The sequence below is a fragment of the Enterobacter cloacae complex sp. S1 genome, from assembly GCF_014930525.1.
GTDB classification, from domain to species: domain Bacteria; phylum Pseudomonadota; class Gammaproteobacteria; order Enterobacterales; family Enterobacteriaceae; genus Enterobacter; species Enterobacter hormaechei_C.
In genome coordinates this window covers 1-57,202 of sequence record NZ_JADBRE010000018.1, presented here as the reverse complement: position 1 = coordinate 57,202, position 57,202 = coordinate 1, and the positions used below count along the sequence as shown (strand labels likewise).

The following is a 57,202-nucleotide window of genomic DNA, read 5'->3' as shown; positions in this document are numbered from 1 at the left end:
GAGCAGGAAGCCACTGAGAAACTGCTTTCTCTCGATCAGAAAATGAGCGTGGCGCAAACGGCGCATAGCCAGTTTGAGCAGGCGTACCAGCTGGTGGTGGCGATCAACGGTCCGCTGGCGCGTAACGAAGCGTGGGACGTTGCCCGTGAGCTGCTGCGCGACGGCGTCAATCAACGCCATCTGGCCGAACAGGTGCAGCCGCTGCGCATGCGCCTGAACGAGCTGGAACAGCGTCTGCGTGAACAGCAGGAAGCCGAGCGTCTGCTGGCGGAATTCTGCAAGCGTCAGGGTAAAAATTACGATTTCGACGAGCTTGAGGCCCTGCACCAGGAGCTGGAAGCGCGTATTGCGGCCCTGTCGGATACCGTATCGAACGCCAGCGAACAGCGCATGACGCTGCGTCAGGAGCTGGAACAGCTTCAGTCCCGTTCGAAGACGCTCTTACAGCGTGCGCCGATCTGGCTGGCTGCACAAAGCAGCCTGAACCAGCTCAGCGAACAGTGTGGCCAGGAGTTTTCCTCCAGCCAGGACGTCACCGAATACATGCAACAGCTGCTGGAGCGCGAGCGTGAAGCGATTGTTGAGCGTGACGAAGTGGGTGCGCGCAAGCGTGACGTCGATGAAGAGATTGAGCGTTTAAGCCAGCCTGGCGGCTCAGAAGATCCGCGCCTGAATGCCTTAGCCGAGCGTTTCGGCGGCGTGCTGCTGTCTGAAATTTACGACGATGTCGGCCTGGACGATGCGCCGTACTTCTCCGCGCTGTACGGTCCATCCCGTAACGCGATTGTGGTGCCTGATCTGTCGCTGATTTCGGACCAGCTTGCAGGGCTGGAAGACTGCCCGGAAGATCTCTACCTCATCGAAGGGGATCCGCAGTCGTTTGATGACAGCGTATTCAGCGTCGACGAGCTGGAAAAAGCGGTGGTGGTGAAAATCGCCGATCGCCAGTGGCGCTATTCGCGCTTCCCGGAACTGCCGCTGTTTGGCCGCGCCGCGCGTGAAAACCGTATTGAAAGCCTGCACGCTGAGCGCGAAACGCTTTCTGAACGTTTTGCAACCCTGTCGTTTGATGTTCAAAAAACGCAGCGTCTGCATCAGGCGTTCAGCCGCTTTATCGGCAGCCACCTCGGCGTTGCCTTTGAGCCCGATCCGGAAGCTGAAATCCGCAAGCTCAACACCCGCCGTGGTGAGCTGGAGCGTGCGCTTGCCAGCCATGAAAATGACAACCAGCAAAGCCGCGTGCAGTTCGAGCAGGCGAAAGAGGGCGTTGCGGCCCTTAACCGCATCCTGCCGCGCCTGAACCTGCTGGCGGACGATACGCTCGCCGACCGCGTAGACGAAATTCAGGAACGTCTGGACGAAGCGCAGGAAGCGGCGCGCTTTGTGCAGCAGCACGGCAATCAGCTGGCAAAACTGGAGCCGATGGTTTCCGTTCTCCAGAGCGACCCGGAACAGTTTGAGCAGTTAAAAGAGGATTATGCCTGGTCACAGCAGGTGCAGCGCGAAGCGCGTCAGCAGGCGTTTGCCCTGACGGAAGTGGTGCAACGTCGCGCACACTTCGGCTACTCCGATTCAGCAGAAATGCTGAGCGGGAACAGCGATCTTAATGAAAAGCTGCGCCAGCGTCTTGAGCAGGCCGAAGCAGAGCGTACGCGCGCCCGTGAAGCGATGCGTACCCACGCCGCACAGCTGAGCCAGTACAGCCAGGTCATGGCCTCGCTGAAAAGCTCCTTCGACACCAAGAAAGAGCTGTTAAACGATCTGCATAAAGAGTTGCAGGACATCGGCGTACGCGCCGACAGCGGTGCAGAAGAGCGGGCGCGTATTCGCCGCGATGAGCTGCATGCTCAGCTCAGCAACAACCGTGCGCGTCGTAATCAGCTGGAAAAAGCGCTGACCTTCTGTGAAGCAGAGATGGACAACCTGACGCGACGCCTGCGCAAGCTGGAGCGTGACTATTTTGAGATGCGTGAACAGGTTGTGACCGCGAAGGCGGGCTGGTGCGCGGTGATGCGCATGGTGAAAGACAACAACGTGGAGCGTCGTCTGCATCGTCGCGAGCTGGCGTACCTGTCAGCCGATGAACTGCGCTCTATGTCGGATAAGGCGCTGGGCGCGCTGCGTCTGGCGGTGGCGGACAATGAACACCTGCGCGACGTGCTGCGTATGTCCGAAGATCCGAAGCGTCCTGAGCGCAAAATTCAGTTCTTCGTGGCGGTTTATCAGCACTTACGCGAGCGTATTCGTCAGGACATCATCCGTACCGACGATCCGGTGGAAGCGATCGAACAGATGGAGATCGAGCTGGGCCGTTTGACGGAGGAGCTGACCTCCCGCGAGCAGAAGCTGGCAATCAGCTCCCGCAGCGTGGCGAATATTATTCGTAAAACCATTCAGCGCGAGCAGAACCGTATCCGTCAGCTGAACCAGGGCCTGCAAAGCGTGTCGTTTGGCCAGGTCAACAGCGTGCGGCTGAACGTGAACGTGCGTGAGGCGCACTCCACGCTGCTGGACGTGTTGTCTGAACAGCACGAACAGCATCAGGATCTGTTCAACAGTAACCGCCTGACCTTCTCCGAAGCGCTGGCGAAGCTATATCAGCGTCTGAATCCGCAGATTGACATGGGCCAGCGTACGCCGCAAACCATCGGCGAGGAGCTGCTGGACTACCGCAACTATCTGGAAATGGAAGTTGAGGTTAACCGTGGCTCAGACGGCTGGCTGCGCGCGGAATCCGGTGCGCTCTCTACCGGTGAAGCCATCGGTACCGGTATGTCGATTCTGGTGATGGTGGTGCAGAGCTGGGAAGATGAAGCGCGTCGTCTGCGCGGCAAAGACATCTCGCCATGCCGTCTGCTGTTCCTCGATGAAGCCGCGCGTCTCGACGCCCGCTCCATCGCCACGCTGTTTGAGCTTTGCGAGCGACTCGATATGCAGCTCATCATCGCGGCGCCGGAAAACATCAGTCCGGAAAAAGGGACAACCTATAAGCTGGTGCGTAAGGTGTTCCAGAACAGTGAACACGTACACGTCGTGGGCCTGCGTGGTTTCGCCCCGCAGCCACCGGAGTCATTACCGGGCACGGCTGACGCCTCTTAACCCGGGGTGCGACAAATAGCGGCGCTCATGCGCCGCTTTTTTTATTCACTTAACTTGTGTTCAGGGCTGCGTTATCTTTAAACTTCTTTACATAAGGTAAGGCAGCAGCGAGTATGCCTTTCTATACTGAAGGAAAGCTCCAGAATAATGGGCATGTCGTGAAAAACAGGGGGCAAGGGATGTTGCTTAAGAAAAATCGTGGTCGTCAGCTGTCTGCGCTGAGTTTGTGCCTGACAGTGATGTTTGCTCCACTGTTTACCGCTCAGGCCGATGAGCCTGAAATTGTACCGACTGACAGCTCCGCGACGATGGGCGTGCAGCCGACGTCGCTGTCACAACCGCTGGATCAGTCTCCGGCGACGGCCATCATGGCCGGCATTAAACCGCTGCCGGAAGGCATCGATACTGAATCATTACGCCAGCAGCTTATGACCGGCCTGCCCTCGGGCTATACTCCCGCTTATATTAACCAGCTCACGCTGCTTTACGCTGCGCGCGATATGAAACCGATGTGGGAAAATCGCGAGGCGGTACGAGCCTTCCAGCAGCAGCTGGCTGAAGTGGCGATTGCAGGCTTTCAGCCGCAGTTCACGACCTGGGTTGAGCTCCTGACCGACCCTGCCGTTACCGGACAGGCGCGTGACGTGGTGTTGTCTGATGCCATGATGGGCTACTTACAGTTTGTGGCGGGGATTTCGGTGAACGGCAACCGCTGGTTATACAGCAGTAAACCGTACAAGCTGGCGACGCCTGCGCTGTCCGTCATTAATCAGTGGCAGCTGTCGCTGGATAACGGCGAACTGCCGCGCTTTATCGCAAGCCTTGCGCCTGCCCATCCGCAATATGCCACGATGCATCAGTCGCTTCTTGAGCTGGTTGCGGATTCCCGCCCGTGGCCTCAGCTGCGTGGCACCACAACGCTGCGTCCGGGGCAGTGGAGCAGCGATGTGCCTGCGATCCGCGAAATTATGAAACGCTCCGGCATTCTTGACAGCGGCCCTAAAATTGCTCTGCCCGGTGACGAGACGCAAAATGCGGTCGTCAGCCCGTCGGCGCCGGTAAAAGAGAAAACGGCCGTTGCGTTGAGCAATAAGCCCGCCGCTTACGATCGCGAGCTGGTCGCCGCAGTGAAGCAGTTCCAGGCCGCGCAGGGGCTTGGCGCTGACGGCGTGATTGGTCCATCTACTCGCGACTGGCTGAACGTCTCTCCGGCCCAGCGGGCAGGAGTGCTGGCGTTGAATATCCAGCGCTTGCGCTTGCTGCCGGGCACGTTATCCACCGGCATTATGGTCAACATTCCGGCGTACTCCCTGGTCTACTATCAGGACGGTAGCGAAGTGCTGGCGTCCCGCGTGATTGTCGGCCGACCTGACCGTAAAACGCCAATGATGAGCAGCGCGCTGAATAACGTGGTGGTTAACCCGCCGTGGAACGTGCCGCCGACGCTGGCGCGCAAAGATATCCTGCCTAAGGTATGGAATGACCCAGGTTATCTGGAGCGACATAACTATACGGTGATGCGTGGCTGGAACAGCAAAGAAGCGATTGATCCCTGGATGGTCGACTGGTCAACGATTACGCCTTCGAACCTGCCGTTTCGTTTCCAGCAGGCACCTGGCGCACATAACTCGCTGGGACGTTACAAATTCAATATGCCAAGTTCGGACGCTATCTACCTGCATGATACCCCAAACCATAATCTGTTCCAGAAAGATGCACGCGCGCTCAGCTCGGGCTGTGTCCGCGTGAACAAGGCCTCCGAGCTGGCGAATATGCTGTTGCAGGATGCAGGCTGGAACGATACGCGGATATCAGATGCCCTGAAGCAGGGGGATACGCGTTACGTCAATATCCGCCACAATATTCCGGTCAATCTTTACTATCTGACGGCGTTTGTAGGCGCGGACGGACGCACCCAGTATCGTACAGATATTTACAATTATGATCTGACAGCGCGATCCGGCGCACAAATTTTGCCAAAAGCGGAACAATTAATCAGGTAAATGAAGTAGTTCGGTAAAAATGATTGTCGTAAGTTATGGTGAATATGAGGCGATCTGGCTGCAAGCCGCGTATTCACTGGGGTTGGGCGCCTTGACGTAGCAGGCTTTGCCAGTTATGGTGCCCTTCGTGCGCTAAGCATATTGACAATTTCTTTTACCTGTAGACCTGATTATCATGGACAAATTTGACGCTAATCGCCGCAAATTGCTGGCGTTAGGTGGCGTTGCGCTGGGCGCAGCAGCCATCCTTCCGACGCCAGCATTTGCCACCCTCTCGACACCTCGTCCGCGTATTTTAACGCTCAACAATCTGCATACTGGTGAGACGCTTAAAGCGGAATTTTTCGATGGCAGAGGCTATATTCAGGATGAATTAGCAAGACTCAACCATTTTTTCCGTGATTTCCGCGCGAATAAAATCAAAGCCATCGACCCTGGATTATTCGATCAGCTTTACCGCTTGCAGGGACTGCTGGGGACCAAAAGGCCGGTGCAACTCATTTCTGGCTATCGCTCTCTGGATACCAACAATGAACTGCGCGCCCACAGCCGTGGGGTAGCGAAAAAAAGCTATCACACTAAAGGGCAGGCGATGGATTTCCATATTGAAGGCGTTTCGTTAGCCAATATTCGCAAAGCGGCGTTATCTATGCGCGCAGGTGGTGTAGGATACTACCCACGTAGCAACTTTTTGCATATTGATACCGGGCCGGTTCGGCACTGGTAATAACGAAACACAGGAGCAGTATGAACTATCGTATTATTCCGGTTACCGCGTTCTCACAGAACTGTTCATTGATCTGGTGTGAACAAACTAAACTGGCCGCGCTTGTTGATCCCGGTGGCGACGCTGAGACAATCAAGCAGGAAGTCGCTGCCAGCGGTGTAACGCTGATGCAGATTTTACTCACCCATGGCCATCTCGACCATGTGGGTGCAGCGGCAGAACTGGCTGAACACTACGGTGTGCCGATTATCGGCCCGGAAAAAGAAGATGAGTTCTGGCTTCAGGGGCTACCTGCCCAAAGCCGCATGTTTGGTCTGGATGACTGTCAGCCACTGACACCGGACCGCTGGCTGAACGAAGACGATCGCGTTAACGTAGGGAATGTAACTTTACAGGTGTTGCATTGCCCCGGGCATACGCCCGGCCATATTGTCTTCTTTGATGACGTGTCGCGCCTGCTGATTTCCGGTGACGTGATTTTCAAAGGGGGCGTAGGACGCAGTGATTTCCCACGCGGCGATCACGGTCAGCTGATTCAGTCGATTAAGCAGAAGTTATTGCCGTTAGGTGATGATGTGACGTTTATCCCTGGACACGGACCGATGTCGACGCTGGGCGATGAGCGGTTGCATAACCCGTTCCTTCAGGATGAAATGCCTGTCTGGTAAACCCGGTAAAATAAAAAAGCCTGCGCGATGCAGGCTTTTTTTATGGGTGCAGATTACAGCACCGCGACAATGGCTTCGCACAGCGGCGCCATGTTGTCAGGCGTCATACCTGCAACGTTCACGCGGCCAGAGGCAACGGCATACACGCCAAACTCTTCACGCAGGCGCAGCACCTGCTCTTTGGTCAGGCCGCTGAAGGAGAACATGCCGTTCTGCTTGATGATGAAGCTGAAGTCACGGTCAGCGCCTTTCTCAGCCAGCGTGTTCACAAACAGCAGACGCATGCGCTGAATGCGCTGACGCATATCGTTCAGCTCTTGTTCCCAGATTGCGCGCAGCGCATCGTTGCTCAGGATCGTCGCGACCACAGACGCACCGTGTGCCGGTGGGTTAGAGTAGTTAGCGCGGATCACGGACTTCATCTGGCTGAATGCGCGATCGACGGTTGCTTCGTCAGCAGCCACCAGCGTACAGGCGCCGACACGCTCGTTATACAGACCAAAGTTCTTGGAATAGGAGCTTGCGACAATCAGCTCCTGATGCACGGCGGCGAATGCGCGCAGACCTTCTGCATCTTCTTCCAGACCACGGGCAAAGCCCTGGTAAGCGAAGTCGAACAGCGGCAGCCAGCCTTTTTCAACGGACAGCTTAGCCAGCTGTTCCCACTGCTCAAGCGTAGGATCGATACCGGTTGGGTTATGGCAGCAGCCGTGGAACAGCACCACATCGCCCGCCTGGGCTTCGCTCAGGCTGGCCAGTAGACCGTCGAAATCCAGCGCGTGGTTTGCCGCGTCGTAGTAGGCGTATTCACGCACTTCCAGACCCGCAGAATTAAAAACGCTCTTGTGGTTCGGCCAGCTTGGATTGCTTACCCACACACGCTTCACAGAGGTGTTTTTCGCCAGGAAATCTGCCGCCACGCGCAGTGCGCCGGTACCGCCTGGGGTCTGCGCCGTGCGGGCGCGTTTTTCGCTCACAATGGTGCTGCCTTTGCCGAACAGCAGCTCCTGGGTGCAGCGACCAAATTCAGGGATACCATCAATACCGAGGTAGTTTTTGGTGGTTTCGTTTTCCAGCAGATACTGCTCAGCTTTTTTGACGCTGGTCAGTACCGGAGTTTTGCCGGTTTCATCTTTATATACACCAATACCCAGGTTGATTTTGCCAGGGCGGTCGTCGGCACGAAACAGATCGGCCAGGCCCAGAATTGGGTCGGCAGGAGCGGCAGTAATGTTCTCAAACATGACGAAGTTCCATTGTGATTACAGAAGTGAAATCCGCTATCAGGTTAACGGTAGATTTACAAAATGCCAACCGTTTGCGACGAAAAGCGTGCGGCTTTTCAAAAGTCGCTATTATTTTCTCTCAGGAATAAAAAAACAGGGCCGAAGCCCTGTTCATTAAACATATAACAACGAGGTGTGCTGATTAGAACTGGTAAACCAGACCCAGAGCCACGATATCGTCGTTGTTGATGCCCAGCTTGTTGTCGTCTTTCAGCTGGTTGATCTGATAGTCAACATAGGTAGACATGTTTTTGTTGAAGTAGTATGTCGCACCAACGTCGATGTAGTTGATGTAGTCTTCGTCACCGATACCTTCTACGTCTTTCGCTTTAGATTTGTAGTAAGCGATGGATGGACGCAGACCGAAGTCGAACTGGTACTGAGCGACGACAGAGAAGTCCTGAGACTTGTTAGCGAAACCACGGCTGCCCAGACGCGCTGCGTTACGCATCTCGCCATAAATAGCTGCCAGGTAGATGTTGTTCGCGTCATATTTCAGGCCGGTTGCCCACTGCTCAGCTTTGTCGCCTTTACCCCAATCCAGCGTCTGCTGGTTGTTGGTACGGTCAGCTGCACCATAAGCACCCACAATGCCGAAACCGTCGAAATCATAGCTCAGAGAGGTTGCCCAGCCGTCACCGTTGGAACGTACTGCGTCATCACGTTCATTTTTGCCCAGGTACTGAACACCAAAGTTCAGACCGTCAACCAGGCCGAAGAAGTTGCTGTTACGGTAAGTCGCCAGACCACCCGTACGGCCTGCGAAGAAGTTATCGCTCGCGCCGGTGTCGCCGCCGAACTCAGGCAGCATATCGGTGATGCCGATTGCGTCATAGACCAGACCGTAGTTACGACCGTAGTCGAAGGAGCCTGCGTCACCAAATTTCAGACCTGCGAATGCCAGACGGGTTTTGTTGCCGTTCTGTGCATCGCCACCTTCAGAGTTGTTACCCTGGAAGTTGTATTCCCACTGACCGTAGCCAGTCAGCTGATCGTTGATCTGAGTTTCACCTTTGAAGCCCAGACGCGCGTAAGTGTTGTCGCCATCGTTGCCCGCGTAATCAGAGAAGTAATGCAGGCCAACTGCTTTCCCGTAAAGATCTAATTTGTTGCCGTCTTTGTTATAGATTTCAGCAGCGTTTGCTGCACCGGCTACCAGCAGGGCAGGGACTACCACTGCCAGGATATTGCGCTTCATCATTATTTATTACCCTCATTGGTTTTTTTATGACACTCGCCACTGCCGCCAATAAATTCTGTCAATAAATATTTCCGGAACTATTGATGAGAGTTAGGTGTCTTTATGTGTCTGACAGGCATCTTTCCATTCATAGAACCGTTTCGCTACACTGAAAGTGCTACAATCTTCAAGATTCAGTTACCAAAAGAAAATATGTGTAACTAAATATGTATTTTTGGGAACTTTGTGAAGCACCTCAAATTTCAGTGCCGCCTGGCGAATTAAACATCCGCTTTATTCTTATATATATGATTTCCTTATGTTTAATTTAGCTAAAGGCCTTTCGTATAAACAGAAGTTAAACGGCTCATTTTTTCTTATGATTGACAAAAGCCATCCAGATGGCTGTGAAATTGATTGTTTTTTATGCTAATGCGTAAGGATTGTTTTAAGCGCAATAAGAATGGGGTTATTTTTTTGTCTCAGGATATTTCGTGGAAACAAAACGTAACAGGTAGAGGTAATAGCGGGGTTGTGGTTTAAAGACGCTTACTTCTGACTGACGAAAACTGACATTGCAGGATAAAATAATGGCCAGCATTTGCTGGCCATTAATGATTTGGTCGGTTAGAAACTTGCGTTACGCGGTGTGCGTGGGAACGGAATCACATCACGTACGTTCTGAACACCTGTTACGTAAGCAATCAGACGTTCGAAGCCCAGGCCAAAGCCGGAGTGTGGAACGGTGCCGTAGCGACGGAGATCGCGATACCAGCTGTAGTCCGCCGGGTTAAGGCCCATCTCCTGCATACGCGCGTCCAGCACATCCAGGCGCTCTTCACGCTGGGAGCCACCGATGATCTCACCGATGCCCGGCGCGAGGACATCCATCGCGGCAACGGTTTTACCGTCTTCGTTAAGGCGCATATAGAACGCCTTAATGTCTTTCGGATAGTTTTTCACCACAACCGGTGCTTTAAAGTGCTTCTCTGCCAGATAACGTTCGTGCTCGGAGGAGAGATCCACGCCCCAGTAAACCGGGTTTTCGAATTTCTCACCGCATTTTTCCAGGATTGCGACCGCGTCGGTGTAATCCACCTGCGCGAAGTCTGCTGAGACGAAGCGCTCAAGACGGGCGATGGCGTCGTTATCGACACGCTCAGCGAAGAATTTCATGTCGTCTGCACGCTCTTCGAGAACGGCTTTAAACACGTATTTCAGCATCGCTTCTGCCAGGGCTGCCGCGTCATTTAGATCGGCAAAGGCCACTTCCGGCTCCAGCATCCAGAATTCCGCCAGGTGACGGCTGGTGTTGGAGTTTTCCGCACGGAAGGTTGGGCCGAAGGTGTAGATCTTAGACAGCGCACAGGCGTAGGTTTCACCGTTGAGCTGGCCGGAAACCGTCAGGAAGGCTTCTTTACCAAAGAAGTCTTTGTCGTAATCGACTTTACCTTCCGGCGTACGCGGCAGGTTTTCCATATCCAGCGTTGAAACGCGGAACATTTCACCTGCGCCTTCGGTATCGGAAGCCGTGATCAGCGGAGTAGAAACCCAGAAGTAACCCTGCTCGTCAAAGAAACGATGCAGCGCCTGCGCCAGCGTATGACGCACGCGGGCAACCGCACCAATCAGGTTGGTGCGCGGACGCAGGTGCGCGACTTCACGCAGATATTCGATGCTGTGACGCTTTGCAGCCATCGGGTAGGTGTCAGGATCTTCAACCCAGCCGGTCACTTCCACCGAGGTCGCCTGAATTTCGTAGCTCTGACCCTGGCCCGGAGAGGCCACCACAACACCGGTGACGATCACGGAACAGCCGGTTGTCAGGTGCAGAACGTCATCATTGTAATTGGGCAGAGAATTATTAATGACGGCCTGTACAGGATCAAAGCAGGAACCGTCATAGACGGCGAGGAAGGAGATGCCAGCTTTAGAATCTCGGCGAGTACGCACCCATCCGCGCACGGTGACCTCCTGGTCAACGGCGACACGGCCCTGGAGTACGTCGGCTACAGGCACAACGCTCATAATATTCTCTCTGTTAATAGTCGGAAAAAATAAACACTTGTCCGCCCTTATAGGGGGGATATCTATGTTACCTGCCATCCGCTATCAGACAAGTAAATTTCACCGTCTTAAGAGAAGAAATAAGAAATTAATAAGAGAAGGGGAGCCATGAAGGCTCCCCCGAAGCCGTTAACTGGCTTTTTTAACCTGAGGCAAATCGAAGGCTTTACGTAATGCGCGGACAAACGCTTTGTCATGGCAGATGGTTTTGCCCGGACTGTCGGAGAGCTTCGCGACCGGCTTACCGTTACATTCCACCAGTTTTATGACGATGTTCAGCGGTTTCACCTGAGGAATATCACAGGTTAACCGCGTACCAATCCCGAAACTCAGGTTCACCCGCGATGAGAAATGGCGATAAAGGTCGACGGCTTTCGCCAGGTCAAGGTTATCGGAGAAGACCAGCACCTTACTCATGGGGTCGATGCCCAGTTTTTCGTAATGGGCGATGGCTTTCTCACCCCATTCAACCGGGTCCCCGGAATCATGGCGCAAACCCTGGTAGCGTTCGGCAAACTCAGGGCCAAAGTCGCGCAGGAACGCGTCCATGGTAATGCAGTCGGTAAGGGCAATACCCAGCCGATTCGGGTATTCCTCTAACCACGCGGCGAGGGCGGCGCGCTGGCTGTTGGCAAGGTCAGGGCTGATCTGCTGGTGCGCCTGGAACCATTCGTGCGCCTGGGTGCCCATCGGCGTTAAATCAAGGCGACGTGCCAGATCGTAGTTACTGGTGCCAACGAACCACGGCTCCTGTTGCAGACGTCTGACAATGGCTTCCTGAACCTCGCGAGAGAAGCGGCGGCGCGTGCCAAAGTCCATCAGACGGAAGCGGGACATATCCAGCCCTTCGGTCAGTGTGGAAAACTCAACGAGTTTATTCTCCAGAGCGGCAACCGCCTGCGTCACACCGGTTTCAGGGGAGCGATAGCGGTGGGCCAGCTCGCTGATCACGGCCAGAAGCGGCACTTCCCACATGATCACCTCGCGCCACGGGCCGGTCAGACGAATGTCCAGCTTGCCGTTATCATTGGTGACGGTGACCTGTTCCGGGTTATAGCGGAACTCACGCAGCCAGTTCAGATAATCCGCTTTAAAGAAAGGCAGGCCTGAAAGCCACTGATATTCGTCATCGGTGAGCGCCAGATGCTGCATGGCCTCGACCTGTTCACGAATGGAATCTGCGTAGATACCCAGCAAGTCGTCACCCCGGCAGCGAAATTCCGCCGCAACATGGACATCATGATAGTGGTGAAACACGGCTTGCTGCATATGCAGCTTGTACGCGTCGGTATCCAGCAACGTATGCAGAACCGGAGAAGCGAATTGAGTCATAGGTGCGCTGTAGCATCCTCTCACGGGAGCGTTTAGTACAATAAACAACTCCGGAGTATACCCTGTTTAGTGATTTATTGAACCCCGATCACAACATAAGCACACTTTATGGTCGAGAGCATTTCGTGCCCCGTGTTATAAAAATGTAGCTAAAAAGGGCGTTGTGCCTGAAAAGATGAACATTCTGCATAGCGCGTTTTACACAACAGGAATATATTGAATCGTTACTCGACAAACGATGCATAAGGTTTTCTATGACACAACAGCCACAAGCTAAATACCGCCACGACTATCGTGCGCCGGAATACCTGATAAGCGATATCGATCTGACTTTCGACCTGGATGCCACAAAAACCGTGGTGACGGCGGTAAGCCAGGTGACGCGCCAGAGCGCGACAGCCGTGCCGCTGCGTCTGGATGGTGAAGACCTGACGCTGGTTTCCCTGCATATTAACGATGAAGCCTGGTCAGACTATAAAGAAGAAGGCAACCAGCTGGTCATCGACAACCTGCCGGAACGCTTTACCCTGCGCATCGTGAATGAAATTAGCCCTGCCGCCAATACCGCGCTGGAAGGACTTTACCAGTCAGGCGTAGCCCTGTGTACCCAGTGTGAAGCCGAAGGTTTCCGCCATATCACCTGGCATCTGGATCGCCCGGACGTCCTGGCGCGCTTTACCACCAAAATTATTGCCGACAAAACGCTGTACCCGTACCTGCTTTCCAACGGCAACCGGATTGGTGAAGGGGAACTGGAGAATGGCCGTCACTGGGTACAGTGGCAGGATCCGTTCCCGAAGCCCTGCTATCTGTTTGCGCTGGTGGCGGGAGATTTCGATGTCCTGCGCGACACCTTTAAAACGCGCTCTGGCCGTGAAGTCGCGCTGGAGCTGTTCGTGGACCGTGGCAACCTTGACCGCGCACCGTGGGCAATGACCTCCCTCATCAACTCCATGAAGTGGGATGAAACGCGCTTTGGCCTCGAATATGACCTCGACATCTATATGATCGTTGCGGTCGATTTCTTCAACATGGGCGCGATGGAGAATAAAGGTCTTAACATCTTTAACTCTAAATACGTGCTGGCGCGTACCGATACCGCCACGGATAAAGATTACCTCGATATCGAACGCGTTATCGGCCACGAATATTTCCATAACTGGACCGGGAACCGCGTCACCTGTCGCGACTGGTTCCAGCTGAGCCTGAAAGAGGGCTTAACCGTCTTCCGCGATCAGGAGTTCAGCTCCGATCTGGGATCGCGGGCGGTGAACCGCATCAACAACGTGCGCACCATGCGTGGTCTGCAATTTGCAGAAGATGCCAGCCCAATGGCGCACCCGATCCGCCCGGATAAAGTCATTGAGATGAATAACTTCTACACCCTGACGGTGTATGAAAAAGGCGCTGAAATTATCCGTATGATCCACACCCTGCTGGGCGAAGAGAATTTCCAGAAAGGGATGCAGCTTTACTTTGAGCGTCACGACGGCAGTGCGGCCACCTGCGACGATTTCGTCCAGGCGATGGAGGACGCCTCTAACGTCGATCTGTCTCATTTCCGCCGCTGGTACAGCCAGGCCGGTACGCCGATTGTGACGGTCAAAGACGACTACAACCCGGAAACCGAGCAGTACACGCTGACCATCAGCCAGCGCACGCCGCCAACGGCCGAGCAGGAAGAGAAACATCCGCTGCACATTCCGTTCAGCGTTGAGCTGTACGACAACGAAGGCAACGTGATCCCGTTACAGAAGGGCGGCCACCCGGTGCATAACGTGCTGAACGTGACCCAGGCAGAGCAGACCTTTATCTTCGATAACGTCTATTTCCAGCCCGTTCCTGCCCTGCTGTGCGAATTCTCCGCGCCGGTGAAACTCGAATATAAGTGGAGCGATCAGCAGTTGACGTTCCTGATGCGTCACGCGCGCAACGATTTCTCGCGCTGGGATGCGGCACAAAGCCTGCTGGCGACCTACATCAAGCTGAACGTCAACCGTTACCAGCAGGGCCAGCCGCTGACGCTGCCGGTTCATGTGGCAGACGCGTTCCGTGCCATCCTGCTGGATGAGAACATTGACCCGGCGCTGGCGGCTGAAATTTTAACGCTGCCTTCTGCGACTGAAATCGCCGAGCTGTTTGACATCATCGACCCGATTGCCATCGTCGCCGTGCGTGAAGCGCTGACCCGCACGCTGGCGACCGAACTGGCAGATGAGTTCCTCGCCATTTACAACGCCAACAAGCTGAACGCGTATCGGGTGGAACATGCGGATATCGGTAAACGTTCCCTGCGCAATACCTGCCTGCGCTATCTGGCGTTTGGTGAGGCAGAGCTGGCGAACACGCTGGTCAGCAAGCAGTACCACGAAGCCGATAACATGACGGATGCCCTGGCCGCGCTCGCCGCAAGCGTTGCCGCCGAGCTGCCGTGCCGCGATGCGCTGATGCAGGAGTACGACGATAAGTGGCATCAGGATGGTCTGGTGATGGACAAGTGGTTTATTCTTCAGGCCACCAGCCCGGCAGCCGATGTACTCAGCAAGGTTCGCAGCCTGCTGAAGCACCGTTCGTTCACCATGAGCAACCCGAACCGCGTCCGCTCTCTGATTGGTGCCTTCGCCAGCAGCAACCCGGCCGCGTTCCATGCCGAAGACGGCAGCGGTTATCAGTTCATGGTTGAAATGCTGACCGAGCTGAACAGCCGTAACCCGCAGGTGGCGTCTCGTCTGATTGAGCCGCTGATCCGCCTGAAACGTTACGATGCGCAGCGTCAGGCGAAAATGCGCGCCGCGCTTGAGCAGCTGAAAGGGCTGGAAAATCTGTCTGGCGATCTGTACGAGAAGATTGCTAAGGCGCTCGCCTGATGTAAAAAAGCCCGGTGGCGCTACGCTTACCGGGCCTACGTGGGGTCGCCGGGCATCGGTTTTCTCCCTCTCCCTGTGGGAGAGGGCCGGGGTGAGGGCATCAGGCATTAGCCTTTATCCGCTGAATCTCCGCTTCCCCACGTTTCATCACCCGATCCAGTACTTCGGCTTCCAGCTCCGCCAGTCTGGCCGATCCCACGCGGCGAGGACGTGGAATATCTACCGTCAGATCCAGACCAATTTTGCCCTCTTCTATTAACAGCACCCTGTCTGCCATTGCCACGGCTTCACTGACATCATGCGTCACCAGCAGTACCGTAAAGCCGTGCGTCTGCCAGAGGGTTTCAATCAGATCCTGCATCTCGATCCGCGTCAGGGCATCAAGCGCGCCGAGCGGTTCATCAAGCAGCAACAGGCCGGGACGGTGAATCAGCGCGCGAGCCAGCGCTACGCGCTGCTTTTGTCCACCCGACAGGGCCGCAGGCCACTCTCCCGCGCGATTCTCCAGCCCTACCGCAGCGAGTGCCTGCCGGGCGTCCTCCCGCCAGCTGCCCTTCAGAGCCAGCCCGACGTTATCCATCACCGTTTTCCACGGCAGCAGACGCGCGTCCTGAAACATCATGCGCGTATCATCCTGAATCGTGGCCAGCGGCGTAGTGCCTGCCAGAATGTCACCGCTGTTTGGCGCTTCCAGCCCGGCTAAAAGACGCAGCAGGGTACTCTTGCCGCCACCGCTGCGGCCGACAACGGCCACAAACTGTCCGGCAGGAATATGCAGATCCAGTGCATTCAGAATGGTGTTGTCGCCGTAGCGTTTGGTCACGCCGTTCAGCAGTAACGGTGTTCCCTGGTTCAGTCGTGCAGTATTCATGCTTTCGCCTCCTGAGCGGTGTAGGCCGGGTTCCAGCGCAGCCAGCTACGTTCCAGCCACTGGGCGCTGACGTCCGCAAGTTTGCCGAGCAGGGCATAAAGGATAATGGCAACCACCACCACGTCCGTTTGCAGGAACTCGCGGGCGTTCATCGCCAGATAACCAATGCCGGAGTTAGCCGAAATGGTTTCCGCCACGATCAGGGTTAGCCACATCAGGCCGAGCGCAAAACGCACCCCAACCATAATGGAGGGCAGGGCGCCCGGCAGGATCACATGGGTAAACAGGGCAAAACCTGACAGGCCATAGCTGCGGGCCATCTCCACCAGACCGCGATCGATATTACGGATCCCATGCCAGGTATTGATATAAATCGGGAATAACGTTCCCAGCGCCACGAGGAAAATTTTGGCGCTCTCATCAATGCCAAACCACAGGATAACCAGCGGAATAAGCGCCAGATGCGGCACGTTGCGCAGCATCTGAACGGAGGTATCCAGCAGCCGCTCACCCCAGCGTGACAGGCCGCTGATCAGCCCCAGCGTCAGGCCGATGCTTCCGCCAATCGAAAAGCCAATTACCGCGCGCCAGGAGCTGATGGCAAGATGTTGCCACAGCTCACCGCTGGCGCTTAGCGACCAGAACGCTTCCACAACGCCCTCCGGAGAGGGCAAAATGCGGCTCGACAGCCAGCCAGTTGAAGACGCCAGTTGCCAGACGAGGACAATGCCGACGGGCAGAAACCACGGCGCGGCGCGCAGCAGCCATTTTTGTGCGGTTGCAGACATGGTGGCTCCTTAGCTTTGCGCGACTTTTCTCGGGATAAACGCGTTCGCCACGGCTTCGCCCTGCAACTGAAGCTGACGTGGCTGCGGAATTTCCGGGATAGCGACATCCAGATGCGGGAACAGCAGTTCACCCACCTTGTACGCCTCCTCCAGATGTGGGTAGCCAGACAGGATAAAGCTGTCGATCCCCAGCGCCGCGTATTCATTAATGCGTGCCGCTACGGTTGGACCGTCGCCGACCAGTGCCGTGCCGGCGCCGCCGCGCACCAGACCTACCCCGGCCCACAGGTTCGGGCTGATCTCAAGATTTTCACGCTTGCCGTTGTGCAGGGAAGCCATCCGATGCTGGCCCACGGAGTCGGTTTTGGCAAACGCCGCCTGTGCTTTGGCGATAGTGTCGTCGTCCAGATGAGCGATCAGACGGTCGGCGGCTTGCCAGGCCTCGTCGTTGGTTTCGCGGACGATCACGTGCAGGCGAATACCAAAGCGTACCGTACGGCCATGTTCTGCGGCTTTAGCGCGTACCTGAGCAATTTTCTCTTTCACCAGCTCCGGTGGCTCGCCCCAGGTCAGATAGAGATCGACCTGCTCAGCCGCCAGTTCCTGCGCCACGTCCGACGATCCGCCGAAATAGAGAGGAGGGCGCGGCTGCTGTACCGGCGGGAAGTAGAGCTGCGCATCGCGAACGTGGATATGTTTCCCTTCGAAGGTGACGGTTTCCCCTTCCAGCAGACGTCGCCAGACGCGGGTGAACTCTGCAGAGGCTTCATAGCGCTCGGTATGATCGAGGAAGACGCCATCGCCCGCCAGCTCCTGCGGATCGCTGCCCGTCACCAGGTTGAACAGCGCACGGCCGTTGGAAAGCCTGTCCAGCGTTGCCGCCTGACGCGCCGCGACGGTGGGCGACACCACGCTCGGGCGCAAGGCTACCAGGAATTTCAGGCGCTGGGTGACGGGGATCATTGACGCGGCAACCAGCCACGCATCCTCACACGAGCGGCCCGTCGGGATCAGTACCCCGGTAAAACCGATGCGGTCTGCCGCCTGGGCGATCTGCTGTAGATAGCCGTGATCGACCGGGCGGGCGCCTTCTTCTGTGCCAAGATAGTGTCCATCACCGTGGGTGGGTAAAAACCAGAAAAGATTTAGACTCATGATTTTTTTCCTTCAATGCCAGCGGGTTGCCAGATGCGTTCGCGAATATTCACCTGCTTTGGAATCAGGCGGTTTTGATAAAAGAGGTCTGCCGTTTGCTGCTGGAGAGCGGCAACGTGGGCGTCAACCGGTGCGATGGTGGTGGGAGGACGGTGGTCAAGATAGGTGGCGATCACCGGTTCAGGCAGGCCCATGGTTTTTGCCAGCAGCGTGATGCTCTGCTGACGCTGGCTTTGGGTCAGCTCATCGGCCTGAGAGAAGGTATCCAGCACCTGCTGAATAAATGCGCCATTTTTCTCAGCGTAAGGACGTGCCGCCAGGTAGAACGAACCGGTCTGCTTCAGGGTGGTGCCGTCTTTCAGCACCCGCACACCGCCCTGCAACAGTGCTGCGGAGTAGTACGGATCCCAGATAGCCCAGGCATCAACATTTTTTTGCTGAAACGCCGCGCGCGCATCGGCAGGCGTCAGGTAAACGGGCTGGATATCGGTGAATTTAAGGCCGGCCTCCTGCAACGCGCGCAGCAGCAGGTTGTGCGAGCTGGAACCTTTCTGGAAAGCAACCTTATGGCCTTTGAGGTCGGCGACGCTTTTGATCTCGCTGTTTTCCGGCACCAAAATAACCTCTGCCTTCGGTTTGGCGGGCTCAACGCCAACGTAAACCAGATCCGCCCCGGCAGCCTGCGCAAAGATCGGCGGGATATCGCCTGTGCTGCCTAAATCAATACTCCCGACGTTCAGCGCCTCCAGCATCTGTGGTCCGGCAGGGAACTCGACCCATGAGAATTTGGTCTCCGGGAAACGCTTCTCAAGCAACGCATGGCTTTTCGCCAGCACCATGCTGACGCTGCCTTTCTGATAACCGATACGCAGGCTCTCCGGCGCTTTCTCCGCTGCCTGAGCCAGCGACGCCACTGCCAGCAGACCTGCCAGCCCGATACGGGTAACTGTTTTAAACATGCGCCACTCCTTGTGATTGATGAAATGCCGCCGCGTGGCGATCCCGACGGTTCAGGGCGTGCCAGAAGGTTTCGAGCGCACTGTCGAGGCGGGTTTGCAGATTCGGCGTGAAATGGGGTTTATGCTGGTAGTCGATTACCTGTGAGTCGTCAGCGAAGACGCCATGCAGGATCTCCTGCGCTTTCAGCGCGTTCAGAACCGGCTTGAGGGCATAATCCACCGCCAGTAAATGGGCTACCGTACCGCCTGTGGCCAGCGGCAGGACGACCTTACCGTCCAGCGCGCGTTCGGGCAGCAGATCGAGCAGCGTTTTCAGTGCGCCGGAAAAAGAAGCTTTATAAATCGGTGTCGCGACGACCAGCCCGTCAGCACTCTTAAGTTGTTCGATCAGGGTTTTCAGCGCCGGGCTGTCGAAACGGGCGTAGAGTAGATCTTCAGGCGCGAAATTGTGCAAATTCCAGTGACACACTTCCACATCCAGAGCATTAAGCTTTTCGCGAGCGTATTCCAGCAGTGCGCTGGAGCGAGAGGGGAAGCGGGGGCTTCCGGCCAGGGTAATGACGCGCATGGTTGCTCCTTATAACTAATTGTTTGCTTTTATCTAACATTCATAACAATTTTCAGGAGTGTGACATTGCGCGGTTATTCCACTAAATGATTTATCCTCAGGATGAATGCAGAAAAATGCATAAGAAGCGAAGCGATAAGTAAACGATTGCGTTTTACGTGGCTTTTTTTGCCACAGGTCAATTCCCTTTCCGGGCGGGATCGCACATAATCCCCTCCCGGTTTGCACACCGGGAATCCAGGAGAGTTCATGTACTACCCCTTCGTTCGTAAAGCCCTTTTCCAGCTCGATCCTGAGCGCGCTCATGAATTTACATTTCAGCAGTTACGCCGTATTACAGGAACGCCTCTGGCCGCGCTGGTGCGTCAAAACGTGCCGGAAAAACCAGTTCAGTGCATGGGCCTGACTTTCAAAAATCCACTGGGCCTGGCGGCCGGTCTGGACAAAAATGGCGAATGCATTGATGCACTCGGTGCGATGGGCTTTGGCTCGATCGAAATCGGGACGGTGACGCCGCGTCCGCAGCCGGGAAATGACAAGCCACGTCTGTTTCGCCTGGTTGAAGCCGAGGGGCTGATCAACCGCATGGGCTTTAATAACCTTGGCGTCGATCATCTGGTTGAGAACGTTAAGAAAGCCCATTTTGATGGCGTGCTGGGTATTAATATTGGCAAAAATAAAGACACGCCGGTCGAGCAGGGTAAAGATGACTATCTGATTTGTATGGAAAAAGTCTATGCCTATGCCGGTTATATTGCGGTGAATATATCTTCGCCTAACACCCCAGGGCTGCGTTCATTACAATATGGCGAAGCGCTCGACGATCTTCTTAGCGCCATTAAAAATAAACAAACGGCGCTACAGGCGATCCACCATAAATATGTTCCGGTCGCGGTTAAGATCGCCCCGGATCTTTCGGCAGAAGAATTGATCCAGGTTGCCGACAGTTTAGTTCGCCATAATATTGATGGTGTGATTGCAACCAATACAACACTCGATCGCTCTCTCGTTCAGGGAATGAAAAACTGTGACGAAGCGGGTGGATTAAGTGGCCGTCCGGTACAATTAAAAAGCACCGAAATTATTCGCGCACTCTCCGCAGAATTAAAAGGTCAGCTGCCGATTATTGGCGTGGGTGGCATTGACTCTGTCATCGCTGCACGTGAGAAGATGGCGGCAGGTGCATCGCTGGTGCAAATTTATTCCGGCTTTATTTTTAAAGGGCCGCCGCTGATTAAAGAAATCGTCACGCATATCTAATCTTTTCTCTTAATCAGACAACCAGGGCTTTATTTCCAGCCCTGGTTGTTTTATATTCCGTCATTGTTGCTTATTTAAACATTATAGTCTTTTATTACTAGTGTTATAAGCGAAGCGGCAAACAGGACATTTTTAGTACAGGACGTTTAGGGGACGGGAGAGAAACATGCGAATTAAACCTGACGATAACTGGCGCTGGTATTTTTGTGACGAGCATGACCGTATGATGCTCGACTTAGCCAATGGCATGTTGTTTCGCTCTCGTTTTGCGCGCCGAATGTTAACGCCAGACGCGTTTGCTCCCTCAGGCTTTTGCGTTGACGACGCTGCACTCTATTTCTCTTTTGAAGAAAAATGCCGCGAGTTCGATCTCTCCAAAGAACAGCGCGCTGAACTGGTACTAAATGCGCTGGTGGCGATCCGTTTCCTGAAACCGCAAATGCCGAAAAGCTGGCATTTTCTCGCCCACGGCATGTGCTGGACCCCGGCTATCGGCGATGCGGCGAGCGTCAATCTGAGCGATACCGAAGAAGAGGTGAATTTGCTGGTGGTTGAACCCGGTGAAAACGCTGCGCTCTGTTTGCTGGCCCAACCCGGCGTGACCATTGCCGGGCGAGTTATGCAGTTAGGTGATGCCATCAAAGTGATGAATGACAGGCTGAAGCCACAGCTGCGCGTTGATTCCTTCAGCCTTGAACAGGCAGTTTAAGCTTCCAGCTGTACGGATGTTTTCGGGACACAGCTACAGCACAGGATCGTGCCGTCACTGCCAATCGCAGATTTCTTCAGGGCACTTACTACACCATCGACCAGTTTAATGCGACAGCATCCGCAAATCCCCGCGCGACAGGAATACGGTACGCGGATACCTGCCTGCTCCAGCTGTTCCAGTAGCACCTGCTGATTGTTACCACGGATAACTTTGCCTTCCCAGTGAATATCCACCGCGGAAGCGACGTTGGTGACAACGTCAACCATCTCTTCTTCCTGACCTGCGCCGTACACCCTGGCAGGCCCGCGGGTGAGAATTTCGACCTCGTCGCCCACGCGGATCACGCCGCTGGAGCGGGGGATCAGGTTCTGGCCGAAGTCGACATCGCCGTTATCCTGCGCGGTACGAAATGACTGCAAGGTTTTCAGCGGTTCGCCGGAAGGGTGTTTCTGGCCTTTCTCCGGGCTGACGGTGGTAAAAATACAGCGGCTGCACGGCTTCACGACATCAAAAATAACGTTGCCGATGCGGATCACTTTCCAGGAATCTTCATCCCAGGCATTCGCTCCGGTCACCACCAGATTCGGGCGAAATTGCTCCATCTGCACGCTGGCTTTGCAACGGTTTTGTAAATCACGCAGCGAGGCCTCGCTGGTCAGAAGGAAGGGAAAACCATCCGCGAAGGAGAGAGGAACCGCATCGTGGCGCTTCACGCGACGGGTCAGCGCAGGCCCAACCCAGCGCAGCTGAACGTCACGGGAGAAAAAGCCGCTCAGCCACTGGTTAATGTTATCCGGCGCGATACGCGCGGTAAAATGATTGCCCCACACTTCCGTTGGCGCATCAAGCGGCGCAAAATCAGCAAAGCGGATCACGACGCATGAACCGTCCGGCGCGGTCAAATGCAGCCCGTCATGAAGCGGGGAAGGGGTAAAGCGAACCATCTGCGGGAACTGACGTGCTGTGATAAACGTACCGTCAGGCTCGGTGACCATAAAAATACGATCGAAGGCGAATCCGCTCATATCGGCCAGCGCGTGAGAGACGCCGATGGCGCGCATGGATTTCACCGGATGAATAAAAAGCCTGGATAACGTCGCCACTGCACACTCCCGCTAAAGAAAATAAGCCTTCAACTTTATGACATACACGCCATATTAGCTATAATGCGCGACAATTTTCTATGAGTAAAAGTGACGATATGAATTCTCTGTTTGCCAGTACGGCCCGTGGGCTGGAAGAGCTGTTAAAAACTGAACTGGAAGCCCTGGGCGCGAAAGAGTGCCGGGTGGTTCAGGGTGGTGTCCATTTTGAGGGCGACACGCGGCTTATTTACCAGAGCCTGATGTGGAGCCGTCTGGCGTCGCGCATCATGCTGCCGATGAAAGAGTGCAAGGTCTACAGCGATCTTGATCTCTACACCGGCGTACAGATGATCGACTGGACAGAGATCTTCACCCCGGACGCCACCTTTGCGGTGCATTTCAACGGCGTCAACGATGAGATCCGCAACAGCCAGTATGGTGCCCTGCGCGTTAAGGATGCCATTGTGGATTGCTTCACGCGTCGCAATAAAGAACGTCCGAACGTTGACCGTGAAAACCCGGATCTGCGTATCAACGTCTGGCTGAACGGCGATACGGCCAGTATTTCCCTGGATCTGAGTGGCGCAGGCTTGCATCTGCGCGGCTATCGCGATCGCACCGGGATGGCGCCGATCAAAGAAACGCTGGCTGCCGCTATCGTGATGCGCTCCGGATGGCAGCCAGGTACGCCGCTGCTCGATCCGATGTGCGGTTCCGGTACGCTGCTGATTGAAGCCGCGATGCTGGCCACCGACCGTGCGCCAGGGCTGCACCGCGGCCACTGGGGCTTCAAAGGCTGGGCGCAGCACGATGAGGCCATCTGGAAAGAGGTCAAAGACGATGCGCAGACCCGCGCCCGTAAAGGGCTGGCGGAGTACACCTCTCACTTTTACGGTTCGGACAGCGACGCACGGGTGATTGAACGCGCGCGCAGCAACGCCCGTCGTGCCGGTATCGGCGAGCTGGTGACCTTCGAGGTGAAGGACGTGGCGAATCTGACCAATCCTCTGCCAAAAGGCCCGTACGGTACGGTGATCAGCAACCCGCCGTATGGTGAGCGTCTGGACAGCGAGCCGGCGCTGATTGCGCTGCACAGCCTGCTGGGCCGCAACATGAAAGCGCATTTCGGCGGCTGGAACCTCTCCCTGTTTAGCGCCTCGCCGGAGCTGCTGAGCTGCCTGCAATTGCGTGCCGATCGCCAGTTCAAAGCGAAAAACGGCCCGCTGGACTGCGTGCAGAAAAACTACCATCTGGCAGAGATAGCGGCGGATAGCAAACCGTCAGGCGTGGCGGAAGATTACGCCAACCGCCTGCGCAAAAACCTGAAGAAATTTGAGAAGTGGGCGAAGCAGGAAGGCATCGAATGTTATCGCCTGTACGACGCTGACCTGCCGGAATACAACGTGGCGGTTGACCGCTATGCGGACTGGGTGGTGGTTCAGGAATACGCCCCGCCGAAAACTATCGATGCGCAAAAAGCGCGTCAGCGTATGCTGGATGTGATTGCGGCCACCATCGCCGTACTTGGCATTTCTCCAAACAAGCTGGTGCTGAAAACCCGTGAGCGTCAGAAAGGTAAAAATCAGTATCAGAAGATGGGCGAGAAGGGTGACTTCATCGAAGTGGGCGAATATAACGCGCGCCTGTGGGTTAACCTGACCGACTACCTTGATACCGGCCTGTTCCTCGATCACCGTATCGCCCGCCGCATGCTGGGCCAGATGAGCAAGGGGAAAGACTTCCTGAACCTGTTCTCCTATACCGGCAGCGCCAGCGTTCATGCGGGGCTTGGCGGCGCGCGTAGCACCACCACGGTAGATATGTCCCGGACTTATCTGGAGTGGGCAGAGCGCAACCTGCGTCTTAACGGCTTAACCGGCCGTCAGCATCGCCTGTTACAGGCCGACGTGCTGGGCTGGCTGCGCGATACCGACGAGCAGTTTGACCTGATCTTTATCGATCCGCCGACCTTCTCTAACTCCAAGCGTATGGAGGATAGCTTTGATGTTCAACGCGATCACCTGCGCCTGATGACCGACCTGAAGCGTCTGCTGCGTAAAGGCGGCACCATTATGTTCTCGAATAACAAGCGCGGATTCCGCATGGATCACGACGGCCTGGCCGAACTGGGACTGAAAGCACAAGAAATCAGCCAAAAAACGCTGTCTCAGGACTTTGCCCGTAACCGTCAAATCCACAACTGCTGGCTGATCTCCGCGGTCTGAAAGGAAAAATAAATGTCTTTAATTAGTATGCACGGCGCGTGGCTCTCTTTCAGCGACTCACCGCTTCTCGATAATGCAGAGCTGCATATCGAAGATAACGAGCGCGTCTGTCTGGTGGGCCGTAACGGCGCAGGTAAATCGACGCTGATGAAAATCCTCAACCGTGAGCAGGGGCTGGATGACGGCCGTATTGTTTACGAGCAGGATCTGATCGTCTCTCGTCTGCAACAGGATCCGCCGCGTAACGTCACCGGCAGCGTGTACGATTTTGTGGCCGAAGGGATTTCAGAGCAGGCGGAATACCTCAAGCGTTACCACGAGATTTCGCATCTGGTGATGACGGACCCGAGCGACAAGAATCTCAACGAGCTGGCAAAAGTGCAGGAGATGCTCGATCACCACGGCCTGTGGCAGCTGGAAAACCGCATTAACGAAGTGCTGGCCCAGCTTGGCCTGGAAGCGGATATGGAGCTGTCGGCGCTCTCCGGCGGCTGGCTGCGTAAAGCGGCGCTGGGCCGTGCCCTGGTGAGCGGGCCTAAGGTGCTGCTGCTGGACGAACCGACGAACCACCTGGATATCGAAGCGATTGACTGGCTGGAAGGGTTCCTGAAAACCTTTAACGGTACCATTATCTTCATCTCCCACGACCGTTCGTTCATCCGCAACATGGCCACGCGCATTGTCGATCTCGATCGCGGCAAGCTGGTGACCTATCCGGGCGATTACGATACCTATCTGCTGGAGAAAGAAGAAAACCTGCGCGTGGAAGAGCTGCAAAATGCCGAGTTCGACCGCAAGCTGGCCCAGGAAGAGGTATGGATCCGTCAGGGCATTAAAGCGCGTCGTACCCGTAACGAAGGCCGCGTTCGCGCCCTGAAGGCGATGCGCCGCGAACGTAGCGAACGCCGCGAAGTCATGGGTAGCGCCAAAATGCAGGTGGAAGAGGCGTCCCGCTCGGGCAAGATTGTCTTCGAAATGGAGAACGTGAATTATTCGGTTGACGGCAAAGTGCTGGTGAACGATTTCTCCGCTCAGGTTCAGCGCGGCGACAAAATTGCGCTGATCGGCCCGAACGGGTGCGGTAAAACCACACTGCTGAAACTGATGCTCGGTCAGCTCCAGGCCGACAGCGGTCGTATCCACTGCGGTACCAAACTGGAAGTGGCGTACTTCGACCAGCACCGCGCCGAGCTGGATCCAGACCGTACGGTGATGGATAACCTCGCCGAGGGTAAACAGGAGGTCATGGTTAATGGCAAGCCGCGTCACGTGCTGGGCTACCTTCAGGACTTCCTGTTCCACCCGAAACGCGCTATGACGCCGGTGCGCGCGCTGTCCGGGGGAGAACGTAACCGTCTTTTGCTGGCGCGTCTGTTCCTGAAACCCAGTAACTTATTGATTCTCGATGAACCGACTAACGATCTGGATGTCGAAACGCTGGAACTGCTGGAAGAGTTGATTGATGGTTATCAGGGAACCGTAATGCTGGTCAGCCACGATCGTCAGTTTGTCGATAACACCGTGACCGAGTGCTGGATCTTCGAAGGCAAAGGGCGCATCGGGCAATATGTGGGCGGCTATCATGACGCGCGTGGACAGCAATCGCAGTCGCTGGCGCAAAAACAGGCGAAGACCAAAAATGTCGCTGAACCTGTTGTTGCAAAGGCAGAAACTGTCAAAAAGTCTCCTGCTAAAATGAGTTATAACTTGCAGCGCGAGCTGGAAGGGCTGCCGCAGCGTCTGGAAGAGCTGGAAGCTGCACTGGAAGCACTGCAAATCCAGGTCGCTGATGCGTCATTCTTTACGCAGCCTCACGACTATACTCAGAAAGTATTGGCTGAACTCTCCCAGGCTGAACAGGCGCTGGAAGAGGCATTTGAGCGCTGGGAGTACCTTGAGTCTCTGAAAAACGGCGCATAAACAGGGATAATCTATGTGTGACCAGCACCATGCCGATCGGCATATATTATGCTCGCAATGCGATATGCTCGTGGCGTTGCCAGAGCTTGGTCACGGACATAAGGCTGCCTGCCCGCGCTGCGGCGCTACGCTGACGACCGAGTGGGACGCGCCAAGGCAGCGTCCTACGGCTTATGCGCTGGCAGCCTTATTCATGTTACTGCTCTCCAATCTCTTCCCTTTCATCTATATGAAAGTGGGCGGGATGACCAGCCAGGTGGATTTACTGGAAATACCAGGCGTGATGTTCTCGGAAGATTACGCCAGCCTTGGCACCTTCTTTCTTCTTTTCGTGCAGATCGTCCCGGCTTTTTGCCTGGTCGTCATTCTGCTGCTGGTCAACCGCGTCAGGATGCCCACTGTCCTTAAAATCAAACTCGCGCGGATCCTGTTCCAGTTGAAAAGCTGGGGGATGGCGGAAATTTTTCTCGCGGGTATCCTGGTCAGCTTCGTGAAGCTGATGGCCTACGGCGATGTGGGGATTGGCAGCAGCTTTATTCCGTGGTGTCTTTACTGCGTGCTACAACTGCGCGCGTTCCAGTGCGTGGACCGACGCTGGGCCTGGGACGATATTGCCCCGGCGCCTACGCTCTCGCAGACGGTAAAGGTGGGCGTACCGGGTATCCGTCAGGGGCTTCGCTCCTGCTCGTGCTGCACCGCCGTGCTGCCCGCGGATGTCGAGGTGTGTCCACGCTGTGAAACAAAAGGTCACGTACGGCGTAAAAATAGCCTGCAATGGACCATGGCGCTGCTGGTGACCTCTGTCATGCTCTATCTGCCCGCCAATATCTTGCCGATCATGATCACCGATCTGCTCGGCGACAGAATGCCCTCGACCATACTGGCCGGGGTGATTTTGCTGTGGAGCGAGGGGTCATACCCTGTGGCAGGCGTCATATTCCTCGCCAGTATTATGGTTCCGACCTTAAAGATGATTGCCATTGCCTGGCTTTGCTGGGATGCAAAAGGGCACGGTAAGCGAGACAGCGAGCGTATGCATCTGATTTATGAGGTCGTGGAATTTGTTGGCCGCTGGTCGATGATTGACGTGTTCGTGATTGCGGTTCTCTCAGCGCTGGTGCGTATGGGGGGGCTGATGAGTATTTATCCCGCTATGGGGGCGCTGATGTTTGCGTTGGTCGTCATTATGACCATGTTTGCGGCCATGACCTTCGACCCTCGTTTATCGTGGGATCGTGAGCCCGATTCAAGCCATGAGGAAGAGTAAGAGCATGGAAAATAAGAGTGGAGAGGCTAAAGTGCAGAAGGTCAGAAACTGGTCGCCGGTGTGGATTTTCCCCATCGTGACCGCGCTGATCGGTGCATGGATCCTGTTTTATCATTACAGCCATCAGGGACCGGAAGTCACGCTAATTACCACCAATGCAGAGGGGATTGAGGGCGGAAAAACCACCATCAAGAGCCGCAGCGTGGATGTGGGTGTCGTGGAAAGCGCGACCCTGACGGATGATTTAACCCATGTTGAAATCAAGGCCCGCCTGAATGCCGGCATGGAAAAATTGCTCCATGAAGATTCTGTTTTTTGGGTAGTGAAACCGCAGGTCGGGAGAGAAGGGATCAGCGGCTTAGGAACGCTATTGTCAGGGGCCTACATCGAACTCCAGCCCGGCAACAAAGGCGCCCAGCCAGCAAACTATCAGCTGCTGGATTCACCGCCGCTTGCGCCACCGGATGCAAAAGGGATCCGCGTTATTCTGGACAGCAAAAAAGCGGGCCAGCTCTCGCCGGGCGATCCGGTACTGTTTCGTGGATATCGCGTCGGTTCGGTTGAAACAAGCACCTTCGATCCGCAAAAACGGACCATCAGCTATCAGCTTTTTATCAATGCGCCTAATGACCGCCTGGTGACCAGCAACGTTCGCTTCTGGAAAGACAGCGGGATCGCGGTGGATCTGACCTCTGCGGGGATGCGCGTTGAGATGGGTTCACTCACCACGCTGTTTGGTGGGGGCGTCAGTTTTGATGTGCCGGAAGGTATCGATCTGGGACAACCGGTGGCGGAGAAAACCGCCTTCAGGCTGTTTGACGATCAAAAAAGCATTCAGGATGCGCTCTATACCGATCACATCGACTACCTGATGTTCTTTAAGGACTCTGTACGCGGCTTGCAGCCTGGGGCGCCAGTTGAGTTCCGCGGTATCCGTCTGGGGACCGTGGGACAAGTGCCTTACTTTGTTCCGGGACTCAAGCAGATGCTTGATGATGATTATCGTATTCCGGTGCTGATCCGCATTGAGCCTGAGCGTTTGATTAACCAGATAGGCGAGGACCAGGATATTGGGGAGCATATCAGCGATCTGATGAATCGCGGTCTGCGCGGCTCGCTGAAAACTGGCAACCTGGTCACAGGGGCGTTATATGTCGATATGGACTTCTATCCAAAAGCGCCACCAATGACGGGGATCCGTGAATTTGGCGGCTACAAAATCATTCCTACGGTAAGCAGTGGCCTGGCGCAGATTCAACAGCGCCTGATGGAAACACTGGATAAGATCAACAATCTGCCGCTGAATCCAATGCTTGAGGCCGCGACGGGATCACTGCATCAGAGCCAGGCGACGATGCAACGTCTGCAAACCACGCTGGATAATATCAACAAGATCACCGCCAACCAGTCCATGCAACAGCTGCCGCAGGATATGCAGAAAACGTTGCGCGAACTGAATCGCAGTATGCAGGGCTTCCAGCCGGGCTCAGCGGCTTACAACAAGATGGTGGCGGATATGCAACGTCTTGATCAGGTTTTACGCGAGCTACAGCCCGTTCTGAAAACGCTCAATGAAAAGAGCAACGCGCTGGTGTTTGAAGCGAAAGACAAAAAGGATCCTGAGCCTAAGAGGGCGAAACAATGAAAAAATGGCTAATCATCGCAGGCGCACTGGTATTAACGGCCTGTAGCTCTGGAAGCGATAACAAAAGCTACTACCAGTTGCCGTTAAGCGCGCAATCCGGTGCGCAGAGTAGCAGCTCGCAGGGCAGCCGTCTGCTGTGGGTTGAACAGGTTGCCGTGCCAGATTATCTGGCGGGCAACGGGGTGGTCTACCAGACCAGCGATGTGCAGTACGTTATTGCCAACAATAACCTGTGGGCCAGCCCGCTGGATCAGCAGCTACGCAATACGCTGGTGGCGAATCTGAGCAGCCAGCTTCCTGGTTGGGTAGTCGCCTCGCAGCCTCTGGGAAGCGATCAGGACACTCTGAATGTTAACGTGACGGGATTCCATGGCCGTTATGATGGTGCGGTTGTTATCAGCGGGGAGTGGCTCTTGAATCATCAGGGCCAGCTGATTAAGCGTCCTTTCCATCTGGAACTGAAGCAGCAGAAAGATGGCTATGACGAAATGGTGAAAGTGCTTGCGCAGGGGTGGGCACAGGAGTCGGCTGCTATCGCAAGAGAGATTTCCCGGCTGCCATAAGTAAAATTCATCGACGAAAGCCGCACTCAGCTTCTTGCTGATTGCGGCTTTTTTTTCGTTTTATGTTCAGTTTGTTACTTGTCCCGCGTCACATTTTTTGTACAAACGATCTTCCATGTAGCTCACAAATATGACACCCGTATGAATTTTGAACGTTGACGCTGACGCCGATTCGGGGTATTCGTTAACTGTGCTTGCACATATTGCAATCACTGTTTTCTTTCCACCAGACAAAAGAATGAGGGAAACGAGGCATGAAGAGACAGAAACGAGATCGCCTGGAAAGGGCTCATCAACGTGGTTATCAGGCTGGCATCGCCGGACGTTCAAAAGAAATGTGTCCCTATCAGGCCCTGAATCAAAGGTCCCAATGGCTAGGGGGCTGGCGAGAAGCCATCGGAGACAGGGCAGTACTTGCTTGATACCGTCTCTTTAAAAAGAAACCTCCGCAATGCGGAGGTTTCGCCTTTCTGGAAGGGGCTAAATGCCGTTATCAGAAAGCGGAGGTATCCTGGAACAGACCCACTTTCAGGTCGTTCGCGGTATAAATAAGACGACCATCTACCAGCACTTCACCGTCCGCCAGGCCCATAATCAGGCGGCGGTTAACGATGCGTTTGAAATGGATACGGTAGGTGACTTTCTTCGCGGTAGGCAGAACCTGACCGGTGAATTTCACTTCGCCTACGCCCAGCGCACGGCCTTTACCTTCACCGCCAAGCCAGCCCAGATAGAAGCCAACCAGCTGCCACATGGCATCGAGGCCCAGGCAGCCAGGCATTACCGGATCGCCAATAAAGTGGCAACCGAAGAACCACAGGTCCGGGTTGATATCGAGTTCTGCTTCTACGTAACCCTTATCAAAGTTGCCGCCGGTTTCGGTCATTTTCACGACACGGTCCATCATCAGCATATTTGGGGCCGGTAACTGCGGGCCTTTCGCACCAAACAGTTCACCGCGACCAGAGGCAAGAAGGTCTTCTTTAGTATAGGATTCGCGTTTATCTACCATGTTCTCAGTAAGCCTTATTTTAGTGAAGGACGCAGGATAGCTAACACGTGTACGCTGAACAAGTCCGATCAGTTAGCACTAAACCAACTTAACCAGCGTAACGGCCACGGATAACGATGACGAGCATCCTGCTGTGTCGCCTGAGCTATACGTTCCTGAATGGTCTGCATCAGGGTTGTCTGGCCTTCGCCGTCCCAGACCAGGTTTGTCAGTAAGGGTAGAGCATCCTCAACCCCTTCGATGGCCCAGACGGCGAATTGTTCCTGCTCTACCGCATCCAGAATCGCCTGGCTCAGGCTCAAATGGCGAGCGTTAGGCGCCGGAATAATCACGCCCTGTTTGCCGTTTAAACCGCGCTGCTGGCAGATAGCAAAGAAGCCTTCGATTTTCTCATTCAGTCCACCCACCGGTTGAGCACGACCAAACTGATCTACGGAACCGGTAATCGCAATATTCTGATTAATCGGTACGTCTGCAAGCGCGCTGATCACGGCGCACAGCTCTGCCATCGAGGCGCTGTCGCCGTCGACTTCACTGTAGGACTGCTCAAAGGTCAACGAGGCAGAGAAGGGGATCTGCTGCTCCAGCTGAAGTTCAGACATCAGGAATGCCTGCATGATCATCATGCCTTTGGCATGAATGTTTCCGCCCAGTTCGGCCTTGCGTTCGATATCGGTAAATTCGCCGTCACCAATGTGCACGACACAGCTGATACGGGAAGGCTCGCCAAAGGCGCGCGGGTGTCCGGGGAACTCGATGACGGACAAGGCGTTGATTTGCCCGATACGTTCGCCTTCGGTCTCCACCAGAATCTGTTCCAGCAGAATTTCATCCTGCATACGGTCAGCAAGATAACCTTCACGCCATTCACGCTGGGCCAGCATCTGGCTAAGCTGCTCGCCGGTAAACGGACCGTTGCCGCTGATAACGCCCACTTCACGCAGCTGTTTACCGATCCAGAGCGGGCAGAGCGGCAGGGTTTCCTGATCGCCAGTGTAGCGTACGGCCTCGCGGATTAAGCCCGGCCACGCATCCTCGCCAGGCGAGGGCAGCGCGAAACGTTCCGCCACGGCCATAACCCACTGACACCACTGCGCCATGTCATCGGCATCGGCGATCTGAATATTGTCTTCAAATTCACTGTAAACCGCCTGCTCCGCGAGTTCTGGCTCCATTTCCTGGAAATCAGCCAGAGATTCACGGTCACCCGTCAGCACGACGGTCAGCGACAGCGGCATAGACGGAATGGAAACAGGCAGCGGACGTGAATCGTCGTAGCCTATCCAGTCAAAACGTTGCTGCATCACCACCGTTTTCAGGCGCATCCACAGCAGAGGCTGTGCGAGCAGGGTGCGAAGGGAGATGAGCAACACGCCGCCATTCGCGCGGTGTACCAGACCGGGTTGCAGTGACACATCGCCATTGAACTGACGAAGGCAGCCGAACAGCTGTTCTGCTTCCACCCAGTTGGCGGTAATCACCTCGCCTTTTGCAGCGAACAGTCCGTCTGCCTGTGTGGCAGGTTCGAAGGTCACGTCACGTCCGGCAATATGATACTGACCACCAAAAACGGCATTCGTTTTTGGCTGCAACTGGCGCATGGCATCACCGAGAAGCGTTAGATACTCGGCTTCTTCCGGGGCTTTGAGCAGCATGAAAGGAGATGTAGCCCATGGGGATGACATCTGCTCCAGCGCGTAATGCAAACGCGGTTGTGTATCGCTAAGTATGAATTCGTGTTCTTTTGTGAGGTCTGGCTGTGCAAACAGCTCCTGATAGCTCTCGGTATCCGGAACCAGGTCACGCCATGCAAGTTTCGTAATGGTCAAAGTTGATGTTTTTTAGTCAGAAGTAAAACCGTGGAGTATACCGTAAGCGGCGCACTCTGCCCAATCAGGATTCGGGTTTTCGTCATGCGGATCGCCTGCGGCGTTTCACAGGATATGATTTCTTTTCAGCAGATTGCCAAAATACTGATATTCTGAACAGAGTTACACGGTAACACTGAGATCGCAATGAAATATCAACAACTGGAAAACCTCGAAAGCGGCTGGAAATGGAAGTACCTGGTCAAAAAGCACCGTGAAGGGGAGCTGATCACCTGCTACATCGAAGCCAGCGCGGCACAAGAAGCTGTGGATATGTTGCTGACCCTCGAAAACGAACCGGTACAGGTCAACGGCTGGATTGAGAAACACATTAATCCGGCCTTGTTAAACCGGATGAAGCAAACTATCCGTGCTCGTCGTAAACGGCATTTCAATGCCGAGCATCAGCACACCCGTAAGAAATCGATCGACCTGGAGTTCATGGTCTGGCAGCGTCTGGCCGGGCTTGCGCAGCGGCGCGGAAAAACCCTGTCGGAAACGGTGGTGCAGCTGATTGAAGATGCCGAGCACAAAGAGAAGTATGCCAGCCAGATGTCGACGCTGAAGAACGATCTACAGGCACTGTTAGGTAAAAAATAAGCTTTTTACTTTTCTTCAGATAATAAAAAACCCCGCATCGCGGGGTTTTTTTATAAGACGATAACTTATGCCGCAGGCTGAGTTACAACGTCTTTGATACCTTTAACTTCGATCTCTACGCGACGATCTGGTGCCAGGCAGTCGATCAGTGCAGCGCGTGGTTTCACGTTGTCACAGGTAGAACCGGTAACTGGGTTAGATTCGCCCATACCACGTGGGGAGATCTTGTTAGCTGGGATACCTTTAGATACCAGGTAATCAACTACAGACTGAGCACGTTTCTCAGACAGACCCTGGTTGTAAGCGTCAGAACCGATACGGTCGGTGAAGCCCAGAACCACTACAGAACCGTCTTTAGGATCCAGGTTGCTCAGCTGGGTGTACAGCTGATCCAGTGCCTGCTGACCTTCTGGTTTCAGGGTAGCTTTGTTGAAGTTGAACAGAACGTCAGACTTCAGAGTGAAGTGCTTGGTCTGTACTTCTGGAGCTGGAGCCGGAGCTGGAGCTACGACTGGCGCATCTTCCTGCTGACCGAAACGGTAAGAAACACCAACGCTCAGCATGCCGTTGTCTGGACGAACGCCAACGGTAGCACCGTCACCGATGTTGTTAACCCACTGGTATTCCAGACGGGTAGCGATGTCACGGGTCATTGCCCACTCAACGCCACCAGCGAATACTGGGGAAACACCAGTGTCGTGGTCGTCACCAGCGATGCTGTTGCTGGAGTCTGCACGCCATACCATGCCGCCCAGACGGGTGTACACGTCCAGATCGTCAGTTACTGGGTAACCCAGTTTAGCGGTCAGCTGTACGCCTTGAGCTTTGAAAGCGCCATTTACGTTGTCGCCTTTGTAAGGCATACGACCTAACCAGTCGTAACCCATTTCAAAGCCAACATACGGGTTAACCTGATAGCCACCGAACGCACCTGCACCCAGCTGGCTCTCGTGAGTAGGGCCATCGTTGTTCAGGCTGCTGTTGTACCAACCGGTGTCATGGAACTGAGACCAGCCCAGTTTACCACCTGCATACCAGGTATTATCTTTCGGAGCGGCCTGCGCTACGGTAGCGAAGCCAGCCAGTGCCACTGCAATCGCGATAGCTGTCTTTTTCATTTTTTGCGCCTCGTTATCATCCAAAATTTGCCATGAATATCTCCATCGGAGGAATCACGGTTAAATCCTTCACCGGGGGGCGTGGTCAAATATAAACCTACCGATATCTTCGGCTTAGGCCGAGCACCCCTGGCGATGTAAAGTCTACAACGTAGCTGAAAACTTACAAGTGTGAAGTCCGTCAGCCATATGAAAAAAAAAGTTCCGTATACCTAATATTTAACAATTTTTGAACGAATTTTGTGCAGTAAAATTAACGAGAACCGCGTCAGACAAGCCTTGCCGCAATTTTGGCGCGTTGAACTTTTTTTGCATACTGCGGTCGAAAAAAATTCCAGGAAAACTCTTAAAATGACTCAATGGTACACATTTGAGTGAATTTTTAGCCCGGGATGTTGTCCTCTGCGATAGGAATCTCCACGAACCGGCCGCATGATGAAACCCATCGCGTTACCTTCTTCAGCCGCTTCAGTCAGACGCAAATGTTCCTCTTGCGACAGATCCTCAGGCAACCACCCAATCACGACGCTATAGTTCCCGGTACGTAATGCCCGGACCATCGACTCGACCGTATCGCAAGGGGAGAGTTGATTAATCTGCATCACCTTCGCTAACGGCAGGCCAGCCGACTGAACCCATTCACGACTTAATTTTTGCTGTGGCGTCAGCCAGAGCTGCCAGCGAGACTGTTGCCCGAGCTGCTGCAAAAGCGGCAGGAGTAAGAGTTGTGTTAACAGCGGCTGGTCTTCACGGTAAACCACTTCACTGATAAGCCCTGTCGATACACGCCCGATAGAATTCTGCGCAGCATTGCCTGCGGCAGAAGTGGAAGGTGTTAAGTGATTTGCATAGCCTGAAGTGTACATATTCATTCCAGCCCTGTAGTTACTGTATGGATATACAGTAACCCCTGTGTGCATAAAGATCAACCTCATTTTCGGAAAGCGACTCGCAAATTTCATCCATTCCTGGTGAACCTGAAAAAATCATCTTGCCCAACGGCAATAAGTTGCCTATTTTCCTGCTAACGGATCCGTTAGTAAGAAATATCGTGTTTACTGTATGATTTTTAATGGAATTATCATGAAAAAGATATCTTATGATCGGATTTATCAATCTCAGGAATACCTCTCTCCGCTGGGCGAAATTCATCATCGCGCCCTGTTTGGCGGTTATACCCTGGCCGTGGATGAAGCGGTGTTCGCGATGGTGTCTGACGGCGAGCTGTACCTTCGCGCCTGTGAGCAAAGTGCAAAATACTGTGTAAAAAACGCCTCCTCTTTTCTAACCCTGATGAAACGAGGACGGCCAGTGCTGCTTAATTACTACCGTGTGGATGAAGGTCTGTGGCAAAACAGGGAAAAGCTGCTTCAGCTCTCCTCGTTTGCGCTCGATGCCGCCAGGAAAGAGCGCTACCAGCGCCATCAGCGTAACCGGCTTAAGGATCTGCCGAACCTGACCTTTCAGATTGAGGTCCTGCTTATGGAGGCGGGCATTACCAATGAAGAGACGCTACGACAGTTGGGGGCGAAGACGAGCTGGCTGAAAATGCGCTCTAAGAATAAAGCGCTGAGTATCCGGGTATTGTTCGCGCTTGAAGGCGCCATCGAAGGGTTACATGAAGCGGCACTCCCGGCGGATATTCGCCGGGAGCTTATGGAGTGGTTTAATGCGCTGCCTGAGTCGCAGGGCCATCATTCCGCCAGGTAGCGATCTTCTGTCGCAGCCGACAAATTTCCGGCAGCAAAGCGATAAGCAGGCCAATTTGCTGTAGGACCAGCGGAGCTTTGTTGTCGGTGCCAGGATCAAGGTGTGCGATACGTTGCACCAGTTCATCCAGTGCCTGGTGAACCCGTGGCTCATCCGCAGGTTGATGATGAAGCGCATCATCAACGTAGCAAACGGCGTCGTCCAGCAGCGCCAGGGTGCCCGGATTTGTCAGTTTCTCACGGTGGGCGCCAAGGGTAGAGATATAGCTGGTGAACGTGTGGTTCAGACACAGCAGGCGGAAGGCTGTCTCCCGGATTTCTGCCGTGGCGCGCGGCTCAGTCGACATATTCGAGACAACGGAAGCCAGCTCTGCGTCCGTGTTATGCGCATCGCGACGGGCAATCCGATAGGCCAGACGGTTATCGCGACCCTGATGGTATTGCTCAAGAATAGCATCCAGATAGCGGCAGTTAGCGTTCATCGCTCTGTCGGACACGCGCGGTAAGTTACGAAAACGCCAGTCCGGCCAGATAAAGCTCACCGCCGCCCAGGCAATGGCGCAGCCGATTAGCGTGTCGATCACGCGGGGGAGGGCCACTTCAAAGCCTTCACCCAGCAGATTGAAGCAGAGCAGCACCAGCAGCGTGATGAACATCGTGGCGTGGGCGTACTGCACATTGCGGAAGGCGAAAAACAGTACACCGGTAATCACGATCAGGATCAGTTGCCCTTCTACGGATGGCACAAAGTAGAGCACCGGCAGCCCGATGGCGACCCCGACTAATGTCCCGACAATACGCAGCGCGAGCCGATGGCGGGTAGCGTTATAGTTCGGCTGGCAGACAAACAGGCTGGTCAGCAGGATCCAGTAACCGTGGTGCAACCCTGTTATCTGGATAAACGCGTAGCCGACGCACAGAACCAGCGACATCCTTACCGCATGGCGAAAGAGGGCGGATTCCGGCGTAAAATGACGGCTCAGGCGCAGCCACATATCGCTGAGACCGTTGAGACTGTCGTCGGCAAGCTGGTTGTCGGCGTCATTGCCCGGCATTGCCATCGCCTGTTCAGACTCAATGGTGGCGAGCTGAGCATCAATGGCTCTCAGGTTGTTGAGCAAGAATCCCAGAGCTTTGAACTGTTCCGGCGATGTCCCACTGGCCTGAACGCGATCGAGGGCCGCATCCAGATGACTGAATGCCCGTTCAAAGCGAGGATCGTGCTGATAGGGCGTGCGCAGTAGTATTGAGCGCGCAAGTTGCTGGCAGGCCTGAGACTGCATTGACAGCAGGCGCTGGAAACGGAACATCACGTCGCTGTAGCGGAATTTCTCGCGCAGGTCAGCGTACTGCACATGCGAGGAGCTGGCGCGCTCGTGAATATCCTGGGCAACAAAGTAGTAGTGCAGTGTGCGCCGGGTACCGCGCTGACCGCGATCGCCGCGCAGACGGGTGAGCAGAGACGCTTTGGTCTGATTCAGCGTGGCGACCAGCTGGCCATTTGCCAGCGCCAGATCGTACAGGGGCGCCTGGCTGTCCTCTTCAATATCCGGATCAAACAGCCGGGATTTCAGCTCCAGATAGTGGGCCAGCTGTTCGTAACTGCGAGCAATGTTGTCCTGTAAGGCACGAACCGGAAAAATAAGATGCCCGGTTAAGGTCAGCAGGTTATACCAGATAGCGCCCAACAGCAGCAGGACCGGTTGTTGATACCACTGATCGTAAAGAGAGACGCCCAGCATGGTGTAAATGGCAATCAGCAGGGCGCCAAACGCGATAGTGGCGTAGCGTTGCCCGAGGCCGCCGAGCAAAATGAAGCCGCTGGTGGACACCGTCAGCCCTAAGGCAAACAGCCAGGGCCAGGGGAAAAGCAGCTCAACGGAGGCGGAAGCAATAAAGAAGCAGACCAGCGTGATGACCAGATTACGCAAACGACCGGCCAGGCGGTCGTCGAGATCCGCCAGCGCACCGGCCACCACCCCAAGCGTGAGGGGGATGGTGAGCTTCACGTCATTTAGCCACCACGGCAGAGCGACGGTGCCGCAGAGGGCGATAAAGATCCTGACGTTATACAGCCAGTTACTGTTCCACGTATAGCGACGAAGCAGGGGGCTTAGCATGAGTGCGGCCAGTCCTTATTACTGAAAACGGCGACGGGCGTTGGCTTCACGCGCGGCTTGCGCGACTTCGACCGGGACAACACGGCGTCCTACCGGCCACAGGGCGATGGTAGCAATTTTGAAATTAGCGATGCCAACCGGAATGCCTATAATCGTGATGCACTGGGCGATACCGGCGAAGATATGCATCAGACACAACCACCAGCCAAAGAAGATCAGCCATAAAATATTCAGCAGCGTGCCGCCGGTATTCATCAGGGCATTTTTTCTTTCCGGCTCCAGCTCATCCACGTGTACGGCTTCATTTCCATAAGGAACGAGGGACAGTTTGGTGATTTCCCAGCAGGAGCGCGTCAGCGGAAGGGTGAAGATGAGCACGATGCTCACCAGGGTGGCAAAAAGCCAGGAAAGGGTGGTGGCAAAACCGCCAAGGACAAAATTCAACACATTCAGAACGGTACGCATAAACCCTCATTTCCTTCGATATGATTAACGCCCGGTGATTGTAACGTTTTTTTGGGCTGGAGCACCTTAAAACTGGCAGTTAAACTGTCTGACAAATTATGACCTCGTGGATCCGGCAGGATATGGAACTGAAAGCAACTTCAATGGGCAAACGCCTGGCGCAGCACCCTTACGACAAGATTGTCCTGCTCAATGCAGGAGTGAAAGTCTCCGGTGAACGCCACGAATACCTTATTCCGTTTAATCAGCTACTGGCCATTCATTGTAAACGAGGGCTGGTATGGGGGGAGCTGGAGTTCGTCCTGCCGGCAGACAAAGTTGTGCGACTCCACGGGACCGAGTGGGCGGAAACCCAACGCTTCCACCATCATCTGAACACGCGCTGGCAGCAGTGGAGCCAGGAGATGAGCGTGATTGCCGCACAGGTGCTGCAACAGGTGCTGGACGATATCGCGCTAAGCAATACGCAGCAGAAGTGGCTGACGCGCCAGCAAACCGCCGGGCTTCAGCAAAAAATCGCCCAGGCGCTGACGGCATTGCCTTTACCGGTGGCGCGGCTTGAGGAATTTGATAACTGCCGCGACGCGTGGCGGAAGTGCCAGGCCTGGCTGAGCGATATCGAGAAAAGCCGTCTGGCGCATAACCAGGCCTGGACTGAGGCGATGCTTACGCAATATGCCGACTTCTTCAGTACGGTGGAGTCATCGCCCCTCAATCCTGCCCAGGCGCGCGCCGTGGTGAATGGCGAACAGTCTTTATTGGTGCTGGCAGGTGCCGGGAGCGGCAAAACGTCGGTGCTGGTGGCGCGCGCGGGTTGGCTTCTGACAACGGGCGAGGCGGTTGCCGACCAGATTTTGCTGCTGGCCTTTGGTCGCAAGGCTGCGCAGGAGATGGATGAGCGCATTCAGGCGCGTTTGCATACCCAGGATATCTCGGCGCGCACGTTCCACTCCCTCGCTTTACACATCATTCAACAGGGCAGCAAAAAAGTTCCTGTTGTCAGCAAGCTGGAGAACGACGCTCAGGCTCGCCAGGCGCTGTTTATCAAGGCATGGCGTCAGCAGTGCAGTGAAAAAAAGGCGCAGGCGAAAGGCTGGCGTCAGTGGCTTGAAGAGGAACTCAGCTGGGAGGTGCCCGAGGGCAGCTTCTGGCAGGATGAAAAGCTGGCGCGCCGGCTGGGCTCTCGTCTCGACCGGTGGGTAAGCCTTATGCGCATGCACGGCGGCTCTCAGGCGGAGATGATAGAAAGCGCACCGGAGTCGATCCGCGCCGTGTTTTCTAAGCGGGTTAAGCTGATGGCGCCGATGCTGAAAGCGTGGAAAACCGCGCTGAAAGACGAAAACGCGGTCGATTTTTCCGGGCTGATCCATCAGGCCATTATCATTCTGGAGAAAGGGCGCTTCGTCAGCCCGTGGAAACACATTCTGGTGGATGAGTTTCAGGATATCTCGCCGCAGCGCGCTGCGCTGCTTTCGGCGCTGCGGGCGCAGAATAAACACACGTCGCTGTTTGCCGTGGGCGATGACTGGCAGGCTATCTACCGTTTCAGCGGGGCGCAACTATCCCTCACAACGGCCTTCCACCACTATTTTGGGGAAGGCGATCGCAGCGATCTGGACACCACCTACCGCTTCAACTCGCGGATTGGCGAAATAGCCAACCGTTTTATTCAGCAGAACCCGCACCAGCTGTCGAAACCGCTTAACAGCCTGACGTCGGGGGATAAAAAGGCCGTCACGCTGCTGGCGGACGATCAGCTGGAACCGCTGCTGGATAAACTGAGCGGCTATGCGAAACCGGATGAGCGCATTCTGGTCCTGGCGCGTTATCATCACCTCAAGCCGACGGCGCTGGAAAAAGCGGCGACGCGCTGGCCAAAACTTCAGCTCGATTTTATGACCATTCACGCCAGTAAAGGGCAGCAGGCCGACTACGTGATTGTGGTGGGGCTAAAAGAGGGGAGCGACGGTTTCCCTGCACCGGCGCGGGAATCCGTGATGGAAGAGGCGTTATTACCTGTTCCGGAAGATTTCCCGGATGCAGAGGAGCGGCGTTTACTGTACGTGGCGATAACCCGCGCGCGCCATCGCGTGTGGCTCTTGTTCAACAAAGAGGAGCCGTCGGTGTTTGTCGATATTTTGAAAAGTATTGACGTGCCGGTGGCGAGAAAGCCGTAACGCGCCGGGCAAATTCTGTAGGCCCGGTAAGCGCAGCGCCACCGGGCAAAAAACTACTTCAGTCTCTCCGCAAGATAACGCTGATAATCCGGGATCAAAATCTCCACCGGATCGTTAAACTGCGGCGATTCAATGATGAAATCTGCCGTTGAAAGATTGGTGGCTACCGGAATGTTCCACACCGTCGCCAGACGCAGCAGCGCTTTAACGTCCGGATCATGCGGAACCGCGTTCAGCGGATCCCAGAAGAAAATCAGAACGTCAATTTTACCTTCTGAAATCTGAGCACCTACCTGCTGGTCACCCCCCATCGGGCCGCTCAGCATGGCATTCACTTCCAGACCGGTTTCGCGGTGGATCAGGTTGCCGGTTGTTCCCGTGGCAGAAAGGGCATGATGCTGTAAAAGAGGCTGATGGCGACGAACCCAGTTAAGCAGCATTTGTTTACAGTGATCGTGCGCAACCAGAGCAATGTGCTTGCGCGCCGGAAGTGTGCGTGTTGTCAGTTCCATAATCTTATCCGTGAGGTTACCTCGTTACACGATGACGGGAACTGGCTGATGCTGCAAGAGAAAGGACGAAAAAATGTGGCTTACGACGAAGGTTGTTGCTTCGCCCATTGCAGAAAACGGGCGCGCGTGTCCGGATCGGCATTCTGGAACCAGAACTTGAGGCGTTGCTCAGTAAGGGTCTGCGACTGAGGGGGGAGTACATCCAGCTCCGATACGCCCGAAAGCAGGGTACTGTCATCCGCCATCATGGTGGCGAACTGGGGCAGCGAGGCGCGCCCGCTGGCCCTGTTGTAGGTCTCGGTGTCCGCTTCATAGTCTGTTCCCTTTGGCCTTTTTGTCAGCGCCAGAATATCCAGTTTTACCGGGATGGGCATGGAGTCCCCGTCCACCAGTTCAATGCGCGGCGAGGCATCAAATGCCAGTGACTCCTTTTCTGTCTCAAGGCGCGGGAGACGAAAATTGACCTGGCTGATACGCTGGGTATTAAAGCTGACCACCAGCGGAGGCGAAATGTACACCTGCTGTTCGTTGTCGGCGAGGCGAATGGTCTTTTCCACCCGAAAAACCACCTGGTGCGGGCCGTTATCCAGCTCGATACTGTCTGCACCCCGCAGCAGGGAGCTGGAGACTTTTTTCCCGTCCAGCACCAGCAGGTCAATGTCGGTTGAGAGTCTGAGGGTGGTTGCGAAAACACAAACCGGCATGATTAACGCAACCATAGCCCAGGCAATGCCGGTTTTCATAGCAGACTCCTGTAGACAAACTACCCGGTAAGAATGTATCAAAAGTTTTCGACAAACACGTTTACTAACATATAGACATATTCTGCCGTTTTGCCCTCATACTTCTGTATGGGATGCGTGGTTGAGATGTCCGCTTTGACGTACACTTTGAAAAAAGCCAGGAGGAAGAGCATGAAAGAGAACGACATTGTCGAGATTCTGACGTCCACGCGCACTATCGCGCTGGTCGGCGCGAGCGATAAACCGGATCGCCCAAGCTATCGGGTCATGAAATACCTTCTGGATCAGGGTTATCACGTGATCCCTGTCTCGCCGAAGGTGGCGGGGAAAACGCTGCTGGGCCAGCAGGGCTATGCGACGCTCGCGGACGTGCCGGAAAAGGTGGATATGGTGGACGTTTTTCGCAATTCAGAGGCGGCCTGGGGCGTGGCGCAGGAGGCGATTGCCATCGGCGCGAAAACGCTGTGGATGCAGCTGGGCGTGATTAATGAGCAGGCGGCCGTGCTGGCGCGCGATGCCGGGCTGAAGGTGGTGATGGATCGCTGTCCGGCAATCGATATTCCCCGTCTGGGGCTGGCAAAATAAAAAAAGCCCGTTTGACGGGCTTTTTTACACCTTTAGTTGCGCAGTCTTGGCGCCTGTAACTGTTTGCGGATGGTCTGAGCAAGCTCGTCCATAGTGGGTTGTTCCGGATGCTCATCCTGTAGTTCACCACTCAGCTGCGCTTCGGCAAGATAGGTATGGACAGGCTGACCATCGTCGCCCTCCATAACCACATGATACCAGGGCGCGGCGCGAAGCTCTGCGTCAACGGCCAGATCGTCTGCTGACGGTTCATCAAGGGAATACTCCGGGTCGATATCCACGACCACACCCAAATATCCAAGCAAGGTGTGGCGGACCTGCTGGCCGATACCGAATTTGCTGGCAATCATAGTCACCTCCCGGGAAACATTACATACACACTATGTGCGGGCAATATTTCTCTTTTCAAGTTACATGACGCGACAGGCAAACCCTTTCAGATACAGCCCTTCCGGGTAGGTAGCGATCACCGGGTGATCGGCGGCCTGACGGAACTGCTCTATAAATTGTACATCACGACCCGCATCTATTGCGGCATCGGCGATGATTTTTTGGAATAAATCTGTCGTCATCAGGCCAGAGCAGGAGAACGTCAGCAGCACGCCGCCCGGGTTCAGCAGCTGGATCGCCAGCATGTTGATGTCTTTATAGCCACGGCAGGCGCCCATCAGCTGGCTTTTGTTTTCAACAAACTTCGGCGGGTCCATCACGATTACGTCAAATTTCTCGCCCTGGTCGCGGTATTTACGCAGCAGTTTGAATACGTCGTCGCGCACAAACTCCGCTTTGCTCAGATCCAGCTTATTCAGCTCAACGTTCTGCTTCGCCACGTCCAGCGCTTCCTGTGAGGTGTCGACGCTCACCACCTGAGCACAGCCGCCCATCAGGGCAGAGACCGCAAAGCCGCCGGTATAAGAGAAGCAGTTCAGCACGCGTTTATCGGCAACGTACTGGCGCGTTGCCAGACGGCTGTCACGCTGGTCGAGGTAATAACCGGTCTTATGGCCGCCCTGGATATCCACCAGCAGCTTCATGCCATGTTCTTCGATAGGCAGCAGGGCAGGCGGCAGTTCGCCGGTGACCGGGCCTTGCGTCAGCTCCATGCCCTCTTTTTTACGTACCGCCACGTCGCTGCGGTCGTAAATGGCACATTCCGGGAAAAGGGTTTGCAGGGCGCTAATCAGCGCGGCACGCTGGTATTCCGCCCCGGCGCTCAGTAGCTGCAACACCAGGAAATTGCCGAAGCGGTCAATGGTCACGCCCGGCAGCCCGTCGGACTCTCCGGCAATCAGACGATAGCTGTCCAGCCCGTCACGCTTTGCCAGCCACTCGCGCCACTGCTGCGCCTGTTGCAAACGACGGCCAAAGAAGTCGATATCGATGGTTTCTTCTTTATCGAATGTCCAGACGCGCGCGCGGATCTGAGATGCTGGCGAGTATGCGCCGCGTGCTAACCATTTCCCCTGATGGTCAACAATATCGATGGTTTCACCGAGGCTGGCTTTACCTTCCATGCGGGCAACCGCGCCGGAAAAGACCCAGGGATGGCGGCGCAGTAATGACTTCTCGCGCCCTTTGGCTAACACTAAACGTACACTCATAATTTGCTATTCTGTCGATTCCAATGAAATGGCCGCCATTTTCCCGACTTCAGTGAGGAAATGCAACGCGCCAGTCGGATAAGGAGAAGGATGATGTCAAATGTTTGCACCATTGCCTGGGTTCATGGCCTTGTACAGGGCGTCGGATTCCGCTACAGCACCCAGCGCGAAGCCCTTCAGCTCGGGCTGACAGGGTATGCGCGTAACATGGATGATGGCAGCGTGGAGGTTGTGGCCTGCGGTGAGGCGGATCGGGTTGAGAAGCTGGTGGCGTGGCTGAAAGCGGGCGGACCGCGCAGCGCGCGGGTTGATAAGGTGCTAACGGAACCGCATCAACCCGACCGGGAATACGCTAACTTCAGTATTCGCTATTAAATGCATTTTACCGGCTTTGGCAGGCCGGCGATTTTAGTCGCCTGTTTAGCCGGGCCTTTCGGAAACAGGCGATACAGATAACGGCTGTTGCCTTTCTCTTCGCCAAATTTATTCGCCATGGCTTTGACCAGCATGCGGATAGCCGGCGAGGTGTTGAATTCAAGGTAAAATTCTCGCACGAAGCGCACCACTTCCCAGTGTTCCGGGGAGAGGGTAATTCCTTCGTTTTCCGCAATTTTCTCCGCCAGCGCTTCGCTCCACTGGCTGCTCTCTTTCAGATAACCGTCGTTATCGGTTTCGATCTCTTTGCCTTCAAAACTCAACATATTCATTCACACGTTAGTCAAAAACCGCCTAAGTCTACCAAAAAAACAAAGCCCCGCATAAGCGGGGCCCTGTTCACAGCACGGTGAGTTAATCGCGGCTGGCGAAGCCCAGGATGCTCAGCAGGCTGACAAAAATGTTGTACAGCGACACATACAGGCTCACGGTGGCGCGGATATAGTTCGTCTCACCGCCGTGAATGATGTTGCTGGTTTCATACAGGATTGCGCCGGATGAAATCAGGATAAACACCGCGCTGATTGCCAGATGCAGCGCAGGCAATTGCAGGAAGATGTTCGCCAGCATACCGACCAGCACAATCACGATACCTGCCATCAGCATACCGCCAAGGAAGGACATGTCCTTACGGGTGGTCAGCACGTAGGCCGAGCAGCAGAAGAACACCAGCGCGGTACCGCCCAGCGCCATACCAATCACGTCGCCCATTCCGGCAGACAGATAGGCATTCAGGATTGGCCCCAGAATGTAGCCCAGGAAGCCGGTAAAGGCGAACGCGGAGAGAATACCCACCGGTTTATCCGCGGTTTTGTAGGTCAGGAACATCAGACCGTACATACCCACCAGCGTCAGGATCAGGCCCGGAGAAGGCAGCATCAGTACGGTGCTGGCCGTCGCGGTGATCGCCGAAAACGCCAGCGTCAGGCTGAGCATGAAATAGGTATTGCGCAGCACCTTATGGGTGCTGAGTAGCGATGTGCGGTCGCGTGAAGAAGTAATTATACGATCCATGAGTCACTCTCTTATGACAGATGTAATTAGCGCAAAGAATAGGAAACGGCGCGGCAGACGCAAAGTGGTTTTACCCATCTTTACTCAGCCCCTTAGGGATTATGCTGGTTTTTTATTCTGGCAAAGCCTTTGTACTCAGAATGAAGTGCGGTTTGTAGAGCGTATTCAGAACAACCTCTTATAGGTCACTGAAAAATATTGCGTTATTTCCCTAAGGCCGCTAAGAGTTATTTCCGGATCGTCATAAAAACAGACAATAAGGCGAAGGAAATGAAACCACAAACACGCACGCACTTTACACTCTCTTTGTTAACCGCAGGGATCCTGTGCGCCAGCACGGCAATCTGGGCGGCTAACGTGCCGGCAGGAACCCAGCTGGCAGATAAGCAGGAACTGGTCAGGAACAACGGCAGTGAACCCGCCTCGCTCGACCCGCATAAAGTCGAAAGCGATGTCGAATTCAATATTATCAGCGATTTATTCGACGGGCTGGTCAGCGTCTCTCCGGCAGGTGAAATCCAGCCGCGCCTGGCGGAGAAATGGGAAAATAAAGACAACACCGTCTGGACGTTCCATCTGCGTCCGGGCATTACCTGGAGCGACGGAACCCCCATCACCGCGGAAGATATTGTCTGGAGCTGGCAGCGGCTGGTCGACCCGAAAACCGCCTCTCCGTATGCCAGCTATCCCGGTAGTATGCGTATCGTCAACGGCACTGATATCGCAGAAGGCAAAAAAGCGCCCGAGTCGCTGGGGGTGAAAGCCATCAATGACACCACGCTGGAAGTTACGCTCACGCAACCTAACGCCGCTTTCCTGGCGATGCTGGCTCACCCGTCTCTGGTGCCAATTGATAAAGTCCTGGTAGGCCGTTTCGGTGATAAGTGGACCAAACCGGAGCACTTCGTCAGCAGCGGGGCCTATAAACTGTCACAGTGGGTGGTTAACGAACGCATTGTGGCGGTGCGTAACCCGAAATATTGGGATAACAAACATACCGTCATCAACAAGGTGACCTATCTGCCCATTTCCTCTGAAGCTGCTGACGTCAACCGCTACAAAGCGGGCGAAATCGACATTGTTTACACGGTGCCGATCAACCAGTTTGCTCAGCTGAAGAAAACGCTGGGGAGCGAGCTGGACGTTTCACCGCAGCTTGCCACCTATTATTATCAGTTCAACACCACCCGGCCGCCGTTCAACGACGCCCGCGTGCGCAAGGCGCTGAACCTGGCGCTGGATAAAGACATCATCGCCGATAAAGTATTAGGGCAGGGCCAGCGCCCGGCATGGCTGATCAGCCAGCCGGATATTGGCGGCGTCAAGCTTCAGAACCCGGATTACGCCAGCTGGCCGATGGATAAACGCATTGCTGAGGCGAAAAAGCTGCTGGCCGAAGCCGGATTTAACGACAGCCATCCGCTCAGCTTTAATCTTCTCTATAACACTTCGGAATCGCACCAGCGTATTGCCATTGCCGCCAGCTCAATGTGGAAGAAGAACCTCGGCGTGGAGGCGAAGCTGCAAAATCAGGAGTGGAAAACCATGCTTGATACCATGCACACCCATAACTTTGACGCGGTACGCTACGCCTGGATTGCCGATTACGACGATGCAGCAACCTTCCTGAATACCTTCCGTACCGGGGATAGCCAAAACACCACTCAGTACAGCAATCCGGACTACGATCGGGCACTGGTGAACGCGGCGAAATCGAAAACGGCGCAGGAGCGCGGTAAGTTCTACCAGCAGGCAGAAGATCTGCTGGGACGCGATGTACCGGCGATCCCGGTCTATCATTACGTGCGCACGCACCTGGTGAAACCGTGGGTAGGGGGCTTCACGCCAGACAAGCTCGGGTACTACTACACCAAAGATATGTACATCAAAAAGCACTAACGATCCGCGGTGGATATTATGCTGGCAAAATGGCCAATCTGTCGTCTATTCAACCGATTAAACGCATTTTGGCTATTTTTAAAGCGAACGAATGCGCGCACTCTTTACAGCGCGCGGTGAGGTGTTTATAGTTCGCCTCACTTAGGAAGCGTGGCCGAGCGGTTGAAGGCACCGGTCTTGAAAACCGGCGACCCGAAAGGGTTCTAGAGTTCGAATCTCTACGCTTCCGCCAAATTCGAAACCCCTGCGATAGCAATATCGCAGGGGTTTTTGTTTTTGCGCCAGTCTTCCGTCATGCCACCATGTTGTAGCTTATCGTGATCCCGGCGTCGGCCTTGCAGACCTGAGCTTTTACGCACCAGGTGTCCTCGATGTTTGCCGGCGTCAGAACCGCTTCTGGCGCGCCCGTGGCGGCGATCTGCCCGGCCTTCAGGAGGATCAGACGCTGGCAATAATTGGCCGCAAGATTGAGATCGTGCAGTGCAACCACCACCGTAAGCGGCAGCTGTGAAACGAGCCGCATCAGCTCCAGCTGGTGCTGAATGTCCAGGTGGTTTGTCGGTTCATCGAGCAACAGCACCTGCGGCTGCTGGGCCAGCGCGCGGGCTATCTGGCTTCGCTGGCGCTCTCCGCCAGACAAAGAGTGCCATCGCCGCTGGCGTAAGCGGCATAACTGCATCAGGCCAATCGCCTGCTCAACCGCAGCCTCATCGTCGCGCGAGGTTTTCTGGAATGTTTTCCGGTAGGGCGTACGCCCCAGTCTGACAATGTCCTCAACGGTCAGTTCTCCGTCGACCTCAGCATGTTGCGGGACAAACGCCATGTGCTGCGCGCGTTTTTTCAGCGGCATCATGCCGAGCGTTGTGCCATTAAGCGCCACGCGTTCGCTGAGTCGTGGAAACAGCCCGGCGAGACAGCGCAGCAGCGTCGACTTGCCCGAGCCGTTTGGCCCTAACAGGCCGATAATCTGCCCGGATGGCAGGTCGAGATCGATATCCTTAAGCACCGTCTGCGCTTGTCGGGTTACGGTTAACCCGGCCACAGTAATATTCATGGATGCTCCTTTCGGTTTTGATAAAGCAACGCCACAAAGACGGGGGCGCCCACCAGCGCAGTCACCACCCCGATGGGCAGAACCTGGTGCACAATCAGCGTGCGTGAGACGATATCGGCGAGGATCATAAAGTGGGCGCCGATAAGAAACGTCAGCGGGATAGATAGACGATGGCCCGGCCCACATAGCATGCGCGTTACATGGGGAATGACCAGCCCGACAAACCCCACTGCGCCCGTGGCGCTCACCAGCGTTGCGGTAACAATGGCACAGGTCAGCAATAAGACAATACGCACGGCGGTAACCGGGATCCCCAGCGTGGTGGAGACCTCATCCCCGAAGGTGAAGGTGTCCAGCGCCCGTGAAAAGAGCAATACCACCAGTAAACCCGCAAGCGTAACGGCCAGCGCCAGCAGCGCGTCAGGCCAGCGCACGCCGCTCAGACTTCCCAGCAGCCAGAACATGACGCTACGGGACTGCTCGGCATTGGCGGACGTACTGACGACGTACGCGGTCATGGCGTTGAAGAGCTGGGTGCCCGCAATGCCAGCCAGCAAAATGCGCGACGGGCTTTCACTCATCCCGTTCGTAATCACCATGATGAGCGCAAAGGCGGCGCACGAGCCGACAAACGCACCGCTGCTTACGCCAATCACGCTCCCCCCGATGCCGAGAAGCATCACGCAGACGGCCCCCAGCGATGCGCCCGCGGAAATCCCCAGCAGATAAGGCTCAGCCAGAGGGTTACGCAGGATCGACTGCAACACCAGCCCGCACAACGCCAGGCCGCCGCCGCTGCACGCGGCCATTACTGCCCGGCTCATGCGATATTGCCAGACGATACCTTCCTCCGTTTGCGGCAACGCATAAGAGGTCAAACCCAGTCCGTTGAGGATCGCTTTCCCGGTACTGGCATACGACACCGGCATATCACCGATACTGGCGGCAAAGACCAGCATCAGCGGCAGCGCCATGGCACCTGCTGCCAGTAAACCCTGCTGGCGGCGGTCAAAAGCGAAATGACTCATTGTTCATCCTGGAAAGAAGCCAGCCGATCGCTGATAAGCTCAACCGCATCGACGTTACGCAATGAAGGGTTTAACGACATCGCTGGCACCACGATGATGTGGTTGTTCCTGACCGCAGGCATGTTCTTTGTCACCGGGTCACTGCGCAAGAACGCTTTTTTTACCTCAACGTCATCGGCAGGGTAGAGCCTGCGGGACATCCCGGCGATAACAATCACGTCCGGCTGCGATCGGGCTATATGTTCCCACGTTACAGCGGGCCATTCGTCGTGAGAGTCAATAATGTTCTTCAACCCCAGCGTGCGGCTGATCCAGCCAGGCGCGCCGTAATTCCCGGCCACCCAGGGATCGCCATTCAGACGGCTGCTGGAGAACCAGAATACAACGCTAAGCGGTTTCGCGGAGGCGCGCGCCTGGGCCTTTTTAATTCGCTCCGCCAGCGCACGATTGAGCTGCTCACCTCGCGCGGAAACATCAAAAATCGTCGCCAGATCTGTCACTTCCCGTGTAATTTCCGCCAGTGAAAACTGCGCGCTACGTGCTCCGTCTGCGTTTGAGGTTTCCGTTACCGTTTTATCCGTGCAGTCGGCAGGGGAGATCCACGTATTAATCCCCAGCGACGCAAACTGCTCACGGGTTCCCACTTCTCCCTGCGGACCAATGTGCCAGTGATACTGTGCGAGAACGAGTTCAGGTTTCTGCCCTACCACGGCTTCAAAGGAGGGGGAGTTATCCGCAAGCCGGGGGAGGTTTTTACCGGCATCCTCCAGCGTGGGTGGGAGCTTGCCGAACCAGACTGACGTCGCGGCGATCGTTTTCTCCAGCCCCAGTGCGAGCAGTAATTCTGTTTCATGCTGACCCACGGTAACGACGCGCTGAGGAGCCTGCGTAAAGGTCTGCTTGACGCCGCAATTTTCAATCGTGAGGGGCCAGGTGGTAGCGGCGAAAGCGGCAGGCGCCATGGTGAGCAGTGAAGCCAGAAATAATCCTTTTTTGAGTAACATAGAACGCAATCCAAAATTGTTATGTTATAACATAATACATATATTGTGATTGAGAGCAACACGCTCACCGTCGCTTGTTGCAGAAACGAAAGGCTGGACTATTCGCAACATACCCACCTGGCATTCGCGGGTTGCCTGCAATGGACTGCATCGCCAGAATGTTTTTTGAGCGTATATTTAATTTCTCAAGGATCCTTACACGGTAGGTGCTGGTCGTTTTTTGTGATAGTTGCAGCTTTTCGCTATGTCATGGTTTTCCAGGAAGAAGACAGGGGAACTCTTTTATCGCAGTGAGGCTTAGCTAATTGGTGTTGTACGAAAAAAGTCTAAATGACCACCCGCGAATCTAATAAACGTTATGAATGTAAAAATAAATGTTTGCATTTTAGCCAGTCGATGGCGAAGAAATCAGCGGGACGGAAGGGGACGACGAAAGACGTGTAATGTTATGCAATTTCGTGCTTTACATCATGCTCAGAGATGTTTATAGTGCGCCTCACTTTGGAAGCGTGGCCGAGCGGTTGAAGGCACCGGTCTTGAAAACCGGCGACCCGAAAGGGTTCTAGAGTTCGAATCTCTACGCTTCCGCCAAATTCGAAAACCCTGCGATAGCAATATCGCAGGGTTTTTTCGTTATTCCAGCCCCAGCGTATACTGCGCGATTTTGAAGTAGATAATCAGCCCGGTGCCGTCGATTAGCGTGGCGATAAACGGTGCGGAGACCACCGCCGGATCGATTTTGCAGCGTTTCAGTACCATCGGGATCACCGACGAGACGATGGCGCTCCACAGCGTAATGCAGACCAGCGTCAGGCTGACGATGAGCGTGATTTCCATCCCTATACCCATCATCCAGGCGCGAACGCAGCCCGCCAGACCCAGCGTGGCGGCAATCATTAACGAGGTGCTGATCTCTTTGCGCAGCACGCGACCCACATCGCGAAGGTGGACTTCACCCAGCGCCATGGCGCGCACCAGCGTCGAGGTGATCTGCGTCCCGCTGTTTCCGCCAGTGCCAATCAGCAGCGGAATAAAGAACGCCAGCGCGATGGCAGATTCCAGCGCCTCTTCAAAATGCTGGATCACCGAACTGGTATACGCTTCCGCAACAAACAGCAGCAGCAGCCAGACGGAGCGTTTCTTCCACAGGCTGAAGGCGCTGGTTTCCAGATAGGGCTTCTCAAGGGGCAGCGTCGCCCCCTGAAGCTGGGCATCTTCAGTAACGTCATCTTCCAGCAGATGGGCGATTTCACGCTCGGTAAGACAGCCCACCAGCTTGCCGTGGGTCACCACCGGCACCACATCCGCACCCGCGTGCGCCAGCAGCCCGGCGACATCCGCCCGCTCATCTTCCGGTTTGAGCTGAATAAAATCCGATATCATCAACCCCTTAACAGGCTGCACGGTATCCGTGGCCTGCAATAATTTGCGTACGGCGATTAAACCCGCGAGGCGACCGTTATCTTCGATAAAAATATGCGATGGAATATCATCATCTTTTAATTTTTCAAAGAACTGCTCGCATGCCAGAGCTACGCATAATGAAATATCGATAACGATAAAATCGGTATTCATATATTGCGCGATGGCGCTGTCATTAAAAGCCAGGTTTTGGTTGTGAATTGCGTAAGACATAGTAAATTCCCTTTGAATAATAAAATCTCTCAGGGGCGAGCAAGACAGGGCATGTCGGAAAGGAGATCCCCACGTCCTGGGTTCAGCACTGTACACCGTATCCCACAAGGGAAGTTATACTGACAAAGCCTTGATTCGACAGTGCCTGTTTTACCCTGTGCCGGTTCTCTCGAACCCACCAGAGCGATAACGTGTATTTGTACAGGAGCCTCGCCATAACGAGATCGTTGTAAAACGAGAGGGATAATACGCCTGTTTAAATTTAGTGCTCAGAAAATTAAATAATGTTTAAGAACGGTTTAGGTAAATCTTATTAATAAAATGTTGAGGGTTTATTTAAGGTTATTCATTTTAAATGGAGAATTAAATTATTAACGGGGGAGGGGAAAATGACATGGTTTGATAACCTGCTGAATCATTTTGCGCTGTATCCGGCACATCTGTTTGTGCTGTTATTCGTGATGGCGCTGAGCAAATCGACGGTGCTGATCTCCTCCGTGCTGCCGCCAGCGTCGGTGATGCTGCTGGCGGGCATTACCGTCAGCCAGGGGAGCATGCATCCTGCGCTGACGTGGCTCGCCGTGGTGATGGGGGCAACGGCAGGTTCGGTGCTGAATTACCATATCGGCCAACTGATGGGGCATACCCGGATGGTCACGCGCTTCACCTCAAAGCATGCCAATAAGTTCCTGCGGGTCCAGCATCAGCTGCAAAAGAACGGGGTCATCGTGCTTTTTACGTCGCGCTTCCTGGCGGTGTTGCGTTACATCGTCCCGCTGGCGGCCGGGATGCTCAGGCTGAACGCCGTCAAGGTCTACGCCGTCAGCCTGCTTTCCGCCTGTGCGTGGGCGGCGCTGTATGTCGGCGCGGTCACCGGCATCAGCGCCTTTTGAATTACAGGCTCCCCATTCCGCCGTCCACCAGCAGTTCCGTTCCCACTGTGTAGCTCGACTCGTCGGAGGCCAGATAGAGCGCGGCTTTTGCCAGCTCGGTCGTCGAGCCCATTCTGCCCAGCGGCACCAGATTAATGACCTCTGCCATCATCGCGTTAAGCGCCTCGTCGCTTAAGCCCGTTTTCGTAAATGCCGGGGTTTCCACCGGACCGGGACTCAGACCGTTGACGCGGATCCCGCGCGGCAGCAGCTCCGCCGACAGTGTACGCGCCAGCGACAGCAGGGCGGCCTTGCTCGCGGCATACGCGCTGCTGGTGGGCAGGCCGATGCGCGCGCTCACGGAGCCGCAGAGGATCACCGAGGATGGGTTATTCAGCAGCGGCAGCAGCGCCTGAATTAAAAAGAACGGTCCCTTCAGGTTGATGTTCATCAGACGGTCCCAGGCCTCTTCCTGCCAGACTTCCAGCGGCGCGTGCGTTACGTCACCGGCGTTGAGAAAGACCGCATCCAGGCGTGGCCAGCGGGCGGTGAGGGTCTCCGCCAGCGCTTTTTGCGACGAAATATCGCCTGCGTCGGTTGGGATCACCCAGGCCTTATCGCCCAGAATGCGCTCTGCTTCGGCGAGGGTATCCGGGTTGCGTCCGGTCACGGCGACGCGCGCCCCTTCGGCGATAAACGCCTGCGCGGTGGCGAGACCGATACCGCTGGTGCCGCCGGTAATCAACGTATACTTATCGGTTAAACGACCCATGTTCTTCTCCTGAAATGTCTCTGGAGAAAGCACTATAGAAACGTTAGTATCGAAAGGAAACCAGGTACCAAATGGATACTAACGAGGCAAGAGGTGTGAAATGGCAGAGCTGCTGGAAGCGTGCTGCGAAAAAAAATCTGAGGCGTATACCTGCCCGATGACGCAGTTTGTGAATCTGATTTCCGGTAAGTGGGCGATCCCCATTCTCTATCGCCTGATTGTGTTCAATACGCCCGTTCGCTTTGGCGATCTGCTGCGTGCCGCTGCCCCCATCACCCAGAAAGAGCTGACGAAGCAGCTGCGCCTGTTTGAGCAGCGCGGGCTGGTGACGCGAACGGTCTACCCGGAGATCCCGCCGCGCGTGGAGTATCAGATCACCGAGCTGGGGCTAACCCTTCAGGACGCACTCTCGCCGCTGGCCGCCTGGATGAGCGAATACGGCGACCAGCTTCAGCGTTAGGCTACTGTTTTACGTAGCGCGGATCCCCGCTTCATCGGTGAGATAGGCCACCAGAATATCGACTGCGACCCCGTAGCGCGCGTCGCGAACAATCAGCAGCGACCACCAGTCGCCGATAATATCCAGCGAACGGGCGACGGGGCAGGTGCTCTCTTCAAGGCGGGTACGTTTCACAGCGAATTCTCCGGTGGGGTATGGTTTTTTTTCATAAAACTCATCGGCACACGCCGTAAGCACGTTAATCATCAGTTTGAGAAATGCTTCCCGAAAAACCTGTCACGGATCTGTCACACTCAGGGCGACATTAAAAACGTGTGAGGAATTAGGGATGAGAAAAGCACTACTCGCAGTTGCCGTGGCAGGTACCCTTTCCGTGACCTTTGGCGCACAGGCGCAGGACACGCCGGACGGCTATCAGCTGGAACAGGTGCTCATCATGAGCCGCCACAACCTGCGCGCGCCGCTTGCCAATAACGGCAGCGTGCTGGAGCAGTCCACGCCGAAGCAGTGGCCGGAGTGGGACGTCCCGGGTGGACAGCTCACCACCAAAGGTGGCGTACTGGAAGTGTATATGGGTCACTATATGCGCGAGTGGCTGGCAGAGCAGGGGATGGTGAAGACGGGTGAATGCCCGCCAGCGGATACCGTCTATGCCTACGCCAACAGCCTCCAGCGCACCGTGGCGACCGCGCAGTTCTTTATCACCGGCGCGTTCCCCGGGTGCGATGTTCCTGTGCATCACCAGGAAAAAATGGGCACCATGGACCCCACCTTCAATCCGGTCATTACCGATAACTCCCCTGAGTTTCGCGAGAAAGCGCTGAAAGCGATGGAGACGGAACGGCAGAAAATGCAGCTGGATGAAAGCTACAAACTGCTGGAACAGCTGACAAACTACAGCGACTCGCCGTCCTGCAAGGAGAAAAAAGTCTGCTCCCTGACGGAGGCGAAAGATACGTTCAGCGCCGATTATGAAAAAGAGCCGGGCGTCTCCGGGCCGCTGAAGGTGGGTAACTCGCTGGTGGATGCGTTCACGCTACAGTATTACGAAGGCTTCCCGACAGACCAGGTGGCCTGGGGGGAAATCAAAACCGATCAGCAGTGGCGCGTGCTGTCGAAGCTGAAAAACGGCTATCAGGACTCGCTGTTTACGTCGACGGAGGTGGCGCAGAACGTGGCTAAACCGCTGGTGAAGTACATTGATAAAGCGCTGGTGACCGACCAGGCAAAAGCGCCAAAAATCACCCTGCTGGTGGGGCACGACTCTAACATCGCCTCGCTGCTGACCGCGCTGGACTTCAGGCCTTACCAGTTGCACGACCAGCAGGAACGCACCCCGATTGGCGGTAAAATTCTCTTCCAGCGCTGGCATGACAAAAACACTAATCAGGAGCTGATGAAAATTGAGTATGTCTACCAGAGTTCAGATCAGTTGCGTAACGCCAGCGTACTGTCGCTGCAATCCCCTGCGCAGCGCGTGACGCTGGAGCTGAAGGGCTGTCCGGTGGATGGCAACGGCTTCTGTCCTGTCGATAAATTCAATGCGGTGATGAATAACGCGGCGAAATAGAAGAGAGCTCCCGCTGCACAAGCCTGTCTCTTATAAACAATGTCCCTGATGTTTGAGCCAGGCTTCTTTTCAGATCGTTTCCGTGTCGACGACCTGAGCGGTAAAACTGTACTCGGCCAGCAAAACGTGAGTAATTATATAAATAATTTGTATCCTTAGCAGGTCTAATTATTTGTCTCCTCCATTTATATCCAATACTGTTATTTCCCTCTCAAAGATCAGATATTTACAACAAATTTGAATTATGTAAACTTTTTACTTTACCCATTCTATTAGCGTGGTTTCTGGTATGGATAACTGGTCAGCGCTTTTTGACGGACAGACCCGATACTTTCTGGACATTAATGACAGTACAGTGAAGCCGGATGTCCTGCGTTTTCGCGGCAGGGAAGCCCTGAGCGAGCCTTTCCGCTGGGATATTGAGTTCACCTCCGTGCAGGCGAACATTCCCCCGGAACAGGTGCTGATGAAATATGCCACCTTCTGGATGCGGAGCGGCAAAAGTGTTCACGGTATGGTGACCCGCCTGGAATGGCTTTCCACCACCGCCGACCACTCGCATTACCGGGTGGAGCTGAGCTCCCGTCTGGCGCTGCTCAGCCTTACCCGCCAGTGCCGCATTTTCCAGAACCAGTCCGTTCCTGAGGTGGTGGAGCAGGTGCTGCGTAAACACGGTCTGGAGGGGCCGGACTTTGAGTTTCG

At 55.0% G+C, this 57,202-nt stretch carries 50 protein-coding genes, 2 tRNA genes, 1 pseudogene and 1 riboswitch (1 of these 54 cut by a window edge); of the genes and pseudogenes, 25 read left to right on the top strand and 28 right to left on the bottom strand.

What is annotated here, in order from left to right:
• From mukB to IM290_RS13430, 4 genes are all read left to right on the top strand, one after another.
• On the top strand, positions 1–3,099 hold the 3' portion of the coding sequence (mukB, locus tag IM290_RS13445) for a chromosome partition protein MukB (RefSeq protein ID WP_193041621.1). It extends 1,350 nt beyond the left edge of the window; only the last 3,099 of its 4,449 coding nucleotides appear in the window; the start codon falls outside the window, past its left edge; it ends in the stop codon at positions 3,097–3,099.
• Positions 3,100–3,278: 179 nt separating this feature from the next.
• Entirely contained in the window at positions 3,279–5,102 is a 1,824-nt protein-coding gene (gene ldtD / locus IM290_RS13440) for a L,D-transpeptidase (RefSeq protein ID WP_193041620.1), read from the top strand.
• Between the two features lie 175 nt (positions 5,103–5,277).
• Positions 5,278–5,829 carry a YcbK family protein gene (locus IM290_RS13435; RefSeq protein ID WP_193041619.1) on the top strand — a complete coding sequence of 184 codons (552 nt, stop codon included), beginning with the start codon at positions 5,278–5,280 and terminating at the stop codon, positions 5,827–5,829.
• Positions 5,830–5,849: 20 nt separating this feature from the next.
• Entirely contained in the window at positions 5,850–6,497 is a 648-nt protein-coding gene (locus tag IM290_RS13430; RefSeq protein ID WP_045338753.1) for an MBL fold metallo-hydrolase, read from the top strand.
• A gap of 53 nt (positions 6,498–6,550) precedes the next feature.
• Here IM290_RS13430 and IM290_RS13425 read toward each other — a convergent pair whose 3' ends face one another.
• The 4 genes from IM290_RS13425 to pncB form a co-directional block, all read right to left on the bottom strand.
• A complete protein-coding gene (locus tag IM290_RS13425; RefSeq protein WP_017384820.1) occupies positions 6,551–7,741 on the bottom strand; it encodes an amino acid aminotransferase in 1,191 nt (396 codons plus the stop codon).
• Between the two features lie 184 nt (positions 7,742–7,925).
• The gene (gene ompF / locus IM290_RS13420) at positions 7,926–8,984 is read right to left on the bottom strand and encodes a porin OmpF (RefSeq protein WP_015570956.1); all 1,059 of its coding nucleotides are present in this window, start codon (positions 8,982–8,984) and stop codon (positions 7,926–7,928) included.
• 606 nt (positions 8,985–9,590) lie between these two features.
• Positions 9,591–10,991: an asparagine--tRNA ligase gene (asnS, locus tag IM290_RS13415; RefSeq protein WP_015570955.1), complete on the bottom strand. Its 1,401-nt coding sequence runs from the start codon at positions 10,989–10,991 to the stop codon at positions 9,591–9,593.
• Between the two features lie 168 nt (positions 10,992–11,159).
• Positions 11,160–12,362, bottom strand: coding sequence for a nicotinate phosphoribosyltransferase (gene pncB / locus IM290_RS13410; RefSeq protein WP_193042441.1), 1,203 nt, complete (start codon positions 12,360–12,362; stop codon positions 11,160–11,162).
• A gap of 254 nt (positions 12,363–12,616) precedes the next feature.
• On the opposite strand from pncB, the gene pepN reads away from it, so the two are divergent.
• A complete protein-coding gene (pepN, locus tag IM290_RS13405; RefSeq protein ID WP_193042440.1) occupies positions 12,617–15,229 on the top strand; it encodes an aminopeptidase N in 2,613 nt (870 codons plus the stop codon).
• Positions 15,230–15,329: 100 nt separating this feature from the next.
• On the opposite strand, the gene ssuB is transcribed toward pepN, so the two are convergent.
• From ssuB to ssuE, 5 genes are read right to left on the bottom strand one after another with little or no spacing between them, the layout of a single operon-like run.
• Positions 15,330–16,100 (bottom strand): aliphatic sulfonates ABC transporter ATP-binding protein, encoded by a 771-nt coding sequence (gene ssuB, locus IM290_RS13400; protein WP_193042439.1) that lies wholly within the window; start codon positions 16,098–16,100, stop codon positions 15,330–15,332.
• The gene (gene ssuC, locus IM290_RS13395) at positions 16,097–16,888 is read right to left on the bottom strand and encodes an aliphatic sulfonate ABC transporter permease SsuC (protein WP_003858185.1); all 792 of its coding nucleotides are present in this window, start codon (positions 16,886–16,888) and stop codon (positions 16,097–16,099) included. The genes ssuB and ssuC overlap by 4 nt, the downstream gene beginning before the upstream one ends.
• A gap of 9 nt (positions 16,889–16,897) precedes the next feature.
• Complete coding sequence (gene ssuD, locus IM290_RS13390) at positions 16,898–18,043, bottom strand: FMNH2-dependent alkanesulfonate monooxygenase (RefSeq protein ID WP_017384817.1); 1,146 nt, start codon at positions 18,041–18,043, stop codon at positions 16,898–16,900.
• The gene (locus IM290_RS13385; RefSeq protein ID WP_193042438.1) at positions 18,040–19,002 is read right to left on the bottom strand and encodes a sulfonate ABC transporter substrate-binding protein; all 963 of its coding nucleotides are present in this window, start codon (positions 19,000–19,002) and stop codon (positions 18,040–18,042) included. Before IM290_RS13385 ends, ssuD begins: the two co-directional genes overlap by 4 nt.
• A complete protein-coding gene (gene ssuE / locus IM290_RS13380) occupies positions 18,995–19,570 on the bottom strand; it encodes an NADPH-dependent FMN reductase (protein ID WP_003858180.1) in 576 nt (191 codons plus the stop codon). The genes IM290_RS13385 and ssuE overlap by 8 nt, the downstream gene beginning before the upstream one ends.
• A 249-nt stretch (positions 19,571–19,819) precedes the next feature.
• Between ssuE and pyrD the strand changes: the two genes are divergently transcribed.
• Positions 19,820–20,830, top strand: coding sequence for a quinone-dependent dihydroorotate dehydrogenase (gene pyrD / locus IM290_RS13375; protein WP_015570907.1), 1,011 nt, complete (start codon positions 19,820–19,822; stop codon positions 20,828–20,830).
• 166 nt (positions 20,831–20,996) lie between these two features.
• Complete coding sequence (gene zapC / locus IM290_RS13370) at positions 20,997–21,539, top strand: cell division protein ZapC (protein WP_015570906.1); 543 nt, start codon at positions 20,997–20,999, stop codon at positions 21,537–21,539.
• Here zapC and IM290_RS13365 read toward each other — a convergent pair.
• A complete protein-coding gene (locus tag IM290_RS13365; protein WP_193042437.1) occupies positions 21,536–22,645 on the bottom strand; it encodes a YcbX family protein in 1,110 nt (369 codons plus the stop codon). The two genes, zapC and IM290_RS13365, sit on opposite strands and share 4 nt — an antisense overlap.
• Positions 22,646–22,743: 98 nt before the next feature.
• Between IM290_RS13365 and rlmKL the strand changes: the two genes are divergently transcribed.
• The 6 genes from rlmKL to rmf all read left to right on the top strand — a co-directional run bounded on the left by rlmKL (position 22,744) and on the right by rmf (position 30,669).
• A complete protein-coding gene (rlmKL, locus tag IM290_RS13360) occupies positions 22,744–24,852 on the top strand; it encodes a bifunctional 23S rRNA (guanine(2069)-N(7))-methyltransferase RlmK/23S rRNA (guanine(2445)-N(2))-methyltransferase RlmL (RefSeq protein WP_003858171.1) in 2,109 nt (702 codons plus the stop codon).
• 12 nt (positions 24,853–24,864) lie between these two features.
• A complete protein-coding gene (locus tag IM290_RS13355) occupies positions 24,865–26,772 on the top strand; it encodes an ABC transporter ATP-binding protein (protein ID WP_023296269.1) in 1,908 nt (635 codons plus the stop codon).
• Between the two features lie 13 nt (positions 26,773–26,785).
• Complete coding sequence (gene pqiA / locus IM290_RS13350; protein WP_017693685.1) at positions 26,786–28,039, top strand: membrane integrity-associated transporter subunit PqiA; 1,254 nt, start codon at positions 26,786–26,788, stop codon at positions 28,037–28,039.
• Positions 28,040–28,043: 4 nt separating this feature from the next.
• Positions 28,044–29,684: an intermembrane transport protein PqiB gene (gene pqiB / locus IM290_RS13345; protein ID WP_015570901.1), complete on the top strand. Its 1,641-nt coding sequence runs from the start codon at positions 28,044–28,046 to the stop codon at positions 29,682–29,684.
• Positions 29,681–30,247, top strand: a complete 567-nt coding sequence (gene pqiC / locus IM290_RS13340) for a membrane integrity-associated transporter subunit PqiC (protein WP_015570900.1) — start codon at positions 29,681–29,683, stop codon at positions 30,245–30,247. Before pqiB ends, pqiC begins: the two co-directional genes overlap by 4 nt.
• A 254-nt stretch (positions 30,248–30,501) precedes the next feature.
• Entirely contained in the window at positions 30,502–30,669 is a 168-nt protein-coding gene (rmf, locus tag IM290_RS13335) for a ribosome modulation factor (protein ID WP_003858162.1), read from the top strand.
• A gap of 71 nt (positions 30,670–30,740) precedes the next feature.
• Here rmf and fabA read toward each other — a convergent pair whose 3' ends face one another.
• The gene (gene fabA / locus IM290_RS13330) at positions 30,741–31,259 is read right to left on the bottom strand and encodes a bifunctional 3-hydroxydecanoyl-ACP dehydratase/trans-2-decenoyl-ACP isomerase (protein ID WP_000227926.1); all 519 of its coding nucleotides are present in this window, start codon (positions 31,257–31,259) and stop codon (positions 30,741–30,743) included.
• A 68-nt stretch (positions 31,260–31,327) separates the two neighbouring features.
• Positions 31,328–33,088 carry a Lon protease family protein gene (locus IM290_RS13325; RefSeq protein ID WP_193042436.1) on the bottom strand — a complete coding sequence of 587 codons (1,761 nt, stop codon included), beginning with the start codon at positions 33,086–33,088 and terminating at the stop codon, positions 31,328–31,330.
• 186 nt (positions 33,089–33,274) lie between these two features.
• Here IM290_RS13325 and matP point away from each other — a divergent pair, with 186 nt between their 5' ends.
• Positions 33,275–33,727: a macrodomain Ter protein MatP gene (matP, locus tag IM290_RS13320; RefSeq protein ID WP_006809347.1), complete on the top strand. Its 453-nt coding sequence runs from the start codon at positions 33,275–33,277 to the stop codon at positions 33,725–33,727.
• A 65-nt stretch (positions 33,728–33,792) separates the two neighbouring features.
• Here the strand turns inward: matP and ompA are convergent, their stop codons facing one another.
• Entirely contained in the window at positions 33,793–34,845 is a 1,053-nt protein-coding gene (ompA, locus tag IM290_RS13315; protein ID WP_017694761.1) for a porin OmpA, read from the bottom strand.
• A 356-nt stretch (positions 34,846–35,201) separates the two neighbouring features.
• The gene (gene sulA / locus IM290_RS13310) at positions 35,202–35,711 is read right to left on the bottom strand and encodes an SOS-induced cell division inhibitor SulA (protein WP_026094322.1); all 510 of its coding nucleotides are present in this window, start codon (positions 35,709–35,711) and stop codon (positions 35,202–35,204) included.
• 217 nt (positions 35,712–35,928) lie between these two features.
• Between sulA and IM290_RS13305 the strand changes: the two genes are divergently transcribed.
• Positions 35,929–36,555 carry a TfoX/Sxy family DNA transformation protein gene (locus tag IM290_RS13305; RefSeq protein ID WP_017384804.1) on the top strand — a complete coding sequence of 209 codons (627 nt, stop codon included), beginning with the start codon at positions 35,929–35,931 and terminating at the stop codon, positions 36,553–36,555.
• Here IM290_RS13305 and yccS read toward each other — a convergent pair.
• Together yccS and IM290_RS13295 are read right to left on the bottom strand one after the other, a co-directional pair.
• Positions 36,512–38,674: a YccS family putative transporter gene (gene yccS / locus IM290_RS13300; RefSeq protein ID WP_193042435.1), complete on the bottom strand. Its 2,163-nt coding sequence runs from the start codon at positions 38,672–38,674 to the stop codon at positions 36,512–36,514. The two genes, IM290_RS13305 and yccS, sit on opposite strands and share 44 nt — an antisense overlap.
• 18 nt (positions 38,675–38,692) lie before the next feature.
• Positions 38,693–39,139, bottom strand: coding sequence for a YccF domain-containing protein (locus IM290_RS13295; protein ID WP_003858149.1), 447 nt, complete (start codon positions 39,137–39,139; stop codon positions 38,693–38,695).
• Between the two features lie 122 nt (positions 39,140–39,261).
• Between IM290_RS13295 and helD the strand changes: the two genes are divergently transcribed.
• Positions 39,262–41,316: a DNA helicase IV gene (gene helD / locus IM290_RS13290; RefSeq protein WP_193042434.1), complete on the top strand. Its 2,055-nt coding sequence runs from the start codon at positions 39,262–39,264 to the stop codon at positions 41,314–41,316.
• 53 nt (positions 41,317–41,369) lie between these two features.
• On the opposite strand, the gene mgsA is transcribed toward helD, so the two are convergent.
• Both mgsA and IM290_RS13280 read right to left on the bottom strand, forming a co-directional pair.
• Positions 41,370–41,828 (bottom strand): methylglyoxal synthase, encoded by a 459-nt coding sequence (mgsA, locus tag IM290_RS13285; protein ID WP_003858146.1) that lies wholly within the window; start codon positions 41,826–41,828, stop codon positions 41,370–41,372.
• An 80-nt stretch (positions 41,829–41,908) separates the two neighbouring features.
• Positions 41,909–42,571, bottom strand: coding sequence for a DUF2057 family protein (locus IM290_RS13280; protein WP_047057585.1), 663 nt, complete (start codon positions 42,569–42,571; stop codon positions 41,909–41,911).
• Between the two features lie 171 nt (positions 42,572–42,742).
• Between IM290_RS13280 and IM290_RS13275 the strand changes: the two genes are divergently transcribed.
• Positions 42,743–43,156, top strand: coding sequence for a CoA-binding protein (locus IM290_RS13275; RefSeq protein WP_006809337.1), 414 nt, complete (start codon positions 42,743–42,745; stop codon positions 43,154–43,156).
• A 32-nt stretch (positions 43,157–43,188) separates the two neighbouring features.
• Here IM290_RS13275 and hspQ read toward each other — a convergent pair whose 3' ends face one another.
• Both hspQ and rlmI read right to left on the bottom strand, forming a co-directional pair.
• A complete protein-coding gene (gene hspQ, locus IM290_RS13270; protein WP_003858136.1) occupies positions 43,189–43,506 on the bottom strand; it encodes a heat shock protein HspQ in 318 nt (105 codons plus the stop codon).
• Positions 43,507–43,566: 60 nt separating this feature from the next.
• Complete coding sequence (rlmI, locus tag IM290_RS13265; protein ID WP_193042433.1) at positions 43,567–44,757, bottom strand: 23S rRNA (cytosine(1962)-C(5))-methyltransferase RlmI; 1,191 nt, start codon at positions 44,755–44,757, stop codon at positions 43,567–43,569.
• A 93-nt stretch (positions 44,758–44,850) separates the two neighbouring features.
• Between rlmI and yccX the strand changes: the two genes are divergently transcribed.
• On the top strand, positions 44,851–45,132 hold the full coding sequence (yccX, locus tag IM290_RS13260) for an acylphosphatase (RefSeq protein ID WP_023296278.1): 282 nt from the start codon (positions 44,851–44,853) through the stop codon (positions 45,130–45,132).
• Here yccX and tusE read toward each other — a convergent pair.
• Positions 45,129–45,458, bottom strand: coding sequence for a sulfurtransferase TusE (gene tusE / locus IM290_RS13255; RefSeq protein ID WP_003858129.1), 330 nt, complete (start codon positions 45,456–45,458; stop codon positions 45,129–45,131). The genes yccX and tusE overlap by 4 nt on opposite strands.
• Positions 45,459–45,546: 88 nt before the next feature.
• On the bottom strand, positions 45,547–46,206 hold the full coding sequence (gene yccA / locus IM290_RS13250; RefSeq protein ID WP_003858127.1) for an FtsH protease modulator YccA: 660 nt from the start codon (positions 46,204–46,206) through the stop codon (positions 45,547–45,549).
• A 270-nt stretch (positions 46,207–46,476) separates the two neighbouring features.
• On the opposite strand from yccA, the gene IM290_RS13245 reads away from it, so the two are divergent.
• Together IM290_RS13245 and IM290_RS13240 are read left to right on the top strand one after the other, a co-directional pair.
• Positions 46,477–48,105 (top strand): ABC transporter substrate-binding protein, encoded by a 1,629-nt coding sequence (locus IM290_RS13245; protein ID WP_193042432.1) that lies wholly within the window; start codon positions 46,477–46,479, stop codon positions 48,103–48,105.
• Between the two features lie 144 nt (positions 48,106–48,249).
• Positions 48,250–48,337: transfer RNA gene (locus tag IM290_RS13240), tRNA-Ser, on the top strand.
• 60 nt (positions 48,338–48,397) lie between these two features.
• Here IM290_RS13240 and IM290_RS13235 read toward each other — a convergent pair.
• The 3 genes from IM290_RS13235 to IM290_RS13225 are packed head-to-tail and all read right to left on the bottom strand — an operon-like array spanning position 48,398 to position 51,191.
• A complete protein-coding gene (locus IM290_RS13235; RefSeq protein WP_015570887.1) occupies positions 48,398–49,159 on the bottom strand; it encodes an ABC transporter ATP-binding protein in 762 nt (253 codons plus the stop codon).
• The gene (locus IM290_RS13230) at positions 49,156–50,187 is read right to left on the bottom strand and encodes an iron ABC transporter permease (RefSeq protein WP_040117464.1); all 1,032 of its coding nucleotides are present in this window, start codon (positions 50,185–50,187) and stop codon (positions 49,156–49,158) included. Before IM290_RS13230 ends, IM290_RS13235 begins: the two co-directional genes overlap by 4 nt.
• The gene (locus tag IM290_RS13225) at positions 50,184–51,191 is read right to left on the bottom strand and encodes an ABC transporter substrate-binding protein (protein WP_193042431.1); all 1,008 of its coding nucleotides are present in this window, start codon (positions 51,189–51,191) and stop codon (positions 50,184–50,186) included. The genes IM290_RS13230 and IM290_RS13225 overlap by 4 nt, the downstream gene beginning before the upstream one ends.
• A gap of 503 nt (positions 51,192–51,694) precedes the next feature.
• On the opposite strand from IM290_RS13225, the gene IM290_RS13220 reads away from it, so the two are divergent.
• Positions 51,695–51,782 (top strand) — tRNA-Ser (locus IM290_RS13220).
• 42 nt (positions 51,783–51,824) lie between these two features.
• Here IM290_RS13220 and IM290_RS13215 read toward each other — a convergent pair.
• Positions 51,825–52,826, bottom strand: a complete 1,002-nt coding sequence (locus IM290_RS13215) for a magnesium transporter (RefSeq protein ID WP_193042430.1) — start codon at positions 52,824–52,826, stop codon at positions 51,825–51,827.
• A gap of 60 nt (positions 52,827–52,886) precedes the next feature.
• A riboswitch (M-box (ykoK) riboswitch) is annotated at positions 52,887–53,056 on the bottom strand.
• 159 nt (positions 53,057–53,215) lie between these two features.
• Here IM290_RS13215 and IM290_RS13210 point away from each other — a divergent pair.
• Positions 53,216–53,719 (top strand): DedA family protein, encoded by a 504-nt coding sequence (locus IM290_RS13210; RefSeq protein ID WP_015570881.1) that lies wholly within the window; start codon positions 53,216–53,218, stop codon positions 53,717–53,719.
• Between the two features lies 1 nt (position 53,720).
• Here IM290_RS13210 and IM290_RS13205 read toward each other — a convergent pair whose 3' ends face one another.
• Positions 53,721–54,470: an SDR family oxidoreductase gene (locus IM290_RS13205; RefSeq protein ID WP_193042429.1), complete on the bottom strand. Its 750-nt coding sequence runs from the start codon at positions 54,468–54,470 to the stop codon at positions 53,721–53,723.
• Between the two features lie 100 nt (positions 54,471–54,570).
• Here IM290_RS13205 and IM290_RS13200 point away from each other — a divergent pair, with 100 nt between their 5' ends.
• Complete coding sequence (locus IM290_RS13200; RefSeq protein ID WP_017384779.1) at positions 54,571–54,930, top strand: helix-turn-helix domain-containing protein; 360 nt, start codon at positions 54,571–54,573, stop codon at positions 54,928–54,930.
• Positions 54,931–54,996: 66 nt separating this feature from the next.
• Here IM290_RS13200 and IM290_RS21810 read toward each other — a convergent pair.
• Positions 54,997–55,176: pseudogene (locus tag IM290_RS21810) on the bottom strand (winged helix-turn-helix transcriptional regulator); the annotation flags it as partial.
• Positions 55,177–55,258: 82 nt separating this feature from the next.
• On the opposite strand from IM290_RS21810, the gene agp reads away from it, so the two are divergent.
• Positions 55,259–56,500: a bifunctional glucose-1-phosphatase/inositol phosphatase gene (gene agp / locus IM290_RS13190; RefSeq protein WP_193042428.1), complete on the top strand. Its 1,242-nt coding sequence runs from the start codon at positions 55,259–55,261 to the stop codon at positions 56,498–56,500.
• A gap of 289 nt (positions 56,501–56,789) precedes the next feature.
• A partial coding sequence (locus tag IM290_RS13185; protein WP_255517523.1) for a contractile injection system protein, VgrG/Pvc8 family occupies positions 56,790–57,202 on the top strand: 413 nt, incomplete at its 3' end.

Excerpts from the sequence above, each read along its gene's own strand:
- ldtD (WP_193041620.1), top strand. The coding sequence starts at position 3,279 with ATGTTGCTTAAGAAAAATCGTGGTCGTCAGCTGTCTGCGCTGAGTTTG.
- IM290_RS13435 (WP_193041619.1), top strand. The coding sequence starts at position 5,278 with ATGGACAAATTTGACGCTAATCGCCGCAAATTGCTGGCGTTAGGTGGC.
- IM290_RS13430 (WP_045338753.1), top strand. The coding sequence starts at position 5,850 with ATGAACTATCGTATTATTCCGGTTACCGCGTTCTCACAGAACTGTTCA.
- IM290_RS13425 (WP_017384820.1), bottom strand. The coding sequence starts at position 7,741 with ATGTTTGAGAACATTACTGCCGCTCCTGCCGACCCAATTCTGGGCCTG.
- ompF (WP_015570956.1), bottom strand. The coding sequence starts at position 8,984 with ATGATGAAGCGCAATATCCTGGCAGTGGTAGTCCCTGCCCTGCTGGTA.
- asnS (WP_015570955.1), bottom strand. The coding sequence starts at position 10,991 with ATGAGCGTTGTGCCTGTAGCCGACGTACTCCAGGGCCGTGTCGCCGTT.
- pncB (WP_193042441.1), bottom strand. The coding sequence starts at position 12,362 with ATGACTCAATTCGCTTCTCCGGTTCTGCATACGTTGCTGGATACCGAC.
- pepN (WP_193042440.1), top strand. The coding sequence starts at position 12,617 with ATGACACAACAGCCACAAGCTAAATACCGCCACGACTATCGTGCGCCG.
- ssuB (WP_193042439.1), bottom strand. The coding sequence starts at position 16,100 with ATGAATACTGCACGACTGAACCAGGGAACACCGTTACTGCTGAACGGC.
- ssuC (WP_003858185.1), bottom strand. The coding sequence starts at position 16,888 with ATGTCTGCAACCGCACAAAAATGGCTGCTGCGCGCCGCGCCGTGGTTT.
- ssuD (WP_017384817.1), bottom strand. The coding sequence starts at position 18,043 with ATGAGTCTAAATCTTTTCTGGTTTTTACCCACCCACGGTGATGGACAC.
- IM290_RS13385 (WP_193042438.1), bottom strand. The coding sequence starts at position 19,002 with ATGTTTAAAACAGTTACCCGTATCGGGCTGGCAGGTCTGCTGGCAGTG.
- ssuE (WP_003858180.1), bottom strand. The coding sequence starts at position 19,570 with ATGCGCGTCATTACCCTGGCCGGAAGCCCCCGCTTCCCCTCTCGCTCC.
- pyrD (WP_015570907.1), top strand. The coding sequence starts at position 19,820 with ATGTACTACCCCTTCGTTCGTAAAGCCCTTTTCCAGCTCGATCCTGAG.
- zapC (WP_015570906.1), top strand. The coding sequence starts at position 20,997 with ATGCGAATTAAACCTGACGATAACTGGCGCTGGTATTTTTGTGACGAG.
- rlmKL (WP_003858171.1), top strand. The coding sequence starts at position 22,744 with ATGAATTCTCTGTTTGCCAGTACGGCCCGTGGGCTGGAAGAGCTGTTA.
- IM290_RS13355 (WP_023296269.1), top strand. The coding sequence starts at position 24,865 with ATGTCTTTAATTAGTATGCACGGCGCGTGGCTCTCTTTCAGCGACTCA.
- pqiA (WP_017693685.1), top strand. The coding sequence starts at position 26,786 with ATGTGTGACCAGCACCATGCCGATCGGCATATATTATGCTCGCAATGC.
- pqiB (WP_015570901.1), top strand. The coding sequence starts at position 28,044 with ATGGAAAATAAGAGTGGAGAGGCTAAAGTGCAGAAGGTCAGAAACTGG.
- pqiC (WP_015570900.1), top strand. The coding sequence starts at position 29,681 with ATGAAAAAATGGCTAATCATCGCAGGCGCACTGGTATTAACGGCCTGT.
- rmf (WP_003858162.1), top strand. The coding sequence starts at position 30,502 with ATGAAGAGACAGAAACGAGATCGCCTGGAAAGGGCTCATCAACGTGGT.
- fabA (WP_000227926.1), bottom strand. The coding sequence starts at position 31,259 with ATGGTAGATAAACGCGAATCCTATACTAAAGAAGACCTTCTTGCCTCT.
- matP (WP_006809347.1), top strand. The coding sequence starts at position 33,275 with ATGAAATATCAACAACTGGAAAACCTCGAAAGCGGCTGGAAATGGAAG.
- ompA (WP_017694761.1), bottom strand. The coding sequence starts at position 34,845 with ATGAAAAAGACAGCTATCGCGATTGCAGTGGCACTGGCTGGCTTCGCT.
- sulA (WP_026094322.1), bottom strand. The coding sequence starts at position 35,711 with ATGTACACTTCAGGCTATGCAAATCACTTAACACCTTCCACTTCTGCC.
- IM290_RS13305 (WP_017384804.1), top strand. The coding sequence starts at position 35,929 with ATGAAAAAGATATCTTATGATCGGATTTATCAATCTCAGGAATACCTC.
- yccS (WP_193042435.1), bottom strand. The coding sequence starts at position 38,674 with ATGCTAAGCCCCCTGCTTCGTCGCTATACGTGGAACAGTAACTGGCTG.
- IM290_RS13295 (WP_003858149.1), bottom strand. The coding sequence starts at position 39,139 with ATGCGTACCGTTCTGAATGTGTTGAATTTTGTCCTTGGCGGTTTTGCC.
- helD (WP_193042434.1), top strand. The coding sequence starts at position 39,262 with ATGGAACTGAAAGCAACTTCAATGGGCAAACGCCTGGCGCAGCACCCT.
- mgsA (WP_003858146.1), bottom strand. The coding sequence starts at position 41,828 with ATGGAACTGACAACACGCACACTTCCGGCGCGCAAGCACATTGCTCTG.
- IM290_RS13280 (WP_047057585.1), bottom strand. The coding sequence starts at position 42,571 with ATGAAAACCGGCATTGCCTGGGCTATGGTTGCGTTAATCATGCCGGTT.
- IM290_RS13275 (WP_006809337.1), top strand. The coding sequence starts at position 42,743 with ATGAAAGAGAACGACATTGTCGAGATTCTGACGTCCACGCGCACTATC.
- hspQ (WP_003858136.1), bottom strand. The coding sequence starts at position 43,506 with ATGATTGCCAGCAAATTCGGTATCGGCCAGCAGGTCCGCCACACCTTG.
- rlmI (WP_193042433.1), bottom strand. The coding sequence starts at position 44,757 with ATGAGTGTACGTTTAGTGTTAGCCAAAGGGCGCGAGAAGTCATTACTG.
- yccX (WP_023296278.1), top strand. The coding sequence starts at position 44,851 with ATGTCAAATGTTTGCACCATTGCCTGGGTTCATGGCCTTGTACAGGGC.
- tusE (WP_003858129.1), bottom strand. The coding sequence starts at position 45,458 with ATGTTGAGTTTTGAAGGCAAAGAGATCGAAACCGATAACGACGGTTAT.
- yccA (WP_003858127.1), bottom strand. The coding sequence starts at position 46,206 with ATGGATCGTATAATTACTTCTTCACGCGACCGCACATCGCTACTCAGC.
- IM290_RS13245 (WP_193042432.1), top strand. The coding sequence starts at position 46,477 with ATGAAACCACAAACACGCACGCACTTTACACTCTCTTTGTTAACCGCA.
- IM290_RS13235 (WP_015570887.1), bottom strand. The coding sequence starts at position 49,159 with ATGAATATTACTGTGGCCGGGTTAACCGTAACCCGACAAGCGCAGACG.
- IM290_RS13230 (WP_040117464.1), bottom strand. The coding sequence starts at position 50,187 with ATGAGTCATTTCGCTTTTGACCGCCGCCAGCAGGGTTTACTGGCAGCA.
- IM290_RS13225 (WP_193042431.1), bottom strand. The coding sequence starts at position 51,191 with ATGTTACTCAAAAAAGGATTATTTCTGGCTTCACTGCTCACCATGGCG.
- IM290_RS13215 (WP_193042430.1), bottom strand. The coding sequence starts at position 52,826 with ATGTCTTACGCAATTCACAACCAAAACCTGGCTTTTAATGACAGCGCC.
- IM290_RS13210 (WP_015570881.1), top strand. The coding sequence starts at position 53,216 with ATGACATGGTTTGATAACCTGCTGAATCATTTTGCGCTGTATCCGGCA.
- IM290_RS13205 (WP_193042429.1), bottom strand. The coding sequence starts at position 54,470 with ATGGGTCGTTTAACCGATAAGTATACGTTGATTACCGGCGGCACCAGC.
- IM290_RS13200 (WP_017384779.1), top strand. The coding sequence starts at position 54,571 with ATGGCAGAGCTGCTGGAAGCGTGCTGCGAAAAAAAATCTGAGGCGTAT.
- agp (WP_193042428.1), top strand. The coding sequence starts at position 55,259 with ATGAGAAAAGCACTACTCGCAGTTGCCGTGGCAGGTACCCTTTCCGTG.